Origin of the sequence: Streptomyces jeddahensis (assembly GCF_001642995.1) — a bacterium.
In the GTDB taxonomy this organism is placed as follows: Bacteria; Actinomycetota; Actinomycetes; order Streptomycetales; family Streptomycetaceae; genus Streptomyces; species Streptomyces jeddahensis.
The window spans coordinates 1-47,386 of the sequence record NZ_LOHS01000085.1; the positions used below are offsets into that span (position 1 = coordinate 1).

General features: G+C 72.1%; 42 protein-coding genes and 1 riboswitch. Of the genes, 21 read left to right on the forward strand and 21 right to left on the reverse strand.

Annotation, left to right across the window (positions count from 1 at the left end; genetic code table 11):
• Positions 1–131: 131 nt before the first annotated feature.
• The gene (locus tag STSP_RS18345) at positions 132–554 is read right to left on the reverse strand and encodes a DnaJ family domain-containing protein (RefSeq protein WP_067279055.1); all 423 of its coding nucleotides are present in this window, start codon (positions 552–554) and stop codon (positions 132–134) included.
• Between the two features lie 192 nt (positions 555–746).
• Between STSP_RS18345 and STSP_RS18350 the strand changes: the two genes are divergently transcribed.
• Positions 747–1,139, forward strand: a complete 393-nt coding sequence (locus STSP_RS18350; protein ID WP_067279057.1) for an FHA domain-containing protein — start codon at positions 747–749, stop codon at positions 1,137–1,139.
• A 48-nt stretch (positions 1,140–1,187) separates the two neighbouring features.
• On the opposite strand, the gene STSP_RS18355 is transcribed toward STSP_RS18350, so the two are convergent.
• Positions 1,188–1,859 carry an O-methyltransferase gene (locus STSP_RS18355; RefSeq protein ID WP_067279060.1) on the reverse strand — a complete coding sequence of 224 codons (672 nt, stop codon included), beginning with the start codon at positions 1,857–1,859 and terminating at the stop codon, positions 1,188–1,190.
• Between the two features lie 468 nt (positions 1,860–2,327).
• Here STSP_RS18355 and STSP_RS18360 point away from each other — a divergent pair, with 468 nt between their 5' ends.
• Both STSP_RS18360 and STSP_RS18365 read left to right on the forward strand, forming a co-directional pair.
• Positions 2,328–4,370, forward strand: a complete 2,043-nt coding sequence (locus STSP_RS18360) for a bifunctional glycosyltransferase 87/phosphatase PAP2 family protein (RefSeq protein ID WP_067279062.1) — start codon at positions 2,328–2,330, stop codon at positions 4,368–4,370.
• 100 nt (positions 4,371–4,470) lie between these two features.
• Complete coding sequence (locus STSP_RS18365; RefSeq protein ID WP_078067296.1) at positions 4,471–5,961, forward strand: glycosyltransferase family 39 protein; 1,491 nt, start codon at positions 4,471–4,473, stop codon at positions 5,959–5,961.
• A 95-nt stretch (positions 5,962–6,056) separates the two neighbouring features.
• On the opposite strand, the gene STSP_RS18370 is transcribed toward STSP_RS18365, so the two are convergent.
• Genes STSP_RS18370 through STSP_RS18380 form a run of 3 tightly spaced genes read right to left on the reverse strand, consistent with a single transcriptional unit; the run spans position 6,057 to position 9,369 of the window.
• Positions 6,057–7,355 (reverse strand): MDR family MFS transporter, encoded by a 1,299-nt coding sequence (locus STSP_RS18370; protein WP_067279161.1) that lies wholly within the window; start codon positions 7,353–7,355, stop codon positions 6,057–6,059.
• 58 nt (positions 7,356–7,413) lie between these two features.
• Positions 7,414–7,935 (reverse strand): aspartate carbamoyltransferase, encoded by a 522-nt coding sequence (locus tag STSP_RS18375; RefSeq protein ID WP_067279064.1) that lies wholly within the window; start codon positions 7,933–7,935, stop codon positions 7,414–7,416.
• 42 nt (positions 7,936–7,977) lie between these two features.
• Positions 7,978–9,369: an MFS transporter gene (locus STSP_RS18380; RefSeq protein ID WP_067279065.1), complete on the reverse strand. Its 1,392-nt coding sequence runs from the start codon at positions 9,367–9,369 to the stop codon at positions 7,978–7,980.
• 104 nt (positions 9,370–9,473) lie between these two features.
• Here STSP_RS18380 and STSP_RS18385 point away from each other — a divergent pair, with 104 nt between their 5' ends.
• The 3 genes from STSP_RS18385 (at position 9,474) to STSP_RS18395 (ending at position 11,537) form a co-directional block, all read left to right on the forward strand.
• Positions 9,474–10,082, forward strand: coding sequence for a TetR/AcrR family transcriptional regulator (locus STSP_RS18385; RefSeq protein WP_067279067.1), 609 nt, complete (start codon positions 9,474–9,476; stop codon positions 10,080–10,082).
• Between the two features lie 268 nt (positions 10,083–10,350).
• Positions 10,351–11,220 carry a M20 metallopeptidase family protein gene (locus tag STSP_RS18390; protein WP_067279069.1) on the forward strand — a complete coding sequence of 290 codons (870 nt, stop codon included), beginning with the start codon at positions 10,351–10,353 and terminating at the stop codon, positions 11,218–11,220.
• 26 nt (positions 11,221–11,246) lie between these two features.
• On the forward strand, positions 11,247–11,537 hold the full coding sequence (locus STSP_RS18395; protein WP_157902861.1) for a zinc-binding metallopeptidase family protein: 291 nt from the start codon (positions 11,247–11,249) through the stop codon (positions 11,535–11,537).
• Positions 11,538–11,737: 200 nt separating this feature from the next.
• Here STSP_RS18395 and STSP_RS18400 read toward each other — a convergent pair whose 3' ends face one another.
• Entirely contained in the window at positions 11,738–12,982 is a 1,245-nt protein-coding gene (locus STSP_RS18400; RefSeq protein ID WP_067279074.1) for a cytochrome P450, read from the reverse strand.
• A gap of 298 nt (positions 12,983–13,280) precedes the next feature.
• Between STSP_RS18400 and STSP_RS18405 the strand changes: the two genes are divergently transcribed.
• A complete protein-coding gene (locus tag STSP_RS18405) occupies positions 13,281–14,450 on the forward strand; it encodes a steroid 3-ketoacyl-CoA thiolase (RefSeq protein ID WP_067279076.1) in 1,170 nt (389 codons plus the stop codon).
• 118 nt (positions 14,451–14,568) lie between these two features.
• Here STSP_RS18405 and STSP_RS18410 read toward each other — a convergent pair whose 3' ends face one another.
• The 7 genes from STSP_RS18410 to STSP_RS18440 form a co-directional block, all read right to left on the reverse strand.
• Complete coding sequence (locus STSP_RS18410; protein ID WP_067279079.1) at positions 14,569–14,988, reverse strand: aggregation-promoting factor C-terminal-like domain-containing protein; 420 nt, start codon at positions 14,986–14,988, stop codon at positions 14,569–14,571.
• A 445-nt stretch (positions 14,989–15,433) separates the two neighbouring features.
• The gene (locus tag STSP_RS18415) at positions 15,434–16,279 is read right to left on the reverse strand and encodes an ECF transporter S component (RefSeq protein WP_067279081.1); all 846 of its coding nucleotides are present in this window, start codon (positions 16,277–16,279) and stop codon (positions 15,434–15,436) included.
• Complete coding sequence (locus tag STSP_RS18420) at positions 16,276–18,102, reverse strand: ABC transporter ATP-binding protein (protein WP_067279083.1); 1,827 nt, start codon at positions 18,100–18,102, stop codon at positions 16,276–16,278. The genes STSP_RS18415 and STSP_RS18420 overlap by 4 nt, the downstream gene beginning before the upstream one ends.
• A complete protein-coding gene (locus STSP_RS18425) occupies positions 18,099–19,415 on the reverse strand; it encodes an energy-coupling factor transporter transmembrane component T (RefSeq protein ID WP_078067293.1) in 1,317 nt (438 codons plus the stop codon). The genes STSP_RS18420 and STSP_RS18425 overlap by 4 nt, the downstream gene beginning before the upstream one ends.
• Before the next feature lie 18 nt (positions 19,416–19,433).
• Positions 19,434–20,198, reverse strand: a complete 765-nt coding sequence (locus STSP_RS18430; RefSeq protein WP_408646323.1) for an SCO2322 family protein — start codon at positions 20,196–20,198, stop codon at positions 19,434–19,436.
• On the reverse strand, positions 20,195–21,433 hold the full coding sequence (locus tag STSP_RS18435) for a prenyltransferase/squalene oxidase repeat-containing protein (protein ID WP_067279085.1): 1,239 nt from the start codon (positions 21,431–21,433) through the stop codon (positions 20,195–20,197). The genes STSP_RS18430 and STSP_RS18435 overlap by 4 nt, the downstream gene beginning before the upstream one ends.
• A gap of 184 nt (positions 21,434–21,617) precedes the next feature.
• Positions 21,618–21,698: riboswitch (cobalamin riboswitch) on the reverse strand.
• A gap of 83 nt (positions 21,699–21,781) precedes the next feature.
• Positions 21,782–22,819, reverse strand: coding sequence for an MBL fold metallo-hydrolase (locus tag STSP_RS18440; protein ID WP_067279088.1), 1,038 nt, complete (start codon positions 22,817–22,819; stop codon positions 21,782–21,784).
• A gap of 303 nt (positions 22,820–23,122) precedes the next feature.
• On the opposite strand from STSP_RS18440, the gene STSP_RS18445 reads away from it, so the two are divergent.
• Entirely contained in the window at positions 23,123–24,625 is a 1,503-nt protein-coding gene (locus STSP_RS18445; RefSeq protein WP_067279091.1) for an aldehyde dehydrogenase, read from the forward strand.
• Entirely contained in the window at positions 24,625–24,858 is a 234-nt protein-coding gene (locus STSP_RS18450; protein WP_067279094.1) for a ferredoxin, read from the forward strand. The genes STSP_RS18445 and STSP_RS18450 overlap by 1 nt, the downstream gene beginning before the upstream one ends.
• Positions 24,859–24,974: 116 nt before the next feature.
• Here STSP_RS18450 and STSP_RS18455 read toward each other — a convergent pair whose 3' ends face one another.
• Positions 24,975–25,589, reverse strand: coding sequence for a TetR family transcriptional regulator (locus STSP_RS18455; protein ID WP_067279097.1), 615 nt, complete (start codon positions 25,587–25,589; stop codon positions 24,975–24,977).
• Positions 25,590–25,831: 242 nt separating this feature from the next.
• Between STSP_RS18455 and STSP_RS18460 the strand changes: the two genes are divergently transcribed.
• Genes STSP_RS18460 through STSP_RS18470 form a run of 3 tightly spaced genes read left to right on the forward strand, consistent with a single transcriptional unit; the run spans position 25,832 to position 29,183 of the window.
• Positions 25,832–27,349, forward strand: coding sequence for a glycosyltransferase family 4 protein (locus STSP_RS18460; protein ID WP_067279100.1), 1,518 nt, complete (start codon positions 25,832–25,834; stop codon positions 27,347–27,349).
• A complete protein-coding gene (locus STSP_RS18465) occupies positions 27,343–28,113 on the forward strand; it encodes a class I SAM-dependent methyltransferase (protein ID WP_067279103.1) in 771 nt (256 codons plus the stop codon). Before STSP_RS18460 ends, STSP_RS18465 begins: the two co-directional genes overlap by 7 nt.
• The gene (locus STSP_RS18470) at positions 28,110–29,183 is read left to right on the forward strand and encodes a prenyltransferase/squalene oxidase repeat-containing protein (RefSeq protein WP_067279105.1); all 1,074 of its coding nucleotides are present in this window, start codon (positions 28,110–28,112) and stop codon (positions 29,181–29,183) included. Before STSP_RS18465 ends, STSP_RS18470 begins: the two co-directional genes overlap by 4 nt.
• A gap of 77 nt (positions 29,184–29,260) precedes the next feature.
• Here STSP_RS18470 and STSP_RS18475 read toward each other — a convergent pair whose 3' ends face one another.
• From STSP_RS18475 to STSP_RS18495, 5 genes are all read right to left on the reverse strand, one after another.
• Positions 29,261–29,554, reverse strand: coding sequence for a hypothetical protein (locus tag STSP_RS18475; RefSeq protein ID WP_067279107.1), 294 nt, complete (start codon positions 29,552–29,554; stop codon positions 29,261–29,263).
• Positions 29,555–29,617: 63 nt separating this feature from the next.
• Positions 29,618–30,628 carry an LLM class F420-dependent oxidoreductase gene (locus tag STSP_RS18480; RefSeq protein ID WP_067279111.1) on the reverse strand — a complete coding sequence of 337 codons (1,011 nt, stop codon included), beginning with the start codon at positions 30,626–30,628 and terminating at the stop codon, positions 29,618–29,620.
• A gap of 135 nt (positions 30,629–30,763) precedes the next feature.
• Positions 30,764–31,588 (reverse strand): DUF5336 domain-containing protein, encoded by an 825-nt coding sequence (locus STSP_RS18485; protein WP_078067294.1) that lies wholly within the window; start codon positions 31,586–31,588, stop codon positions 30,764–30,766.
• Between the two features lie 185 nt (positions 31,589–31,773).
• Entirely contained in the window at positions 31,774–32,757 is a 984-nt protein-coding gene (locus STSP_RS18490; RefSeq protein ID WP_078067295.1) for an N-acetylmuramoyl-L-alanine amidase, read from the reverse strand.
• Positions 32,758–32,778: 21 nt separating this feature from the next.
• Positions 32,779–33,468, reverse strand: a complete 690-nt coding sequence (locus STSP_RS18495) for a class I SAM-dependent methyltransferase (protein WP_067279125.1) — start codon at positions 33,466–33,468, stop codon at positions 32,779–32,781.
• 183 nt (positions 33,469–33,651) lie between these two features.
• Between STSP_RS18495 and STSP_RS18500 the strand changes: the two genes are divergently transcribed.
• From STSP_RS18500 to STSP_RS18525, 6 genes are all read left to right on the forward strand, one after another.
• On the forward strand, positions 33,652–36,000 hold the full coding sequence (locus tag STSP_RS18500) for an acyl-CoA dehydrogenase (protein WP_067279127.1): 2,349 nt from the start codon (positions 33,652–33,654) through the stop codon (positions 35,998–36,000).
• A gap of 188 nt (positions 36,001–36,188) precedes the next feature.
• Complete coding sequence (locus STSP_RS18505) at positions 36,189–37,625, forward strand: MFS transporter (RefSeq protein ID WP_198547381.1); 1,437 nt, start codon at positions 36,189–36,191, stop codon at positions 37,623–37,625.
• A gap of 291 nt (positions 37,626–37,916) precedes the next feature.
• Positions 37,917–38,654 carry a class I SAM-dependent methyltransferase gene (locus STSP_RS18510; protein WP_067279175.1) on the forward strand — a complete coding sequence of 246 codons (738 nt, stop codon included), beginning with the start codon at positions 37,917–37,919 and terminating at the stop codon, positions 38,652–38,654.
• A 262-nt stretch (positions 38,655–38,916) separates the two neighbouring features.
• Complete coding sequence (locus STSP_RS18515) at positions 38,917–39,789, forward strand: MaoC/PaaZ C-terminal domain-containing protein (RefSeq protein WP_067279132.1); 873 nt, start codon at positions 38,917–38,919, stop codon at positions 39,787–39,789.
• A 117-nt stretch (positions 39,790–39,906) separates the two neighbouring features.
• A complete protein-coding gene (locus STSP_RS18520) occupies positions 39,907–40,983 on the forward strand; it encodes a Zn-dependent alcohol dehydrogenase (protein WP_067279138.1) in 1,077 nt (358 codons plus the stop codon).
• A 38-nt stretch (positions 40,984–41,021) separates the two neighbouring features.
• Positions 41,022–41,981: a 3-oxoacyl-ACP reductase gene (locus tag STSP_RS18525; RefSeq protein WP_067279142.1), complete on the forward strand. Its 960-nt coding sequence runs from the start codon at positions 41,022–41,024 to the stop codon at positions 41,979–41,981.
• Positions 41,982–42,108: 127 nt separating this feature from the next.
• Here STSP_RS18525 and STSP_RS39670 read toward each other — a convergent pair whose 3' ends face one another.
• Together STSP_RS39670 and STSP_RS18535 are read right to left on the reverse strand one after the other, a co-directional pair.
• A complete protein-coding gene (locus tag STSP_RS39670; RefSeq protein WP_198547380.1) occupies positions 42,109–42,279 on the reverse strand; it encodes a hypothetical protein in 171 nt (56 codons plus the stop codon).
• A 46-nt stretch (positions 42,280–42,325) separates the two neighbouring features.
• Positions 42,326–43,543 carry a hypothetical protein gene (locus tag STSP_RS18535; RefSeq protein ID WP_067279146.1) on the reverse strand — a complete coding sequence of 406 codons (1,218 nt, stop codon included), beginning with the start codon at positions 43,541–43,543 and terminating at the stop codon, positions 42,326–42,328.
• Between the two features lie 289 nt (positions 43,544–43,832).
• Here STSP_RS18535 and STSP_RS18540 point away from each other — a divergent pair, with 289 nt between their 5' ends.
• The 3 genes from STSP_RS18540 to STSP_RS18550 are packed head-to-tail and all read left to right on the forward strand — an operon-like array spanning position 43,833 to position 47,269.
• Positions 43,833–44,687 carry a Nif3-like dinuclear metal center hexameric protein gene (locus tag STSP_RS18540; RefSeq protein ID WP_067279148.1) on the forward strand — a complete coding sequence of 285 codons (855 nt, stop codon included), beginning with the start codon at positions 43,833–43,835 and terminating at the stop codon, positions 44,685–44,687.
• Positions 44,684–45,427: a zinc ribbon domain-containing protein gene (locus STSP_RS18545; protein ID WP_198547382.1), complete on the forward strand. Its 744-nt coding sequence runs from the start codon at positions 44,684–44,686 to the stop codon at positions 45,425–45,427. Before STSP_RS18540 ends, STSP_RS18545 begins: the two co-directional genes overlap by 4 nt.
• Before the next feature lie 36 nt (positions 45,428–45,463).
• The gene (locus tag STSP_RS18550) at positions 45,464–47,269 is read left to right on the forward strand and encodes a bifunctional RNase H/acid phosphatase (protein WP_067279153.1); all 1,806 of its coding nucleotides are present in this window, start codon (positions 45,464–45,466) and stop codon (positions 47,267–47,269) included.
• Positions 47,270–47,386: the final 117 nt, after the last annotated feature.

Genomic DNA, 47,386 nt, shown 5'->3' on the forward strand with positions numbered 1-47,386 from the left:
GCCCCCTGCGTCCTGGCGGGGGCCGCCTGCGAGTGGCTCGCCTTGCGCCGTCGAGCGTCTGCGGCGCCGTCGTGGCTGTTCGCGCAGTTCCCCGCGCCCCTTTCGGGGCGCTGCCGTAGCGCTGTGCCGGCTCACCTTGCCCGGCCGGGCTCACCGCTCTGGCGCTCGTGCCACTCGCTCACCACGGCCTCGACGTCGAACGGCGTCAGGCCCAGCGGAGGGCCGGGCGGCGGCCTGCGCAGGGCCTTGCTGATCTTGTCGTTGATGTCGGCGATGATCTGCCGCACCATGCGTTCCGACGGGGCCGCGGCGGCCGCGGCGCGGGCGTCCTCCGCCTCCTTGCGCAGGGCGAGCGTCGGCGGAAGGTGCGAGAGGCCTTCGCGGGCCATCTTGCGCTTGATCCACCACAGCTCGTCGTAGGTGTTCTCCATGTCGCGCGGCAGCGGCTTGCCGGCTCCCTCGAGGCGGGCGAAGTCGCCGCGCTCCTCCGCCTCGCGGATCTGCTTGTCGATCCAGGACTCGAAGCTGACGCCAGGTGGCTTGCGTTCGGTCATGTGCTCATTGTTCCAGCGGGCGCGGCATCATCCCAGGAGAGCGGCGAAGGTGGTGCCCCAGGCAAGCGCCGAAGGCGGTCCCCGAGGACGCGGCGAAGGTGCTGCCCGGCGGGCACGGGCGCTCGTCCGCGCCCTATCATGCGGCCCGGCGTGGCAACCGCGTCCGGACTTCCGTGAATTGAAGGAGCGCACGTGCTCGAGCTCACCATGGCCTCGGTATCGGAGGCGGACGCAGGTGCAACCGCGGGCATGATCTTGGCCGACGCGCCGAGCGCCCCGGGCGCCGTCCTGCGCGTGGGGCGGGACAAGAGCGTGTGCCGGCTGGTGACGCCCGACGACTGGCTGTTCGTGTCGCGCGTACACCTGGAGTTCGTCTGCGGACCGGACGGGACCTGGACGGTGACCTGGCTGCGTGGTTCGCATCCGGACCCCTCGTCCGAGGTGCGGCTGGTGATGGGCGGGGCCGTCCACCCCGTCGGTTACGGTGCGACGGTGCAGCTGCCGCGCGGCGGCTCCGGTGAGCTGGTCATCGCCGACCGCAGCCGGCCGCGCAGTGTGAACGTGGGTTTCTACCACGAGGGCTGAGGCCCGGAAGGGGCCGCGAGAGATGCGGCCCGATGCCCGATGTGCGGCTCACTCCTCCACGCGGGCCAGGACGAACCCGTCGTACCCCTTGCTGCCGACCGTCTGCACGGCCGTGGCGCTCACCTTCGGGTTCTCGGCGAGGAGCTCGATCAGGCGGCGGGTGCCGCGGATGCTCGGATCGCTGCTCGCGGGGTCGACGACCGCGCCGCCGCGTACGACGTTGTCGACGACGATCAGGCTGCCCGGGCGGGTCAGGCGCAGCGACCACTCGAGGTAGTGCGGGTTGTTGACCTTGTCCGCGTCGACGAAGACCAGGTCGAACGGGCCCTGGCCCTCCTCGGCGAGCTGCGGGAGCGTGTCGAGGGCGGCACCGGTCCGTACCTCGGCGATCTTGTCGAGGCCCGCGTGGGCGAGGTTCGCGCGGGCGATCTCGGCGTGCTTCGGGTCGTACTCGAGGCTGATGAGGCGGCCGTCGGCGGGCAGGGCGCGGGCCAGCCAGATCGTGCTGTAGCCGCCGAGGGTGCCGATCTCCAGGATGCGGCGGGCGCCCTGGATCCGGGCGAGCAGGTGGAGCAGCTTGCCCTGCGGCGGGGAGACGTTGATGTGCGGCAGGCCGGCTGCGTCGCTGGCGCGCAGGGCCGCGGCCAGCGGCTCGTCGGGCGGAGCGAGCGCGGAGGTGAAGTAGGCGTCGACGTCGGTCCACAGCTGCTGGTCACTCATGTGTGCTTCTCCACTCTGCTTCTCCACCCGTGTCATGGCGCGTAGTCAGACGTACTAAGAGCGTGGTTAGACGTACTAAGTAGCTTCCCTAACGAATATAGCCGGGGCGGCTGCGGGCGGCGGAACCGGCGCGCCCGCGACGACCCATGACGACCCATGACGATCCATGTCGCGGGTCTTGGGTGGACCCGCCTGCGCCACGCATCATCGACATCCGGTCAAATGTCCGGAGGCGGTCAGGTGAATCGGGGGTGGCATGCGTCTCACCGAAAAGGTGATGCGAGGCTCCTCGAGTGCTGTGAGGCTCTCAGGAGCCGGACAGGTCCGGGACGGGAACCGGGCGCGGGGGGCGCGCGGTCCCTGCGGCACGGCACGAGTGGACCAGGCACGGGTGGACGAGGCACGAGTGGACCGGCCACGAGTGGGCCGGGCACGAGTTGACGGACGGGGCGGGAGGGCCGACGCGGCGTGGCGAACGTGGAGCACGGTGGACCGGGGAATGCCTTGGGGGCGGGGGCGCCGGGCGTGGCGACGGCGCGACTGGGAGCGGCCCGCGCCGTCCTGTGGGTGATCGCCGCGGTCCTGGCGATACGCCAGGTCGCGGCGGTGCTGCGGCTGCCTCCGGGGGAACGGCTCATCGACCTGGAGACCTGGACCGGGCCGGGCGGTGTCCTTCATGTGGAGGGCTCGCTGTACGACGCGGACAGGTTCACCGGCAGCCCGTTCGCCGGCCTCGTCCTCAAGCCGCTCACCAGCGCCGCCGAGGACGCGCTCGGCTGGAGCTGGACCTTCGGCACCCTGCTGCTCGTCGTGGTGCTCGGCCTGGTCGCGGCCCGCGCCCTGCCGCAGCCGGTGTCGCGGCGTACGTCTCTGCTGGCCGCGCCCGTGGCGATCTGCCTGCTGATGATCTCGCTGCCGGTGCGCAACACGTTGTATCTCGGGCAGACCAGCATCCTGCCGGTCCTGCTGGTGCTGCTCGGCTGTTTCGCGGTCCGCGGTGAGCGCCTCAGCGGGGGGCTCATCGGTGTCGCCGCGGCGCTGCAGCCGACCGTGCTGCTGTTCGCGCCGCTGCTGTGGTTCACCGGACGGCGCCGCGCCGCCGTCTCCACCGGCGTCACGTTCGCCGCCTGCACCGCGCTCGCCTGGATCGCCCTTCCGCAGGACTCCCGGACGTACTGGGTGCACCATCTCGCGGGCGCGGGCCTCGGCGAGCGTTCCGACGGCCTCGCCAACCAGTCGCTGCACGGTGCGCTGCTGCGGCTCGGCCTGCAAGGGCCGCTCGAGACGGTCCTGTTCCTCGCGCTCGGCGCGGCCGTCGCCGTCGTCGGGCTACGCCGCGCCGTACGGTACGCGCGCGACGGGCAGCTGCTCCTCGCCGTCGCGCTGACCGGCTGTGTCGCGGCCGCGGTGTCGCCCACGACCTGGCAGCACCAGCTGCTGTGGGTGCTGTTCGCCGTGGTCGGCCGCGTCGGCAGGCGCGCCTCGGACCGCTACGTCTGGCCGGTCGCCGTCGTCCTCGTGATGACGCTGCCCGCGAAGATGATGCTGCCGAACATGGCCGCACTCGAGCCGCTGCGGGACAACGTGGTGCTGATCGCCGCGCTGGCCGCCGCCAGCGCCGTGCCGTTCCTGTCCCGCACGTCGCCGCACTACCGGACCCCGATCCCGACGGACTACGCCGAACCCGCCCCGGCCCGGTGGACCTGGGTGCCGCTGCTGCCCTTCTGGCGCAAGGTGCTCAGCCGCCCGAACCTGCTCCTCGAACTGCTGCTGATACGCGTCGGCTACTCCGCCTACTCGCACGTCCGCCTCGCCGCGACCGGCGGCAGGGCCACGGCCGAGGAGCACGGCGAGCAGATACACGCGATCGAGAAGGCCCTCTTCATCGACATCGAGCACTGGGCCAACCACACCGTCGTGAAGGTGCCCTGGCTCGAGGACTTCCTCAGCTTCTACTACTCGTCGTTCCACTTCGTCGTACCGCTGACAATCCTCGGCGTCCTCTACGCCCGCCGCCCCGCCGACTACCGCTGGGCGCGCTCGGCGCTCGGCTTCGCCACGCTCCTCGCCCTGCTCGGTTTCTGGCTCTACCCGCTCGCGCCGCCGCGCCTCATGCCGGACCTGGGCTTCATCGACACGGTGCACGGAGTCCAGGACTTCTCGAAGCCGGACTACGGCGCGCTGACCGCGCTCACGAACCAGTACGCGGCCATGCCCTCGCTGCATTTCGGCTGGTCGCTGTGGTGCGGCATCGTCATCGCCGTCCTGGCGCCGAAGTGGTGGGTGAAGGCGCTGGGGCTGCTGCATCCGCTGTTCACGGTCTCGGCCATAGTCGCGACCGCCAACCACTGGGTGCTGGACGCGGTGGGCGGCGCCGCCGTGGTGGGGGCGGGCTTCGGACTCGTCTACGTCCTGTCCGGCCCACGAGCCGTCGCAGCCGCCGCCGAGGCGCCCGCTCCCCCTGGCACGGCGGGCGGCACACCGGCCACCACGGACAGTGCGAGGGCCTGAACGCCGGGGCTGGAGCCGCCCTGCCAGCAGTTCTCAGGAGGAGATCATCAGCCAGCACGTGGACCAAGCGCAGACGCCCCCTGACCTCGCGGACGGGTCCATGGCGGAGGGGTCCGTCCCGCGGAACGCGCGTACGGCCGGCCGGGCGGCGGGGGCAGCGCCCGTGGCCGTTCCGGCGACGGCGGCGCTGGCCCTGGGGCTCTGGGGCATCGACCGGCAGGGCAGCATGTGGCGCGACGAGTCGGTCACCTACCAGGTCGCCCACCGCTCCCTGGGCGAACTATGGGCGCTGCTGGGCCACATCGACGCCGTGCACGGCCTGTACTACCTCCTCATGCACGCCGTCTTCGGCGCCTGGGACGGCGGCCTCGTCGCGCTCCGTCTGCCCTCGGTGGCGGCGACCGCGGTGGCGGCCGCCGGGGTCGGGGCGATCGGGGCCCGGCTGTCCGGGAGACGTGCCGGTGTCCTGGCGGGGCTCGTCTTCGCGGTCCTCCCCGTGGTGCAGCAGTACGCCCAGGAAGGCCGTTCCTACGCGCTGGTCTGCGCGGCCGTCACCTGGGCGACGTACTTCTTCCTGCGCGGCACACGCGAGGCCCGCGGGCGGTGGTGGACGGCGTACGCCCTGACGCTCGGACTCGCCTGCTGGCTGCACGAGTTCGCCGCACTGGCCCTCGTCGCCCATGCACTGACCCTCTGGCGGCTGCGGGCGCTGCCGGGGGTGTGGCGGCGGTGGGGTACGGCCTCGGCCGGTGCGGTGGTGAGCGTGCTGCCCCTCGCTGTGGTGAGCGCGGGGCAGTCGGAACAGCAACTGGGCTGGCTCGGGCGGCCGAGCACGAGCGCGTGGCTGCAGTTCCTGGCGGTCTCGGCGGCGGGCGTGCTGCTGTCCCGATTACTGACGCGCGGGCCCGCGGGGGAGGAGGCCACGGGCGGCACGGCCCTGGCCGCCCTCGCCCTCCCGCTGCTGATCGCCCCGGCAGGTCTGCTGATGACGATCTCGCTCATCAGGCCCTGGTACGTCGAGCGGTACGTGCTGTACGGCATGGCGGGACTGGCACTGCTCACCGGGGCCGCCCTGGACCGGGCGATCCGGCACCGGCACAGGCTCGCACCCGCAGCGCGGACCCTGACCGCCTGCCTGCTGGCCACGGCGGCCGTCGGAGTCCTCCTGCCGTGGTCGCTCATGGTGCGGTCGCCGGAGAGCAGGAAGGACGACGTGGTCGCGGTCGCCCATGCCGTCGAGAGGCACGCACGTCCGGGTGACGGGGTGCTGTTCATGCCAGCCCGGCGCCGCGAGTGGCTGCTGTCGTACCCGTCCGTCTACGGCAAGCTGGACGATCTCGCACTCGCCGCATCCCCGTCGGCCTCGCACACCCTGCAGGGCACGGAACTCCCGGCCGACACGATCCGCCGCCACATCCTGGCCGCCGACCGGATCATCGCCCTGACCGACCCTCCCGGCCAGCCGCTCGACCCCTTCGAGCAGGAGCGCGTCAAACGGCAGACGCTCAAGGCGTACTTCGAGGTGTGCGAACGCACCCGGGTACGAGGTGCTCAGATCCTCGTGTACGCCCGCACCGGCCACTGCGCGTAGCGGACGGCTTGCGTCTGTCGGCGTAACGTCGGCTCGGGACATGCCGTACGGCGACGGTGTCCAGGTTCACCAAGGGCACGTGTTTCCGGGCAAGCTCACGCCACGTCATCGGCATGCTCCTCCTTCGGCCGCTCCGCGGAGCGCTCCGCCACCGGGCCGGCCAGACCGGGGATCCGTCGGCCGACGAGCAGATAGATGACCACACTGGCCAGGGCGAACGAGCCGACGCCGAGGAACATGGTCGTGCCGCCGTAGGCCGCGAGCAGCAGGCCACCGGTGTAGGGGCCGATGAAGACGCCGAGTTGGGCGAAAGTCTGCGCGCCGAAGTACGACCCTCGGCGGTCCTCCGGCGCGATCCGGTCGATGATGGCGAACTCCGCCGGGTAGATGAGGATCTCGCCGAGGGAGAACACCACCATCGCGGCGACGAAGTGCCAGAGCTCCTCCGCGAACGCGAAGCCGGCCATCCCGAGGACGGTCAGCAGACCGCCGACGACGATGGAAGCCACGGGGTTGCGCTTGTCCATGAACTTGGAGACGGACAACTGCAGGACCACCACGGTCACCGCGTTGATGGTCAGCACGTATCCCAGGATCGCGGTGCCGTCGGCGAAACCGCCGGAGAGATGCTGCGCGAGCAGCGAGGAGACACGGCCGTGCACGGCCTCCAGCAGCAGTCCGGCGAGGATGAGGAACAGCAGCCGCGAGTCGGTTGCCACGACCCGCGCGCTCTCCGCGAGCCCTTTGAGCACGCTGCCGAAGAGCTGCGTCTGCCCCTCGCCGGTGGCCGTCCGGCCGGGCTCGCCGGCCGACGCGGACGACGACGAGGTCAGCAGTAGGACTCCGGCCAGGCCGAGCAGGTAGACGCCGTAGCCGAGCGCGCCGACGAGGAACGCCGACCGGTCGCCGGCCAGACCGACCGCCGCACCGACGACCGGCCCGACGGCGTACCCCATGTTGGTGGTCACGTACTGGTACGAGAACCACTTCACGCGCCGGCCCGGCGGGAGCAGGTCGCTCAGCAGCGCCTTGCCCACGGGTCCGAAGGAGCTGCTGCTCAACGCCATCGTCGCGTTGAAGACGAACACCGCAAGGACGCCGTGGCTGAAGTAGAGGCCAACGAACGAGCCGATCACTCCCAGGAGGGAGATCAGCAGCAGCCGGGTCCGGCCGAGGAGGTCGGAGAGCGAGCCTCCGACGAAGCCGGCGAAGATCGAGAAGAACACCGACGAGCCGATGACGAAGCCGATCATGCCCGGCTGGAGCCCGAGTTCCCTGTGGAGGAACACGGCCAGGAAAGGCACCGTGACCGAGTTGGCGAGGCTCATGATGCCGTTGCCGACGATGAGCACCCGGGCGAGCACGGGTGGGGACGCGGTGGTGGTGTCAGTCATCGCGCTGTCGCGCCGTTCAGCGCGCCGGTCGTCGTCCGGGGCGCGTTCCCCTTCCACTTCAATGGCCGGACTCGGCGTGCGCGCCGTGGTCGCCGAGCTGGGCTTCGAACCAGTCGTGCAGCGCGTCGACCAATGCGGAATCCTCCGTGGTGTAGGTCAGAGTGGCCCCGTCGGACCGGTCCTCGTAGCGCACCTCGATACGGTCATATCCGTCCTGCAGTTCGGCGAGGCCGGGCATGTCAGCGCCGTGGATCCGGGCGGGGTCGGCGAAGTCCCCCCGGTTGAACGCCGCGGCCTCCTTGCGCAGGTGAGCGCGTATCAGGTCGATCTGTTTGGTATCGCCGGGCCGGTCCGCCACGACATCCTGGACTCCGCCCGTCGGAGTGGGGGTGAAGCGGTGGGTGGTCTCCTCGAGGTCGAAGGGCATCACGCTCCGGCCCCGCTCTGCCACCGTCTTCTGACGGTCGCTCTGTCCTTCCCCCGCATCCTGCGACGAGCCGCAGGACACCAGGGCGAGGGTCGCCACCACACCGGCGGCGAGTGTCCTCGCCGCGTGGCCCCGCCGCATGCTGCTGTTCATTCAGTGCCTCCATCATCACGTAGAGGGCGTGAGCAACGCCCTCTACTCGCTCCTGGCCGGGATCAGCCCGACCGCGACCACCGCCGACACCGCGGCCACCCCGGTGGCGACCAGGAACGCGGTGTCGAAACCGGACACCGACGCGGCACCGGCACCGATGCTTGCGGCAGCCGCGCTGGAGACGACCGCAGCACCGCCTGAGGCGCCGAACTCGTGGAAGGTGCTGACAATCCCGGAAACCACACCGGCCTCGTGCGGCGCCACACTTCCGAGCGCGGTCGCCGACGCCACCACGAACAGGGCACCCAGACCCGCCGCCGACACACTCACCCCGATGACCATCACGACGGTGCCGGACCACAGCACCGGCACCACGAATCCGGCCGCGGCCACCACCAGGGCGACCACGGCCAGGATCCGCGCCCCGAGCTTCCCGATCACCTGTCCGGCGACCGAGGCGGCCGCCATGGTCAGCACCGCCACCGGCAGGAACAGCAGGCCGGTCGCCAGAGGGCCGTGACCGAGGTGGTCCTGGAGGTAGAAGGAGCCGAGAAAGAAGACGGCCACCATCAGTGCGGTCGTCACAGCGATCACGAACACACCCGCGACCACGGGCCGTCGGGCCAGCAGGCGGAGGTCCATCAGCGGCGCGGACGCCCGCCGCTGCCAGGCCGCGAACGCCGCATAGGCCACCACCGCCGCCGCGAACAGGGCAAGCGTGACCGCGTTCAGCCAGCCATGGTCACCGGCACGGATCAGCGCGTAGATGACCGCGCCGGTCCCCGCCGCGACCAGCACCGCGCCCGGCACGTCGAGCGAACCCGAGGCCGCCGGCCGCACGTCCGGCAGCACCCGGGCCAGCACGACCAGAACGACCAGACCGACCGGCACATTGACGAAGAACACCCAGGGCCAGCCCGGACCGGCGGTGATCAGCCCGCCCAGCAGCACGCCCAGGGCCGCGCCCCCGCCGCCGAGGGCGGACCAGATGCCCAGTGCCCGGTTCCGCTCGTCGCCGTCGAAGAGGCGCACCACCACGGAGAGAGCCGCGGGCGACAGCATCGCCGCACCCACGCCCTGCCCGACCCGGCCGCCCAGCAGCACCGGCGCGCTCCCGGCGAGCCCGGCGACGAGCGACGCCGCCGTGAACACCGCGAGGCCGGCCAGCACGATCCGCTTCGCGCCGAACAGGTCGGCCGCCCGGCCGCCCAGCAGCATCAGGCTGCCGAACGTGAGCGCGTAACCGCTGACCACCCAGGTCAGTACCGCGCGGTCCAATCCGAGATCGGCGCCCATGTGCGGCAGCGCGAGAGCGACCACCGTGACATCGAGGATCAGCATCAACTGGGCGAGCCCCAGCAGCCCCAGGGCCGTCCAGCGCAGCGGATGCGGCGCCCCTGGCGCGTGCGCGTCCATCGCTTGGACCTCTGTCATGACACCCCAACCCCTCCCCAAAAGTCGAACAGCAATGTTCGGGTTATCCCTCGACAGTACAGCAACCCAAACAGGTGTGTTCGCTTTATTGTTAGGGTGGCCTCATGAGCAGCAGAAGTTCCGCCAAGCGCGCCGACGCCCTGCGCAGCATCGACGCGATCCTGCAGGCCGCGGCCGAGTGCCTCGGCCGCAACCCGGAGGCGAGCCTCAGCGAGATCGCCCGGGCGGCAGGTGTGGGCCGGGTGACGCTCTACGCTCACTTCGCGTCCCGCGCCGAGGTCGTCGACGCCGCTATGGCCAGGGCGATCGAGCGGGGCAACGCGGCACTGGACTCCGTCGACCTGACCGGCGACCCACGACTCGCCCTCGCCCGTCTCGTCGAGGCCAGCTGGCACCTGGTGGACGAGGCACGCGCCCTGCTCGTCGCAGCCCAGCGTGAACTCTCCGCCGGCCGCATCCGCGAACTGCATGACGGCCCGGCGTCCCGGGTCGAGACACTGGTCGCCCGCGGCCGCGCCGAAGGCGTCTTCCGCACCGACCTGCCGATCTCCTGGCTGGTCAACGTCCTGCACACCGTCATGCACAGCGCCGCCGACGAGATCCGCGCAGGCCGCCTCGCCCCCGACCACGCCGCCGCTCACATCACGGCCACGGTCCTCGCCGCCTTCACCCCACCGGGCAAACTCGTCCCCGAACTCGGGGATCCGCGGTGACACCGAAACTCTCGGCGTCACCGTCACCGACTGGAGTGGCCACAGACCAGCCGAAGCCTGGTACGTCGACACCGTCCAAGCGCACTCCGGCCCCGGCGCCGAACTGCACACCGGACTGGCGCCCGCGGCTGTGCCGCGACATCCGTCGTACTCGTAACGGGCACCGCGCGCGCCGGCGCCTTGCCCTGGCTAGGACCTGGTTTCGGAACTGAGCCCGTTTCAACTTCAGGACGTAGGTTGACGCTCGGCTCCTGTAGCGTCCGGGCACATGTCCTTGACGCTGGATTACGCGACGATCGACGAGATTGCGGCCGAGATCGACGATGAGCTGATCGGGGTGCGCCGCGACATCCACAGGCATCCCGAGCTCGCCGGGGATGAGCGGTGCACATCGGCACTGGTCGCCGAGCGGCTTCACGCCGCGGGTCTGGCCGTGGCGACCGGCGTGGGCGGCCATGGCGTGGTGGCGGTGCTCGACGGTGCGGGTGATGGCCCGACCGTCGCCTACCGGGCCGACATGGACGCGGTCGACGACGATGAACTGTACGACTGCGCCTTCACCTCACAGGTTCCTGGAGCGGCCCACCTGTGCGGCCACGACCTGCACACGGCGATCGGGGTGGGCATCGCCCTGGTCCTCGCACGGCTGCGGAAGCGGCTGAACGGGCGGGTCGTCTTCGTTTTCCAGCCGGCCGAGGAGACCTGCGAGGGCGCCCGGTCGATGATCGAGGATGGGATCCTTGAGCGGACGGCGCCGCGGGAGATCTACGCGCTGCACTGCGGCCCTCTTCCGGTCGGCATGCTCGCGGTCGGGCCGGGTCAGCCCGGGCAGGACCGCCTCCGGATCGACCTGGCGGGCCCGGACGCCGCCGACGACGCCAAGCGGCTCGTCGCCATGATCGACGGATTGTCGACCGTCGGGCGCCCGCAGACGCCCGGACAGCTCCAGCAGCTCATGGACGACATGCAGACCCCGGACGGCCCGCTGGCGCGCTTTGTCTTCGCCTTGTCCCATGTGAGCCCGGGTGATGACGGTGCGCGCGTGTACGCTGGCTGCGGTCCTGGCCCGAGGGCTGGTATGCCGAGATCCGTGACGAGGTGCGGCGCTGGGTGGGTGAGCTCCCCGGTGCCCGGGTAGAGTTCACCGAGGAGCCGTTTCCCGCCATGGTGTCCTCACCGGAGCTCAGCACGGTGGCAGCCACGTACCTGCGAGGCGCCCTGGGCGCGGACGCGGTCATGGTGTTGCACGCGGCGTATCCGTTCAACGGCGATGACTTCGCATACTTCCTGCACCAAGTGCCCGGAGCGATGCTCTACCTCGGCGTCGCCAACCCGGAAGCGGGCATCAACGGGATCCCCCACTCCCCGGACTTCGCCGCGGACGAGCGCGCGATCGGGATCGGGGTCCGCGCGATGGCGGGGTTCCTGTCCAGCCGGCTCGATGCCCTCGTCTGAGCTACGCATCGCATCTTGGGCGCCCGGCCATGGTCGGGTGCCCTGCTTCACCCCGTGCGAGGCCAAGCCCTGTTGGACCGGAACTCCTTCAGGCGACTGCTCGCGCCGAACTCCGGGTCGGTACAAAGGCCCGGGGAGGCAGAGGTCGGCGTAGGGGGGATGTCCCTGCCTCCCCGGAGACGTCGTGGGCCGGAGGCAGGTCAAGCCGCGCTGACCTGCAGCTCCTTCACCCCGTTGATCCACGCCGAGCGCAGTCGCCGCGGGTCGCCGGCCAGGCGCAGGTCGGGCATGGCGTCCGCGACGGCGTTGAAGATGAGGTCGATCTCGAGCGTGGCGAGGGACTTGCCGAGGCAGTAGTGGGGGCCGCCGCCCCCGAATCCGAGGTGCGGGTTGGGGTCGCGGGTGATGTCGAAGACGCCGGGGTCGGTGAAGACCTCGGGGTCGTGGTTGGCGGACGAGTAGAAGATCCCGACCCGGTCGCCCTTCTTGATCTGCTGCCCGCCGAGCTCGGTGTCCTGCGTGGCGGTGCGCTGGAAGGAGACCACGGGTGTGGCCCAGCGGACGATCTCCTCGGCGGTCGTCGCGGGACGCTCGCGCTTGTACAGCTCCCACTGGTCGGGGTGGGTCAGGAAGGCGTGCATGCCGTGGCTGATCGCGTTGCGGGTCGTCTCGTTGCCCGCGACCGCGAGCATCAGCACGAAGAACCCGAACTCGTCGGAGCCGAGATTGCCCTGGTCCTCCGCGGCCACGAGCTGCGTGACGATGTCCTTGGCCGGGCACTCCTTGCGGGCGGCGGCCATGTTCATCGCGTACCCGATGAGCTCGGTGGCGGCCTCGGCGGCCACGTCCTCGGTGATGGCGAACTCGGGGTCGTCGTACGCCACCATCTGGTTGGACCAGTCGAAGATCCTGATCCGGTCGTCCTGGGGTATGCCGATCAGCTCGGCGATGGCCTGCAGGGGGAGCTCGCAGGCGACGTTGGTGACGAAGTCGAAGGAGCCGTCCGGGCCCGCGCTCTCGAGTGCCGTCTCGACGATCGAGCGGGCGCGGGCGCGCAGGGCGTCCTCCAGCGAGCGGATGGCACGCGGGGTGAAGCCGCGCTGCACGATCTGGCGGACCCGGGTGTGCTCGGGCGGGTCCATGTTGAGCATGATCAGCCGCTGGACCTCGATCTGGTCGCGGTTGATGTGCTCGTTGAAGCGGATGATCGCGGTGTTGAGGTTCGAGGAGAAGAGGTCGGGGTGCGTGGAGACGTACTTGACGTCCGCGTGCCGGGTGACGGCCCAGTAGCCCTCGTCCTGGAAGCCGGCGATGCCCGGCTGCTGGGCGATCCAGCGGACCGGTTCTGTCTTCCGCAGTTCGGCGAACTCCGGGAGGGGTACGCGGTGGTGGAGCACATCGGGATCGGTGAAGTCGAACCCTTCGGGCAGCGCTGGACAGGGCATCGGCAACTCCAGGTTTCCTGGTCTGAAGGCTCTGACGGCCTGACCGTCCCCGGGTCTGACGGTCCATCAGAATATGAAGGTGTTCGGCAAGGTAGTAACGGGTTCTACAAGTAGCAAGGGCCATGACAGGGTGAATTGCGTGCAGGCGGGGTGCAAGGTGCGTGCACGACCCTTGCGGCGCGGGGGCTCGGGTCAGCAGACTGCGGGAAGAACTAGTACGCGTTCTAGTTCGGCGTCCGCCGGTGGCCGGGACTCCTCTGTGCGGATGTGCGGATGTGCGAGGAGAGGACGAGCCCTCATGGCTGCGGAACCCGTCATCGTCGAAGCCGTACGCACCCCCATCGGCAAGCGCGGCGGCGCGCTCGCCAATCTCCACCCCGCCTATCTGCTGGGCGAGACCTACCGCGAACTCCTCGCCCGCACGGGCATCCAGGCCGACTGCGTCGAGCAGATCGTCGGCGGCACCGTCACGCACGCGGGCGAGCAGTCCATGAACCCGGCGCGCACCGCATGGCTCACCGTGGGCCTGCCGTACGAGACCGCGGCCACCACCGTCGACTGCCAGTGCGGCTCCTCGCAGCAGGCCTCGCACATGACCGCCAACATGATCGCGGCGGGCGTCATCGACGTCGGCATCAGCTGCGGTGTCGAGGCGATGTCGCGGGTGCCGCTCGGGTCCGGCTCCAAGCACGGGCCGGGCAAGCCCTTCCCGGACGAGTGGAACGTCGACCTGCCGAACCAGTTCGAGGCGGCCGAGCGCATCGCCCGGCACCGCGGGCTGACGCGCGAGAACGTCGACTCGCTCGGCCTGATCTCACAGGAACGGGCCGCGATCGCCTGGTCAGAGGAGCGCTTCAAGCGCGAGACGTTCGCCGTCCAGGTGCCGACCACCGAGGCGGAGCAGGCCGCCGGGCAGGGCATGTGGCGGCTCGTCGACCGTGACGAGGGTCTGCGCGACACCTCGATGGAGGCGCTGGCGCGGCTCAAGCCGATCATGCCGACGGCCGTGCACACCGCGGGGAACTCCTCGCAGATCTCGGACGGCGCGGCCGCGATCATGTGGGCGTCCAAGCGGATGGCACGCGCGCTCAAACTCAAGCCGCGCGCCCGTATCGTCGCTCAGGCGCTGGTGGGCGCGGACCCGCACTTCCACCTCGACGGGCCCATCGATGCCACGCGCGCCGTGCTCGGCAAGGCCGGGATGTCGCTGAAGGACATCGACATCGTCGAGATCAACGAGGCGTTCGCCTCGGTGGTGCTGAGCTGGGCCCAGGTCTTCGAGCAGGACCTGGAGAAGGTCAACGTCAACGGCGGGGCGATCGCACTGGGGCACCCGGTCGGGGCGACCGGGGCGCGCCTGATCACCACCGCGCTCCATGAACTGGAGCGGCGGGACAAGGAGTTCGCGCTGATCGCGATGTGCGCGGGCGGGGCGCTGGCGACGGGGACGATCATTCAGCGGCTCTAGGCGCCGTTACGGCGGACGATTCGCGAGCCGTTGACGGTGGCGCAGCCGACGCCGAAGGCGGCACCCCCGGAAAAGGGGGTGCCGCCTTCGGTGTTGAGGGACCGGAGCGGTCGGCGGCTCAGTACCAGCCGTGCGACTGCCAGAAGTTCCACGCGGCGACCGGGCTGCCGTAACGCGAGTTCATGTAGTCCAGGCCCCACTTGATCTGGGTCGCGGGGTTGGTCTTCCAGTCCGAGCCGGCGGAGGCCATCTTCGAGCCCGGCAGCGCCTGGACGAGGCCGTACGCGCCGGAGGACGCGTTCGTCGCCGTGACGTTCCAGCCGCTCTCGTGCTCCACGATCTTGCTGAAGGCCTTGTACTGCGCCGCGTCCGGGATCATCTTGTGGGCGATCGACTGGGCCTTGGCGGCCGCCGGCGCGGCGGGGGCGGCCTGGGCGGGAGCGGCGGCGAACAGCATGCCGGTGGTGGCGGCGGCCACGGCGGCACCGGTGATGGCCTTCTTCGGGGAAGCAACGCGGCGGAACAGGGAGACGATCACAGGGGGGAACCTCTTGGTCGGGGGCAGGGCGTCGCACGCAGCACAGCCGTACACGGGAGCCGTGCGGAGGGCGGGGGAATGCGTCGGCGCCGCGACCCGTGAGGGCACGTCGGCGCCGTGCGACACATCCAGAGAATCAGGGCGGGCAAAACGCCGCAAGTACCCCTTTTACTAGTGGAAGCCGCATTCAGGAAGAAAGTCCCTTCTGTGACCCGGGTCTCAATCCGCAGGTCAGACGGGGGAAATGATGTGCTCCTGTCACGAATCTGATCTACGGGCTCACTTAGTAAGTGACCTAGGGCACGTGTGGTGCCTCACTTCTTCGGGACCCTTTTTGTCACGGTTCGCATGCTGACTAGCACGCTCCGTATGCGGCGAATCCGGCGAAATGTGACAGATGGCCCAGGTCGTATGTGACGCAGTTCTCACGTGGAAGCGGGTGGGGCTACCGCTCTGCCCCCGGGGATGTGACCGGCGTCTCGAACGTGAGCGTCGCCTCGAAGGCCGCCCGGCGCGTGGCGCGGCGTAGCGCCCTGAGCACGGCGGGGCCGAGCGTCAGGGTGAGCACCACGGTCACCGCGGCCCGGCCGAGGTCCCATCCGAGTGAGGTGGCCAGGCAGTACGCGAGGAAGCGCGCCAGATTCCCGGCGAGCGTGCCGTCCGGGTCGAACGCGACGCTCGACGTCAGCGAGTCCATGAAGGGCCAGCCCGCCAGATTCATGATCGTGCCGTACCCGAAGGACGCCACGAACCCGTACGCGGCGAGCATCAGCAGCTCGCCGCGCCCGCGCACGCGGTCCGGACCCGGCAGCAGAGCGGCGCCCATCGTGAACCAGCCCATCGACAGCATCTGGAACGGCATCCACGGGCCGACGCCACCGGTCAGCAGGGCCGAGGCGAACATCGTCACGGCGCCCAGCACGAACCCGAATCCGGGTCCGAGCACACGGCCGCTGAGCACCATGAGGAAGAACATCGGCTCGATCCCCGCGGTCCCCGCGCCGATGGGCCGCAGCGCCGCGCCGGTGGCGGCGAGTACGCCCAGCATGGCCACCGCCTTGGGACCGAGCCCCGACTCCGAGACGGTCGCCGCGACGACCCCCACGAGCAGCACGAGCAGCGCCGCGAACAGCCAGGGCGCGTCCTGCGCATGCGCGCTGAGCCCCGAGCCGGCCTCGGCGAACAGGGGCCACCCGAAGGCGGCGATCCCCACGGCGCTGACGAGCGCGAGCGCACCCACCGAGCGGGGTCCCAGGCGGACGGCCCGGACGCCGCGCGCCGGACCCGTCATGCCAGCACCTCCCGAACCTGAGATACCGTCAGCCATCGCTGCGGAGACAGCACCTTGGTGACCTGGGGCGCGAAGGACGGCGACGACACGACGACGTCGGCGGTCGGGCCGTTCGCCACGATCTCCCCGTCGGCCAGGATGACGACCCGGTCGGCGAGCTCGGCCGCGAGTTCCACGTCGTGCGTGGCCAGCACGGTGGCGTGACCCTGGGCCGCGAGACCGCGCAGGACGGACACCAGGCGGGCCTTCGCCGCGTAGTCGAGACCGCGGGTCGGCTCGTCGAGGAGCAGCAGCGGCGGCCGGGCCGTGAGCACCAGGGCGAGGGCGAGTGCGAGCCGCTGCCCTTCCGAGAGGTCCCGTGGATGCGTGTCGTCCGCGATGCCGGGCAGCAGGTCGGACACCAGCGCGCGGCACGTACCCGGCGCCGCGCCCGCGTCGCCGTCGGCGGCCGCGCACTCGGCGGCCACGGTGTCGGCGTACAGCAGATCACGCGGCTCCTGCGGTACGAGGCCCACGCGCCGGACCAGCTCACGCGGCCCCGCGCGGTGCGGCACGAGGCCGCCGACCCGCACCGAGCCCGACGTGGGGGCGACCAGGCCGACCAGCGTGGACAGAAGGGTGGACTTCCCCGCGCCGTTACGGCCCATCAGCGCGACCGTCTCCCCGGGGACGGTGGAGAAGTCCACGTGGCGCAACGCCTCGACCCTGCCGCGCCGCACGCCCAGCCCCTCGACGATGGCGACGGGCTCGTTCTCGTACGGCACCGCGGGCACCGCAGGCGCGTCGTGCTTGCCGTGCCGGCGCCGCCAGGGTGCGAGCCGTGGGCGAGCCCGGCGCGGCTCCGGACCGGGCCGTCGCGGCTCCGGACCCGGCCGGGACGGCGACGCGGGGCGGGGGCGGTCCCCATCCGTACGGTCGAGGGACGGCAATGCGGGGCGGGGGTGGCTCCCTTCCGTGCGGCGGGAGCGGCCCCCGTCCGTACGGTCGGGGGACGGCTCCGGCCCGAGCCCCGCCAGCCGTTCCCGCAGCGCCCCGGCACGCCGCCGGGCGTCCCGCACCGTGAGCGGCAGGGGCGACCAGCCGGCGAGCCTCCCGAGGTCCACCACCGGCGGGTACACCGGTGAGACGGCCATCATCTCGGCGGGCGCACCGAGCACGGGCGCCACGCCCGGTTCGGGGAGCAGCAGGACCTGGTCCGCGTACTGCACGACCCGCTCCAGCCGGTGCTCGGCCATGAGCACGGTCGTGCCGAGATCGTGGACGAGCCGCTGGAGCACGGAGAGGACCTCCTCCGCCGCCGCGGGGTCGAGGGCGGACGTCGGCTCGTCGAGGACCAGCACCCGCGGATGCGGGGTGAGGACGGAGCCGATGGCCACGCGCTGCTGCTGCCCGCCGGACAGCGTGGCGATGGGCCGGTCGCGCAGATCGGCGAGCCCGAGCAGATCGAGCGTCTCCTCGACGCGTCGCCGCATCACGTCCGGCGGCAGCCCCAGCGACTCCATGCCGTATGCGAGTTCGTCCTCGACCGTGTCCGTCACGAAGTGGGAGAGCGGGTCCTGCCCGACGGTGCCGACGACGTCGGCGAGTTCGCGCGGCTTGTGGGTACGGGTGTCCCGGTCGGCCACGGTGACGCGGCCGCGCAGCGTGCCGCCCGTGAAGTGCGGCACAAGGCCGCTGACCGTCCCCAGCAGCGTCGACTTCCCGACCCCGGACGGGCCGACGACGAGCACCAATTCGCCCTCGGGAACGGTGAGGTCGACCCCGCGCACCGTGGTGGCGCAGGCGCCTTCGTACGTCACGGAGACATCCTCGAAACGGATCATGAGGGTTCCTTGGAGAGGTCGGACCGGCGGGGTGCGGCGGAGGGTTCCGAAGGGGCCTTGGCCGTGGGCCTGGCAGTGGACGTGGGCCTGGCCTTGGCCGTGGCCTCGGGCATGGCGGTGCCTGAGGTGCGCGGCGGAGGGGCGGGTGCCACGAGCGCCGGAAGCAGCCCCAGCAGCAGCACCGCCGCCGCGGGCAGCAGCGGCAGCGTGGGCGCGGACAGCGGTACGACGCCGGGGCGGAGGGCCGCGGGGTCGTACGAGGCGGAGACGATCAGCGCCGCCGCGACCGCCATCCCCGAGGCGGCGACCAGCCAGGACCGGGGGCCCCACACGTCCGGCCGGTACCGGGTGCGCACGGACCGGCGGCCGCCCAGCCGCAGTCCGGCCAGCGCGGCCACGAGCCCGGCGAGCAGCACGGGCAGGCCGTAGGCCGTGCCCTCCGCGGTGAGCAGCCCATACGTTCCGGCGCACACCCCGACGAGCCCGCCTAGGGTGAGCACGGCGGTGGTGCGCCGGACGGCGTCCGGGACCCGGGCGGTCCGCCCGTACCCGCGCGCGTCCATCGCCGCAGCCAGTGCCACCGAGCGCTCCAGCGCACCCTCCAGGACCGGCAGTCCGACCTGCAGCAGCCCCCGAAGGCCGGTGTCCGGCCGCCCGCGCAGCCGCCGCGCGGCCCGCAACCGCTGCACGTCCGCGATGAGATGCGGCGCGAACGTCAGCGCGACGACGACGGCGACACCCGCCTCGTACAGGGCACCGGGCAGTGACTTGAGCAGCCGTGCCGGATTGGCGAGGGCGTTGGCCGCGCCCACGCAGATCAGCAGCGTTGCCAGCTTCAACCCGTCGTACAGCGCGAAGACCAGGGCCTCGGCGGTCACCCGGCCGCCGACGCGCACGCCCTGCGCCCAGTCGGGCAGCGGGATCTCGGGCAGGCTGACGACGGTGTGCGTGCCGGGAATCGGCGATCCCAGGAACACCGCGAACACCAGCCGGATGCCGATCACCGCCAGCCCGAGCTTGACGAAGGCACCGTAGGAGCGCGCCCAGGGCGCCTCCGTCCGCCGTGCCGCGACGACGTACCCGGCGACCCCGATGAGGAGCGCGAGCAGCAACGGGTTCGAGGTCCGCGACGCGGCGGTCCCGAGCCCGAGCGCCCAGATCCACCAGGCACCGGGATGCAGGGCGTTGCTGCGGTTCGCCTGGGGGGCGAGCCTACGGCGGGGCGCGGCTGACGCCGGACTTGGCGGATCCGGGCGCTGTGCCGCGAGCCGCGGGTGGGGTCCTTCGCGTGGCGTGCGCTCGCCGGTGGTCATCGTCGTCGAGCCCCCGGTTCAGCCGCGGCGGCGGCGCGCCTGCCAGACGGCGGCGGCGCCGAGCAGGGCGACGGCTGCGAGGCCGGCAGCGAGCCCCAGCGACGGCCCGCTGTCGTCCCCCTCGGCACCGCCCGAGGCGGACGTGGACGTGGGATCCGCTGCCGGCGAGGTGGCGGGACGCTCACCGGAACCGGACGAGCCGGACGAGCGGGATGAGCCGGATGAGCCGGACGACACCTGCTCGCCGCACCCCGTCTGCGGATAGCCCGCGATGGCGCACAGCAGCGCGTTGCCGTCGTACCGCAGCGGCCCCGCGACGGCGGCGAGCGCGTCGGCGGTGGTCGCGTCCTCGGCGACGCGCGCGCAGGCGGTACGCGGCTTCGGCGGCGTCTCGCCGTCGGGCGCGTCATCGGACGTGCCGAAGTCGAGGACGAGCGCGACCCGCTTGGTGCCGTCCTTCGCCGGGGTGCCGGCGCAGATCGCCGCGAACCCGGCGTCCCCGCGCGGCTTCGTGGAGTCCTGCGAGTCCTCGCTCACCGCGAACCGGAAGCCCTGCACAGTCCCGTCCTCCGGGCGCAGGAACGACGGCCCCTGTGTGGCGTACGTCCATCCGCCGCCGTCCCGCTCCCAGAACGACCAGTAGCGGTAACCGACGGCCTGCGCGGGCCCGGCCGTGCCGAGCAGGCCGCCGAGCACGGCGAGCAGCAGACCGAGGACGCCGAGGCCGCGGAGGGGGAGGCGCCGCCGTATCGGGTACTGCCGTATCGGGTACTGCGGTGTCACAGCTGCTGCTGGTTCTTGTTGCGGCCGCTGAGCAGGAAGCCGATGCCGATACCGGCGACGAGGCCGACGCCGACGATCCAGTAGACGCCATACCCGGAGTTGACCTGCGTGGAGACGTCCTTGGCGCCCTTCTGCTGGGGCGTGTGCTGCGGGGCAGGACCCGTCTCGTTGAGCAGGGAGACCAAGTCCCCGCCGCCGAAGTCGTCCGCGGCGGTACCCGTGGCGTGGGCGGCGAAGATCAGCTGGGCGTAGGCGGCGGGGCCGTTCTGCTTCGCCCAGTCCGCGGAGTTCCGCTCCAGCCACTTCAGGGGCTTCTGGGCCTGCTCGGCGCCGCCCTGTGCGGCGAGTGCGACGACCGCGTCCGCCGTGTTGCCGTAGTCGGGCTGGTCCGCGGCTCCGGCGAGCGCGGACTTCAGGTAGCCGTCCTTCTCGACGGCGTGGGCGAGGTAGGAGGCGCCGTTGGCGGCGGCCTGCTCGGGGGTGAGCGTGCCGGAGTCGGTGCAGCTCTCAGCCTTCTTACTGGCCCCCGCCTCCCCGCCGGGCTTGGCCACGAGGCCCTTGCCCAGCGCTCCGATCACACCCGCGGCGGTCGCGTCCGCGTTGGCGGCCAGCTTGCCCTTCTTGTCCGGCTGGTAGGCGAAGGCACCCGCGCCGTCGCCGTCGCACGGCAGGGACAGCTTCAGCAGCGCGTCGTACGGCGACTTGCCGACCTTCACGACCTCGGCGGGCTTCTCACCCGCCGCCACAAGCGCCCCGACGACGACGGACGTCGAGTTCGCGTCGCTGGCCCCGCCCGCCGCGTACCCCCAGCCGCCGTCCTCGTTCTGCACGGACTTCAGCCAGGCGACGGCCTTGCCGGTCTCGGCGCCGTGCCCGCCGAGCGCGGCCAGGGCCTGGACGGCGGCGGCCGTGCTGTTGGTGTCGACCATGAGCTTGGCGTCGCACGCCTTGCCGGTGTCGGCGCGGTACGCGGCGAACGCCCCGTTCGCGCACTGCTGCCCGACGAGCCAGTCGACGGCCTTCGTGGCGGGCTTCACACCCACGGTGTCCTGCGCGAGCAGCGCGAGGGACTGCCGCCACACACCGTCGTACGTAGGGTCGGACGTGCCGTAGAGCCCGGAGGGAAGCGCGACGGACGGCGACGGGGACGCCTCGTCCGCGAGGGCGGCCGGAGCCGCGGCCGCGCCGATCGCGGCGACGGCTGCCAGTACCGCGGCGCTGCGGCGAACGTTCATGATCGGCGGGTGCCTCTCTCGTGTTGCTCGGTTCGCCTCCGGGGCGCAACAGCCCCTTCGGCTCTCCCTGCGGGGAGCCGGGCAGCACGGGCACACGCAGGCACCGGGCGGCTCCGGCTCCGTATGCCTCGACGGTGCCGGTCACCGGCTGCTGCCGGCGACAGGAGCCATGCACGTCCGCTCAGGGCATTCCGGCTCACCGCTCCCAGATGCACGGGGCGGCTCACGGCTGCGGGATCAGCGCCGGATTCGCACCGGCTTCCCCCTGCACAGCGTGGATGACCCGGTCACTTTACCGGTCGGTACGTGCTCGTCCCGAGACCCCTCCGCGCGAGCGCGCAGCGGAGGTCACACCGCCACATACGCCACCGGATCGCTCCCCGCCACCGCCTCCGCCCGCCCCAGCTTCACCAGGCGGCGCAGGTGGGCCTCCGCCTCCGATACCGCGATGGTGCGGGAGCCGTAGGGGATCTGGTTCCAGGGGCGGTTCCACTCCATGCGTTCGGCGAGCTGCCAGGGGGTGAGGGGGTGGGCGAGGTGGGTGAGGAGATCGGTGAGGCGGGCCTCGTGGTGGGTCAGCAGCTCGCGTACGCGGGACGCGGCGTCCGTGAAGGCGTGCTGGTGGGCGGGGAGGATCTCCGCCGCGCCCAGGCGGCCGACCCGCTCCAGCGAGTCGAGGTAGTCGCCCAGCGGGTCGGTGACGGTCGCGTCGTCGGGGTCCTCGTACAGGCCGATGTGCGGGGTGATCTCCGGGAGCAGGTGGTCGCCGGAGAAGAGGCGGCCGCGGCCGGGGAGGCCCGCCGGGTGGTTCTCCTCCAGGTGCAGGCAGACGTGGCCGGGGGTGTGGCCCGGTGTCCAGATCGCGCGGAGGCGGCGGCCGGGCAGGTCGAGGAGTTCGCCGGGGACGATGTCGTGGTCGGGTACGGCCGCGTCGAAGCCCGGCAGGGGGCGGGCCTTGCCCGACGTGAGCGCGGCCAGCAGCGGGGCCACGTGCTCCTCGGGCGCGCCGACCGCGGTGAGCCGGTCGGCCATGTACGCGTACCAGCGCTCGGGAGGGTTCTCCTGCGTGCGGCGTACGACGGAGGCGTCCGCCGCGTGCATGGCGATCCAGGCGCCGGACGCCTCGCGGACCCGGGCCGAGAGGCCGTGGTGGTCGGGGTGGTGGTGGGTGATGACGACCCCGTGGATCTCCGCGGCCGAGGTGCCGCATGCCGTCAGGCCGTCGGCGAGGGTGTCCCAGGAGGCAGGGTCGTCCCAGCCGGTGTCGATCAGCACCGGTCCACGGTCGGTGTCGAGGAGGTACACCAGGGTGTGGCCGAGTGGGTTGTCCGGGATGGGGACCTGGATGGACTGCACGCCGGCGCCGTGGTCGGTCACCCTTGTCATCGGATCCCCTTACGCATCGTCAGATACTCGTCGGCCGGGCAGCGTTGTCGTGTTGTCGCCCTCGCTTGTCCGCCCTCGCTCTCACTCTAGTAGAACCTGTTGCATTGGGCGCCGTGATTCGGCTCTGGTGCGGCTCCGCCAGCATTCGCTGGATGCCTGTGGACTCCATGGACTCCTCCCACTAGAACTGGTATCAGTTCTGAAACTGCGTCAGGAGACGTGATCGCCAGACGTGATCGCCAGACGTGATCGCCAGACGTGATCGCCACAGGATCGTCGCCCAGCCCCAGGAGGCAGTCGGCCATGACCGAGCTCGTGGAACACGGACAGCTGTTCATCGGCGGGGAGTTGACCGACCCCCTCGGCAAGGACGTCATCGAGGTGATCTCGCCGCACACCGAGGAGGTCATCGGCCGCGTGCCGCACGCCGCGCCCGCCGATGTCGACCGCGCGGTCGCCGCCGCGCGCACGGCCTTCGACGAGGGGCCCTGGCCGCGGATGACGCTCGACGAGCGGATCGATGTCGTCGGCCGGATCAAGGACGCCATCGCGGTGCGCCACGAGGAGATCGCCCGCGTCATCTCCTCCGAGAACGGCGCCCCGTACTCCTGGGGCGTCCTCGCGCAGGCGCTCGGCGCGATGATGGTGTGGGACGCCGCGATCACGGTCGCGCGCTCCTTCACGTACGAGGAGGAGCGGGACGGCGTCCTCGGGAAGATCCTCGTGCGGCGCGAGCCCGTGGGCGTCGTGGCGGCCGTGGTGCCGTGGAACGTCCCGCAGTTCACGGCCGCCGCCAAGCTGGCGCCCGCGCTGCTCGCCGGCTGCACCGCCGTCCTCAAGCCGTCGCCCGAGTCCCCCCTCGACGCGTACATCCTCGCCGACATCGTCAAGGAGGCCGGGCTGCCGGACGGCGTGCTGTCGATCCTCCCGGCGGACCGCGAGGTGAGCGAGTACCTGGTCGGCCACCCCGGCATCGACAAGGTGTCCTTCACGGGGTCCGTCGCCGGGGGCAAACGCGTCATGGAGGTGGCCTCCCGCAACCTCACGCGCGTGACGCTGGAGCTTGGCGGCAAGTCGGCGGCCGTGGTCCTGCCGGACGCCGACCTCGACACGACCGTGCAGGGCATCGTCCCGGCCGCCTGGATGAACAACGGCCAGGCCTGCGTCGCCCAGACCCGCATCCTCGTACCCCGCTCCGGCTACGACGAGTTCGCCGACGCCTTCGCCGCCGCGGCGAGCGCCCTCGTGGTCGGCGACCCGCTCGACCCGGCCACCCAGGTCGGCCCGCTCGTCGCCCGGCGCCAGCAGCAGCGCAACCTCGACTACATCCGCATCGGGCAGGAGGAGGGCGCCAAGGTCCTTACGGGGGGCGGGCGTCCGGCAGGCATGGAGCGCGGCTGGTACGTCGAGCCCACACTCTTCGGCGACGTCGACAACTCCATGCGGATCGCCCGCGAGGAGATCTTCGGCCCGGTCGTCTGCCTGCTCCCGTACGGCGACGAGACCGAGGCCGTGAAGATCGCCAACGACTCCGACTACGGCCTGAGCGGCAGCGTCTGGACGGCGGACGTGGCCCACGGCATCGACGTCGCCCGCCGGGTCCGCACCGGCACCTACTCCGTCAACACCTTCAGCCTCGACATGCTGGGCCCCTTCGGCGGCTACAAGAATTCCGGGCTCGGGCGCGAGTTCGGGCCCGAGGGGTACGGCGAGTACCTGGAGCACAAGATGATCCACCTGCCCGCCGGGTACGAGTCGCCTGCCACCGCCGCCACTGCCGCTGCGGACGAGGGGGCGGAAGCCTGATGGGCGATCGCTGGCACGTGGAGGTCGACCGTTCCCTCTGCATCGGCGCCGCGATGTGCACCAACCACGCCCCGGACCGCTTCCGCCTCGACTCCGCCCGCCAGTCACACGCCGTCGACCCGGACACGGACGCGAACGAGCAGGTGCTCGCCGCCGCGGAGGGCTGCCCGGTGGAGGCGATCACGATCACGCTCAACGGGTCCGGGGAACCGGTCTTCCCGCCCGAGCAGTAGCCGAGGCCGGAGGGCCGCAGGAGCAGCTGAGGCCAGAGGAGTAGCGAGGCCGGAGGGGTAGCTGAGGCCGGAGGAGTAGCTGACGCGCCCGAAGAGCAGCTGACGAGTAGCCGCGGTCACTTCTGTGGCGCGGTGATGTCGATCAGTCGGCACACCGTCTCAATGTCGATCTTGACCTGGGCGATCGAGGCGCGGCCGGAGAGCCAGGTGATGAGCGCCGAGTGCCAGGTGTGGCCGATGACCCGGACCGCCGAGAGCTGGTCGGGGGTCGGGTCGTCGATGCCCATGGCGTCGAGGATGATCGCCGTCGTCTGACGCGAGACCTGGTCGACCTCGGGGCTGACGCTGCGGTCGGCGAACGTCAGGGCGCGCACCATGGCGTCCGCGAGGTGCGGCTCGCGCTGGAGCGCGCGGAAGGCGCGCATCAGGGTCTCGGCGACCCGCTCGGCGGGCGACTCGCCGGACGGCGGGCGCTTGCGCAGCGTCGTGTGCATGTGCTGCAGCTGGTCCTGCATGGTGGCGACCAGCAGATGGATCTTCGACGGGAAGTACCGGTAGAGCGTGCCCAGCGCGACCTGCGAGGACTCGGCCACCTCGCGCATCTGCACCGCGTCGAAACCGCCCCTGCTGGCCAGTTGCGCACTGGCGTGCAGGATCCGGCGGCGGCGCGCCTCCTGACGTTCGGTGAGCGGAGGGGTCGCCGAGTGCGCGATCTTGACTTCCGCAGGCATAGGTCCCGTTCCATGACGTTCAGCTGCAAGAGCGAGGAAGAACACGGAAAAGCGATGACACAGCATGGCAGGGCGCGCGCACAGCGCGTGCAGGCCGTGGTGCGAATCACCTGATCCGCCGCTCACAGCGCCGCTACCTGCCGGTAGATTCAGTGGTCCTTGAGCGATCAAGTCTGAAACTTGTTCTAGATTACCGCCCACGCGTAGTCTCGCGTGAAAGTGTCGTGAGAAGGGGGTCCGGAGTGACCGCTGAGGCCATGGGGGCAGGCTCTCGTGCGGGCTCCGCCGATTTCGCCAGTGACCGGCCGCTGCGCATCGCACTTCTCACCTACAAAGGGAATCCGTTCTGCGGAGGCCAGGGCGTCTACGTACGGCACCTCTCGCGCGAACTCGTACGGCTCGGCCACCAGGTCGAGGTGATCGGCGCCCAGCCCTACCCCGTGCTCGACGAGGGCGAGGGGCTCGAGGGACTCACACTCACCGAGCTGCCCAGCCTCGACCTGTACCGGCAGCCCGACCCCTTCCGTACGCCCAAGCGCGACGAGTACCGCGACTGGATCGACGCCCTCGAGGTCGGCACGATGTGGACCGGCGGCTTCCCGGAGCCGCTGACCTTCTCGCTGCGCGCCCGGCGCCACCTGCGCGCGCGACGCGGCGAGTTCGACGTCGTCCACGACAACCAGACCCTCGGATACGGCCTGTTGGGCGGCGTATCGGCGCTCGGTGCCCCGCTCGTCACCACCATCCACCACCCCATCACCGTCGACCGGCAGCTCGAACTCGACGCGGCGGAGGACTGGAAGCGCCGCGCCTCCGTCCGCCGCTGGTACGCCTTCACGCGCATGCAGAAGCGCGTCGCGCGGCGCCTGCCGTCGGTGCTCACCGTCTCCGGTACGTCGCGTCAGGAGATCGTCGACCACCTCGGAGTGCGCGAGGACCGTATCCACGTCGTGCACATCGGGGCCGACACCGACTTGTTCTCGCCCGACCCTTCCGTGGCCGAGGTGCCGGGGCGGATCGTGACGACCTCCAGCGCGGACGTACCGCTCAAGGGGCTCGTCTACCTGATCGAGGCACTGGCGAAGCTGCGGACCGAGAACCCCGCCGCGCACCTCGTCGTCGTCGGCAAGCGCGCCGAGGACGGGCCGGTGGCCCAGGCCATCGAGCGGTACGGGCTCGAAGGCGCCGTCGAGTTCGTCAAGGGCATCACGGACGCCGAGCTCGTCGACCTGGTGCGGTCCGCCCAGGTCGCCTGCGTCCCCTCCCTGTACGAGGGGTTCTCGCTGCCCGCCGCGGAGGCCATGGCGACGGGGACGCCCCTCGTCGCGACGACGGGCGGAGCCATCCCGGAGGTCGCCGGGGCCGACGGCGAGACGTGCCTCGCGGTGCCGCCCGGCGACGCCGGGGCGCTGGCCGCTGGGCTCAGCCGGCTCCTGGGCGACCCCGAGCTCCGGGTACGGCTGGGCTCCGCCGGGCGGGAGCGGGTGCTGCGGAAGTTCACGTGGGCGCAGGCTGCTCGCGGTACCGCGGAGCGGTACCGCGAGGCGATCGCCCGCGCCGGCCGCTCCGCGGCCGCCCCGGCCACGGGGCGCTCCGCGCCCTGGGGCCTCGGCCGCTCCGCAGGCCGGGATACCAGGCGCTCCGCGCCCACCAGCCTCAGCCGCTCCGCGGCCCTCGTGGACAGCGACCCCACAAGCACCGCCTCCACAGACGCCGCCCCCACCCCCACCCCCGACCGCGAAAGCAGGGCCACGTGCTGACCGTCGACTTCTCCCGGTTCCCGCTCGCCCCGGGCGACCGCGTGCTGGACCTCGGATGCGGTGCCGGACGGCATGCCTTCGAGTGCTACCGGCGCGGCGCGCAGGTCGTGGCGCTCGACCAGAACGGTGAGGAGATCCGCGAGGTCGCCAAGTGGTTCGCGGCGATGAAGGAGGCGGGCGAGGCCCCGGCGGGCGCCACGGCCACCGCCATGGAGGGCGACGCCCTCGCGCTGCCCTTCCCCGACGAGTCCTTCGACGTCGTGATCATCTCCGAGGTCATGGAGCACATCCCCGACGACAAGGGCGTGCTCGCCGAGATGGTGCGGGTGCTGAAGCCGGGCGGCCGTATCGCCGTCACCGTGCCCCGGTACGGTCCCGAGAAGGTGTGCTGGGCCCTCAGCGACGCGTACCACGAGGTCGAGGGCGGCCACATCCGCATCTACAAGGCGGACGAGCTGCTCGCCAAGATGCGCGAGGCCGGTCTCAAGCCCTACGGCACCCACCACGCCCATGCCCTGCACTCGCCGTACTGGTGGCTGAAGTGCGCGTTCGGGGTCGACAACGACAAGGCGCTGCCCGTGCGCGCGTACCACAAGCTGCTGGTCTGGGACATCATGAAGAAGCCGCTGGTCACGCGGGTCGCGGAGCAGCTGCTGAACCCGGTCGTCGGCAAGAGCTTCGTCGCGTACGCCACCAAGCCGCACCTCCCGGAGGCCGCGGCGGCCGAGGACACCCGCGTGGCGGCCGGGGCGGCCCAGGCGTGACGAGCCCCGAGAGGACCGAACACCTCGTCCTGCCCGGCGTCCTCACCGCCCGGCAGGCCGCCGCCACCGTCCGGGCCCTCCTCGCGGTCCAGCGCGAGGACGGTGCCATCCCGTGGTTCCGCGGGCACCATCTCGACCCGTGGGACCACACCGAGGCGGCGATGGCCCTGGACGCGGCCGGTGAGCACGAGGCGGCCGCCCGCGCGTACGAGTGGCTGGCGCGGCACCAGAACCCGGACGGCTCCTGGTACGCCGCCTACGCCGACGGCGACCCGGACGCCGTCACCGACCGCGGCAGCGAGACCAACTTCTGCGCGTACATCGCCGTGGGCGTCTGGCACCACTACCTCGCCACCGGCGACGACACCTTCCTGGACCGCATGTGGCCCACGGTCCGCGCAGCCGTCGAGTTCGTGCTGGAGCTGCAGCAGCCCGGCGGCCAGATCGGCTGGAAGCGGGAGGCGGACGGCACGCCCGTCACGGACGCGTTGCTCACGGGCTGCTCCTCCGTCCACCACGCGCTGCGCTGCGCGCTCGCCATCGCCGAGCAGCGCGAGGAGCCGCAGCCGGACTGGGAGCTCGCGGTCGGGGCGCTCCGCCATGCGATACGCCGCCACCCCGAGCGGTTCCTCGACAAGGACCGCTACTCGATGGACTGGTACTACCCGGTCCTCGGCGGAGCCCTCACCGGCGCCGAGGCCAAGTCCCGTATCGAGGAGGGCTGGGAGCGCTTCGTCGTCCCCGGACTCGGCGTACGCTGCGTCGTCCCCAACCCCTGGGTGACCGGCGGCGAATCGGCCGAACTCGCCCTGGCGCTCTGGGCGACGGGCGAGTCCGACCGGGCCCTGGAGATCCTGCAGTCCATCCAGCACCTGCGCGACCCGGAGTCGGGCCTGTACTGGACGGGCTACGTCTTCGACGACGGGGTGATCTGGCCCGAGGAGCTGACGACCTGGACGGCCGGTTCCGTGCTGCTCGCCGTCGCGGCCCTCGGCGGCGACGAGGCGACCTGCGCGGTGTTCGGCGGGGAGCGCCTGCCGACGGGCCTGGACCCGGACTGCTGCGCATAGCGGCCACAGCGCATAGCGGCCGCAGCGCAGAGCGGCCGCTGCACGCAGCGAGTGCTGTACGCAGCGGCCCGCTGTCGTCAGTCTCGGTGTAGCCGGTTGGCGATCCCGTGCCCGGCGACGAGGTACACGACCGCCGCCAGGCCGTAGCCCGCGACGACGCGCGCCCACTCCGCGTCGAACGTGAACAGGTCGTGGGACCAGCCCGCCAGCCAGCGGGCGGCCTCATGGACGAACTGCACGAGGTCGTTCGCGCGGTTCGCGTCCAGCAGGTACATCAGGATCCACAGGCCGAGGATGACGGCCGCGATGTCGGCGACGGTCGCGATGACCGTACCCGCCTGCTTGGTGCCGTTCGGATATCGAGGCGACATACCTCTGGGATTGCCGCTTGTGGGGTCGCGAAACCCCGTGCGCCGGACCTGCTGCTCGTCAGGCTATGCGTTCAGCTCCGCCAGCACCCGTAGCGTGTGCGGGTCCGGTGCGAGCACGAGCAGGTCCGTGACCGGCCCCTTGCGCCACAACTCCAGCCGCTCCGCGATGCGTTCACGCGGTCCGACCAGGGAGATCTCGTCCGCGAACGCGTCGGGCACGGCGAGCACGGCCTCCTCGCGCCGCCCCGCGAGGAAGAGCTCCTGGATACGCCGTGCCTCCTCCGCGTATCCCATACGGGCCATCAGGTCGGCGTGGAAGTTGCGCGAGGCGTGGCCCATGCCGCCGATGTAGAAGCCGAGCATCGCCTTGACGGGCAGCAGGCCCTCGGAGACGTCGTCGCAGACCTTCGCGCGGGCCATCGGAGCGACGAGGAAGCCCTCGCGCAGGCCGGTCAGCGACGCCTCGTACGCGTCCGTCCGCATCGGCGACCAGTACAGCGGCAGCCAGCCGTCCGCGATCTGCGTCGTCTGCGCGATGTTCTTCGGGCCCTCGGCGCCGAGCAGGATCGGCAGGTCGGCGCGCAGGGGGTGGGTGATCGGCTTCAGCGGCTTGCCGATCCCGGTGCCGTCGCCGCCGCGGTACGGGTGGGCGTGGAACCGTCCGTCGAGTTCGACGGGCGCCTCGCGGCGGAGCACCTGGCGGATCACGTCCACGTACTCGCGGGTCGCGGTCAGCGGCGACTTCGGGAACGGACGCCCGTACCAGCCTTCGACGACCTGCGGCCCGGACAGGCCGAGGCCCAGCATCATCCGGCCGCCCGAGAGATGGTCGAGCGTGAGCGCGTGCATCGCCGTGGTGGTGGGGGAGCGGGCGGCCATCTGCGCGACGGCGGTGCCAAGCCGGATACGTGACGTGTGGGCCGCGATCCAGGTCAGCGGCGTGAAGACGTCGGAACCCCAGGACTCGGCGGTCCACACGGAGTCGTAGCCGAGCCGTTCCGCCTCGCGGGCGAGCTCGAGGTGGCGGGGGTCCGGGCCGCGGCCCCAGTAGCCGAGTGCGAGTCCGAGGCGCATGCCGGGCCCCTTCCGGTCGCGGTCTCATCGCCTGACTGACGGTACGTCAGATAGTGCCGTCGGCCGGTGACTGTACGGCAACGGCCCCCCGCCCGGAAGGGCGAGGGGCCGACGAACGGGGTTCGGCGTGCGGCGTCAGCCGCGCTGGATGCCCGAGGTGTCCTGCAGCACGCCGCGGCGGCCGTCCTGCGTCTGGGCCACCAGGGCCGGGCCGCGCTGGTCGACGGCCAGGTACCAGGTGCCGGGGGCGAGTTCGGCGATCGGCGTCCCCGAGCCGTCCTCCGCGAACAGCGGACGCGGCACCGGTACGGCGAACCAGAACGGCGAGAACTCCGCCGCCGGCTGAGGCTGAGCCTGCGCCTGCGGGGCCTGGGTCTGCTGCGGCTGACCCGGCTGCGGCTGACCGGGCTGGGCACCGTACGGCTGGCCGGGCTGGGGCTGGCCGGGCTGGGCGCCGTAGGGCTGCTGCTGGGCGCCCGGGTAGCCGTAGCCAGCCGGCGGCTGGGCGCCGTAGGGGCTCGGGGCCACCGGGCGCGGGGCGGGGAGCAGGGCGCCCTTCAGGGCGGGCACGAGCGGGGTCGCGATCGCGCCACCGGCGAGGATCAGGGAGGCGATGAGGCCGAGGATGAGGCCGGCGCCGGCGTTCTCCGCGTCGATGATCCACCAGAGCGAGCTCCACGCGGCGGCGATGGTCAGCGCGACGCCGAGCGGCCCGAGCTCCAGACCCGCGACCTTGCGCGGCTGCGGCAGCGCGCGGGCGACCACGATCAGCGCGGCACCGATCACGCCGGTCATGAACGTACCGAGGGCGAGCCCGAGGAGGTCCCAGGAGTTGGAGCTTGGGGCCGAGTCACAGAAGCTGCCGCTGCAGCCGATTACGTCGAGGAACGAGGCGACGAACAGCAGCACCGCTGCTCCGATCACCACGCCGTCGCCTCTAGTGAGGGAGCGGATATTCACTTCAGATCCTTCGTCGTCGTCTCATCGGTCGTCGGTGGGCGTCGCTGTCGCCGTACCGGCGCGCTGTCGGCCGCCGTGGGCCGCGATGCTCGCGGTGCGAAGCGCGGGGATGGCCCCCCAGATCGTACGGACGACATTATCGTCCGGCCGCTCGGGGTGTCTTCCGGGACAGTGGCTACCGGGGCCTACCCCCGCAGGAAACTCACGATTCCCTCAGAGATCCCCTGCGCCGCCTTCTGCCTCCATGCGCCGCTCGTCAGCAGGGCCGCGTCCTTGCTGTCGCGCATGTTGCCGCACTCGATGAACACCTTGGGAACGGTGGAGAGGTTGAGCCCGCCCAGGTCCCGGCGGACGACGAGGCCCGTGCCGTTGCCGACGTAGTTGGAGGGCGCGCTGCCGGTCGCCCGGACGAAGTTGCCCGCGATGCGTTCGCCCAGCTCGCGCGAGGGGCCGACGATCGCGCGGGTGTCGGCGATGCCCGCCTTCACGGACCCGGGGAGGATCACGTGGAAACCGCGGTTTCCGGCTGCGGAGCCGTCGGCGTGCACGGAGACGACGGCGTCGGCGTGCGCTTTGTTGCCGATACGGGCGCGCTCGTCGACGCACGGGCCCCAGGCGCGGTCGCCGTCCTGTGTGAACCGGACGGTCGCCCCCTGCTTTTCGAGCAGCGTCCGTAGCCGGCGGGAGACGTCGAGCGTGAACCGGGCCTCGGTGTAGCCGCTGTTCGTGGATGTGCCGGTCGTGTCGCACGCCTTGCGGTTCGTGCCGATGTCCACGAGCCGGTTGATCTCGGCCGTGTGGCGGAAGTTCCCTGGGTTGTGGCCCGGGTCGATGACGACGACCTTGCCCTTGAGGGGGCCGGTGGCGGCGGGGGCGGACGACGTGGTTCCGGTGGCCTTGTCGTCGTTCTTGTCCTCGTCCGCGCTCTCGTCGGGCGTGCCCTGGTCTGAGGGTGCGGGTGAGGCGGACGCGCCCGCCCCTGTGGACGGCCGCTGCTGCGACGAGGGTGCGGCGCCCGGAGTCCCGCCCTCGCCGGAGTCGGCCACCGCCTGCCAGACGAGCCACCCCGCGAGCGCCGCCGCGACGGAGGCCGCGACCGCCACGGTCAGCGGCCCGCGACGGGGCCGGTGCGGCGGACGGGGATCGCTGTCCGGGAATGCGTACGACACGGGGCGACTCTAACCGCGAGGTCAGGCGCCCGGGCCGGTTCGGCGCAGGACGCGCAGCGAGTCGGTCACCGAGACCTCACGGAACGCACCCGACTCCAGGGCCCTGAGGTAGACGCGGTACGGGGCCTGGCCGGTGAACTCGTCGGCCGGGTCGGGGAACACGTCGTGGATCACCAGCAGGCCGCCCTCGGCAACGTGCGGCGCCCAGCCCTCGTAGTCGCCGGTCGCGTGCTCGTCCGTATGGCCGCCGTCGATGAACAGCAGGCCGAGCGGGCTGTTCCAGAGCCGCGCGACCTGCGGCGAGCGGCCCACGAGCGCGATGACGTGGTCCTCAAGGCCCGCCTTGTGGAGGGTCCGGCGGAAGAGGGGCAGCGTGTCCATCCGGCCGATCTCGGGGTCGACGGTCTCCGGGTCGTGGTACTCCCAGCCCGGCTGCTGCTCCTCGCTGCCGCGATGGTGGTCGACCGTGAGCGCGGTGACGCCGGCCGCGCGGGCGGCGTCGGCGAGCAGGATGGTGGAGCGGCCGCAGTACGTACCGACCTCGAGGAGCGGAAGCCCGAGTCGCCCCGCCTCGACCGCCGCCGCGTACAGCGTGAGCCCTTCGGACACCGGCATGAAGCCCTTGGCCGCCTCGAACGCGGCGAGGACGTCGGGCTTCGGCGTCGGGGCCTGTGCCTGTGCCTGTGGGGTGGGCTGGGCGGGCTCGGCCATGCGGTTTCCTCCGGGTTCGGGCGGGCGCGGGCGCCGGATGCGGTGCGTCTCGTACGGGCGTGTGGGTGTCCCCATGCTGCCGTACGCCTCCGTCACCTGGGGCGACGGGGTGTGCACGGACGGCCGGATCTGACTCTCCGTCAGCCTTCCGTCAGAATGAAACGTGTTCTACCCTCTCGCGGCATGGGGATCGGGATCACGCGGGAGCAGCGGGAACTGGCCGGGGCCGTGCGCGGCTGGATCGGGCGTACCGTGCCGCCGGAGGAGGTGCGCAAGCTCCTCGACGCGCCGCCGGGCGCCGGGGACCGCCCGGCGTACTGGGACGCGCTGGCCGGGCAGGGGCTGCTCGGCGTGCACCTTCCCGCGGAGTACGGCGGCGGAGGCGGTGATCTCGTCGACCTCGCCGTCGTCCTGGAGGAGGCCGCGCGGGCCGCGCTTCCGGGGCCGTATCTGTCCAGCGTGCTGGCATCGGCCGTGCTGCACCGGGCCGGGGCGGGCGAGCTGGTGCGCGCGCTGGCGTGCGGGGAGCGTATCGGGGCCGTGGCGCTCGGCACCGGCACGATGACGGCCGTCGGTGACGAGGGCGGCTATGTGCTCGACGGCACCGCGCCGCCCGTGCTGTCCGGCGCCGACGCCGACCTGCTCGTGCTGGCGGCCGCGTCGGCGCAGGGCACCGTGTGGCTCGCCGCCGACGCCGCGGACCTCGTGGTGCGGCCCCACGACAGCGCCGATCCGACGCGGCCCACCGCCGAGGTCGCGGCGGACGGCGCCCGGGTGTCGGCGGACCGGGTGCTCGCGGTGGACTCCGCGCGCGTACGCGACCTCGCGGACCTCGTCCTCGCCGCCGACGCCTGCGGCACCGCGGCATGGGCGCTGGACACGGCCGCGCAGTACGCCAAGGTGCGTGAGCAGTTCGGGCGGCCGATCGGCCGCTTCCAGGGCGTCAAGCATCTGTGTGCGGACATGCTGGTGCGGGTGGAGCAGGCGCGGGCGCTGGTGTGGGACGCCGCACGGGCCATGGACGAGGAGCCGTGGGGCGCCACGGGCGGGACCGGCGCCTCCAGCGTTGCTACGGGCGGGACCGGCACCTCCAGTGGTGCTACGGGCGGGACCGGCGCCCCCGGCGTTGTCACGGGCGGGACCGGCACCTCCAGCGGTGCTACGGGCGGGACCGGCGCCTCCAGCGTTGCCGCGGGCAGGACCGGCGCCCCCAGCGCCGTCACCGGGCTCGTCGCCGCGCTCGCCGCCGGTGGCGCGCTCGACGCCGCGTGCTCCTGTGCCAAGGACTGCATCCAGATCCTCGGCGGCATCGGGTTCACCTGGGAGCACGACGCGCATCTGTATCTGCGCCGGGCGCTGGTCGCGCGGCAGCTCGCGGGCAACGGGGACGCGCACCGGCTGCGGGCCGTCCGGCTGGCCGAGGGCGGGGCGCGCCGGGAGCTGCGGCTGGAGCTTCCTCCGGAGGCGGAGCCGTACCGGGCCCGGGCGCGGGAGGTGATCGAAGGCGTACGCGGCCTCGACCCTGCCGCCGCCCGCCGCGCGCTCGCCCCCACCGGCTACGCCGCTCCGCACCTGCCCGAGCCGTACGGTCTCGGCGCCGGGCCCGTCCAGCAGCTCGCCGTGCAGGCCGAGCTGACGGCGGCCGGGGTGCGCCTGAGCGACCTGTCCGTCGCCACGTGGGTCGTGCCCTCACTCATCGCGTACGGGACGCAGGAGCAGAAGGAGCGCTATCTGCTGCCGACGCTGCGCGGCGACCTGCGCTGGTGCCAGCTGTTCTCCGAGCCCGGCGCGGGTTCCGATCTCGCCTCGCTGCGGACCAGCGCCGAGCGCACCCCGGACGGCCGGTGGCGGATCAACGGGCAGAAGGTGTGGACGTCCGCGGCCCAGCGAGCCGACTACGGCATCCTCCTCGCCCGTACGAACACCGAGGCGCCCAAGCACAAGGGACTCACCTACTTCGTCGTCGACATGAAGCACACCGACGGGATCGGCATCCGCCCGCTGAAGGAGATCACCGGCGAATCGATGTTCAACGAGGTGTGGTTCGACGACGTGCTGCTGCCGGCAGACGCCGTCGTCGGCGCGGTCGACGAGGGGTGGCAGGTCGCCCGCAACACGCTCGGCAACGAACGCGTCCACATGGCCGACCAGTTGGCGTTCGACACCGGCCTGGAGGCGCTGATCGCACGCCTCGCCGACCTCGACGGAGCCGGCAGGGCCCGTGTCGGCGCGCTCATGGCCGAGGCCCACGCACTCGCCTGCATCGGGCTGCGCACGACCCTCCAGCAGGTGTCGGGAGTGGAGCCGGGAGCGGGCGCGTCCGTGCGCAAGCTCATCCAGACCACCCACCAGCAGAAGGTGGCGGAGCTGGCGCTCGAGCTGCTGGGCCCGGCGGGTGCGGTACGGGAGGGCGCGGGCGAGCGGGCCGTCCACGGCTTCCTTCTCTCGCGCTGCCTGACGATCGCGGGCGGTACGACGCAGGTGCAGCTGAACGTGGTCGCGGAACGGATCCTGGGGCTGCCGAGAGACTGACGCAGGCCTGGTGCGGACGCCGTCCGCGGACGGCTCGCCACGCCTCTCTGTGGCCGGGCGGCCAGGCGGCGTCCTGGGCTCTGGCCCTCGTCCCGGCCCGCGGGTGCTGGTCCTAGGCCCTGCGACCGATGCGGCCTGCGGAGAAATCACGATGTACGGAGCGCGGGGAGCTTGAGAGCATGAAGCGCATGGTCCGAGCCGCCACCGAAACCTCCCCATCCGTACGCCGTGTCGCACCGCCGACATGGCTGGTGGTCGCCGCGGCCTGCGCCGGTCAGTTCCTCGTCGTCCTCGACGTGTCCGTCGTCAACGTGGCGTTGCCGTCGATGCGGGCCGACCTGGGGATGACCGCCCCGGGGCTGCAGTGGGTCGTCAACGCGTACTCGATCGCCTTCGCAGGGTTCATGCTGCTCGGCGGCCGGGCCGGGGACCTGTACGGACGCAAGCGCATGTTCCTGACAGGGCTCGGACTGTTCACGCTCGCGTCGCTCGCCGGCGGCCTCGCGCAGGAGGACTGGCAGCTGCTCGCGGCACGCGCCGCACAGGGCCTCGGCGCGGCCGTGCTCGCGCCGTCCACCCTGACGATCCTCACCTCGGCCGTACCGGAGGGAGCCGCACGCGCGCGTGCCATAGCGACCTGGACCGCGGTCGGTGCGGGCGGCGGCGCGGCCGGCGGCCTCGTCGGCGGCGTCCTGGTGGACGTGCTGTCCTGGCGGTGGGTGCTGCTGATCAACGTGCCCGTCGGCGCCCTCGTCCTGGCCGGGGCCGCGCTGTGGATCACCGAGAGCCGGGGCGGCGACGGACGGCGCCTCGACCTGCCGGGCGCGCTGCTGGTGACCGGCGGGCTCGCCACCCTCTCGTACGGCATCGTGCAGACGGAGGCCGAGGGGTGGGCGGCGCCCGCGACGCTGGTCCCGTTGTGTGCGGGGCTCGTTCTGCTCGGCCTCTTCCTGGCGGTCGAGGCGCGCAGCCGGACCCCTCTGATGCCGCTGCAGCTGTTCCGCCTGCGAGCGGTGTCGTCGGCGAACACGGCGATGTTCCTGTGCGGCTCCGCCATGTTCTGCATGTGGTTCTTCATGACCCTGTACGCACAGAACGTGCTCGGCTACACGCCGCTGGAGGCAGGGCTCGCACTGGTTCCGAGCTCGCTCGCGGTCGTCATCGGATCGAAGGTCGCGCCGCGCTTCATGCGGCTCTTCGGCGCCCGGTTCGTCGCGGTCGCCGGCACGGTGGTGGCTGCCGTCGGCTTCGGCTGGCAGTCGACGATGGGCGCCCACGGGGCGTATCTGACCGCGATCATGCTGCCCGGCGTCCTGATGATGGCCGGGGCCGGTCTCGCGGCGACGCCGCTCGCCTCCCTCGCGACGTCGGGAGCGCCCGCCGGTGATGCCGGCCTGGTGTCCGGTCTGGTGAACACCTCGCGGGTCATGGGCGGTTCGCTCGGTCTGGCCGTGATGTCGACGATCGCGGCGTCGCGCACCGCTGGAGGCACCTCCGCGGAGGCGCTGACCGCGGGCTATGCGCTGGCGTTCCGTACGGGCGCGCTGGTGCTGGTCGGCGGCGCGCTGCTGATGCTGCTGTGGCTGCCGCGCGCCTCCGGCGGGGCCGGTCGCACCGAGGGGTGACGGCGGACACCGGGGGGGGCCGGGCGCTGGGCGCCCTCGGCCAGCCGCGTGAGGCGCCGTCTGGTGGATCCGTCCAGAAACCCGGCCGGGCGCGGCTCGGATCGGCCCCATGACAGCCTTCCGCGGGGGCGCGGGCGGCATGCGTCCCCACCCCAGGACCGATGGCTCCCGCGCTCTCGGCCGAGCCCTCACGCGGACGCTCACGGCATTCGTAACACCCCACCTGATCTGGGCTTTTGTGTCCGTCAGGCCTACGATCTCCGCATCGGGAAAGGGGATCTCGTGGATCTCGTGGACAGGAACATACGCACGGTCGACGACGTACTCAGGCTCCTGGACGGACTGTTCGCGCGGGAAGCCGATCGCTGGACGACCGACGGGGCCTCCTGGTGGGACGGCTTCTACGCGGACCGTTCCAAGCCGGTTCCGTTCTTCGTGGCGAAGCCGGACGAGAGCCTCGTCTCGTACGTCGACCGCGGTCTGATCACCGGCGGTCGCGCCCTCGATCTGGGATGCGGTCCGGGACGCAATGCCGTCCACCTCGCCTCGCTGGGCTTCGACGTGGACGCCGTCGACCTCTCATCCGAGGCCATCGCCTGGGCCGAGGACCGCGCCCGCGAGTCCGGGGTGGTGGTCCGGTTCCACTGCGGGGACGCCTTCGCCCTGGCCGGCACCGAACTCACCGGTCCCTACGACCTGATCTACGACTCCGGCTGCTTCCACCATCTGCCGCCGCACCGCCGCATCAGCTATCTCGCACTCCTGGACCGGCTCCTCGCGCCCGGCGGTCTGTTCGGCCTCGCCTGCTTCGCGGCGGGCGCGATGGGGTCGGAGCTGCCCGACGCCGACTTCTACCGCGGGTCCCGTCTCCACGGGGGCCTCGCCTACACGCCGGAGTCCCTGCGCCGGATCTTCTCCGACCTCACGGAGGTCGAACTGCGCCGCATGCACGACGAACCGCCGGAGTCCCCGTCCTTCGGTGAAGCGTTCCTCTGGGCAGCCCTGTTCCGCCGCGACGGCCAGCCGTAGCCGCCCCGAGCCGCTCGGCGATGCGGCGATACGACCGGCACGCGAAGGCCCGTCCCTACGCATGCGACCACGAGATCGATGAGATCTGACGTAGCGTCAGTGGTCTTCACAAGTACCGGCGGCTGGGCTATACATGGGCCAGCCGGACTGGAACGCGTTCTAGAACGGGCGGGTCTCCCGGTCGGCCCAGTGACGACCTCGGTGCGACCGACGGTGCGGACGGCCGCACCGAGGTCTTTTCCCCGCGAGGAGCAGGAATTCCATGCCGATTGACGCCGACAGGGCCATCGCGGCCGAGCCCCGGTCCACCGAGATCGCCTGGGACCACAAGGACGTCCAGCTCTACCACCTCGGTGTCGGCGCGGGTGCGAACCCCGACCGGGACGACCCCGCCACCGACCCCGACGAGCTGCGCTACACCCTCGAGTCCAGGCTGCACGTCCTGCCCAGCTTCGCGACCGTCGCGGGCGCCGGTATGGGCGTGGTGGGCGGCCTGTCCACACCCGGCATCGAGGTGAACCTCGCTCATGTCCTGCACGGCGGGCAGGCCATCGAGCTGCACCGCCCGATCCCGGTCAAGGGCACGGCGGTGTCCACCTCGCGGGTCGCGGCCGTCTACGACAAGGGCAAGGCGGCCGTCCTCGTCCTGCGTACCGAAGCGGCCGACGACGACGGGCCGCTGTGGACCAGCGACGCCCAGATCTTCGTACGCGGAGAGGGCGGCTGGGGCGGCGACCGCGGTCCCTCCACGCGCCGCGAACCGCCCTCGCGGGAGCCCGACCGGACCGTCGAGCGGGTCGTACGCCCGGACCAGGCCCTGCTCTACCGGCTCTCCGGCGACTGGAACCCGTTGCACGCCGACCCCGAGTTCGCCAAGCTCGCGGGCTTCGACCGGCCGATCCTGCACGGCCTGTGCACCTACGGCATCACGCTCAAGGCGGTCGTCGACACGGTCCTGGGCGGTGACGTGGCCCGCGTCCGCTCGTACGGCACACGCTTCGCCGGGGTCGTCTTCCCGGGCGAGACCCTGCGCATCCGGATGTGGCAGGAGGACGGCCGGGTGCAGGTGTCGGTCAGTGCGGTCGAGCGGGACGACGCTCCCGTGCTCGCCGACACCGTCGTCGAACACTCGTAATCACGCGTCATCACTCGTCACCACCGAAGGCTCATCACCGCCGAACCAGTCGTCGAACAGTCGTCGACCAGTTGTCGACCATCCATGATCGTCGGAACTCCTGAGGGGAGCCGCACCATGCGCGCAGCCGTACTGCACGAGATCGGCCAGGACAAGCTCGAGGTGCTTGACGACGTCGAGGCGGTGGGCTTCGGCCCCGGCAGGGTCAGGATCCGGATACGGGCCTGCGGTCTGTGCCACTCGGACCTCTCCGCGATGGGCGGCGTGCTGCCGCAGCCCGCGCCGTTCATCCCCGGGCACGAGGGTGCGGGCGAGATCGTGGAGGTCGGCGAGGGTGTCACGCACCTCAAGCCCGGTGACCGTGTGGTGGTGTGCTGGCTGCCCGCGTGCGGCCAGTGCCCCTCCTGCAAGCGCGGGCAGACCGAACTGTGCCTCGCCGGGTTCATGAACGCGGGCACCCCCAACTTCAAACGCCCCGGCGGAGACGTCTTCGGCATGGCGGGCACCGGCACCTTCGCCGAGGAGGTCGTCGTCGACGCCGCCTGCGCCGTGCCCATCCCGGACGACGTGCCCTTCGACATCGCGGCGCTCATCGGCTGCGGCGTGACGACGGGGCTCGGCGCCGCACTCAACACGGCCGACGTGGAGGCCGGATCGTCGGTGGCCGTGATCGGCTGCGGCGGCGTCGGTATCTCCGCGATCCAGGGCGCGCGGCTCAAGGGCGCCGCCGAGATCGTGGCCGTCGACCCCGTCGCGTCGCGGCGTGAGGCCGCACTGAAGTTCGGCGCCACGCGGGCCGCCGCACCGGACGAACTCGCCGACGCCAAGCAGGAGATCACCGGCGGCGAGGGCTTCGACTACGTCTTCGAGGTCGTCGGCAAGTCCGCGACCGCCCGTACGGCATACGAGAACACCCGGCGCGGCGGCACGCTGGTCGTCGTCGGCGCGGGCGCCATGGACGACTTCCTGCAGCTCAACATGTTCGAGCTGTTCTTCGACGAGAAGCGGATCCTGCCCTCCATGTACGGCGGCGGGGACGTGCTGCGCTCGTACGAACGCGTCATCGCGCTCTGGCGTGCGGGGCGGATCGACCTGTCCGGGCTGATCACGCACCGCGTGCCGCTGGCCGAGATCAACGAGGCGCTGGACCAGATGCGTACGGGGGCGGCGCTGCGTACGTGCATCGAGATCTGATCCCCCAACCTCCGTGACCCTGAGCCGAAGGGACCGTGATGTCACTGCCACTGGAGGGCCTGTCCGCGATCGTCACCGGAGCGGGCCGCGGCCTGGGGCGGGCCGAGGCGCTGGAACTCGCCCGGCTCGGCGCGAGCGTGGTCGTCAACGACTACGGGCAGCCCGGCCGGGACGGCTCCGGTGAGGCGTCGGCGGGGCCCGCCGAGGACGTCGCCGCCGAGATCCGCGCGGCGGGCGGCGAGGCGGTCGCCCACCTCGGCGACGTCGGCGACTTCGACGAGGCCGGTGCGCTGGTCGACGTGGCGATCGGCACGTTCGGCAAGCTGGACATCCTGGTCAACAACGCGGGCATCCTGCGCGACCGGATGATCTTCTCGATGACCGAGAGCGAGTGGGACTCGGTGATCAGGGTGCATCTGAAGGGGCACTTCAACACCACCCACTTCGCGTCCGTCCACTGGCGCGAGCGGTCCAAGGCGGCGGGAGGCCCGGTCCACGGGCGGATCATCAACACCTCGTCGGAGGCGTTCGTCGCCGGGTCCGCGGGACAGCCCAACTACGCGGCGGCCAAGGGCGGCATCGTCGGGCTGACGACGTCGACGGCGCTGGCGCTCGGCAAGTACGGCGTGACGGCCAACGTCATCTGCCCGCGCGCCCGGACCCGTATGACGCAGGACGTCTTCGCGGCCGTGTCACCGGGTTCAGGCAGCGGGCAGCCCGGTGACGGCGGGCTGGACCCGCTGGCGCCCGAGCACGTCGCGCCGCTCGTGGGCTATCTGGCCTCATCCGCGGCGGCCGGGATCAACGGCCAGCTGCTCGTCGTCCACGGCGGCATGGTGGCCGTCGTCGAACGGCCCAAGGTGGCCGCCAAGTTCGACACCGCCAAGGAGCTCTTCTCCTACGAGGAGCTCGACGAGCTGTTGTCCCCGTACTACGCGGGGCGTCCGGCGAACGAGACCTTCGCGGCGGCGGAGGTGCTGGGCCTGAAGCGCGGTTAGGCCGGGCGGCCCGGCCACCGGCCCTGGTCGTGCGAGAAGCCCGGCCACCGGCACTGGCTTATGCGAGGAGCCCGGTACCTGCGCACCTACCGCACAGGTACCGGGCTCCTCGTGTCTCCGACGGACCTCAGTCCTCGTCGGACGGCTTGCGGTGCCGGCCGCGCGGGGCCGGCGTCTCCGCCGTGCCGTCCTCAAGGGCGGACACCGGGCCCCGGTGCCTGCCGTGACCGTCGGGCTGCTGGGCGCCGGCCCGCGGGTCGTTGGTCGTCGTGTCCGTACTCGTGTTGGTTTCCGACATCGGATAGGTCACCCCGTAACAAGATCTTTCGGTGCAGCGGGCGAGTCTAACCGGCGGACTTGCGGCCGGTGAGAGGTGCCTGCTGCAACGGGACCGGGCGGGGTCCCGCCGACGCGGCGGGGTTCGTCTCCACCCGCTCCCACCGCGGCTTCCGCACCTTCGCCCCGGAGCCGCGGGGCGAGCCCTCGCCCGATCCCTCCGGCCCGCCGTTCGGCGCGGGGGCCGGGTCGGCAGGCCGGGCCGTCTCCGTCGGCGCGGGGACCTGCGCCACCCCGCAGGGCACGGCCCTCGTCGTATACGGCAGCCGGAGCACCCCCTCCCGTGTCCACAGCCCCGTGCCGGCCAACCAGCCGTCAGGCGCCGGGAGTTGGTGCACACGCTTCTCTGCGGGCCGCCACACCCCGAGCCAGCTGCCCGCCGCGCCGTCGATCCGCAGCGCCACGGCGCTGCTCTCCGGCATCAGCGCCTGCCCCGGCTGGATCGCGAACGGCGTCACCGCGCAGTCGGTCAGCCGCAGGCACTCGGGGAAGCGAACCGGCAGGGTGCTCCCCAGCACGCCCCAGCCCAGCCGGTCGTGCCCTGGAGAGGGGGCGTCGGAGCGGATCAGCAGGAGCCCGCTGTCGGCGTCCGCGAGCAGCAGCCGGTCGTTGCTCTCCTCCGTGATCTGCAGGAGGGGCGACACCTCGCCGCCGCGCTCCAGGTCGACCGCGACCGTCTTGGTGCGGCCGTCCAGCCGCCGGTCCAGGGCGAGCATCCGTCCCGTACGGTCGAGCCAGACGCCGCCCGAGCAGCGGCCGGGGATCTCGGCGACATGCTCGGGCCCGAAGGCGCCGCCCGCCACCAGCCAGACCGCCGTCGACCGCTCGCCCGCCGCGAGCGCGTACGCGCGCAGGCCCCCGGGCGCGGGCGGCAGGAGGGTCAACTCGCCGCACTCCACGGAACCGAGCCGCAGCTCGCCGGTCTCCGGACCCGTCGGATAGAGCAGCGAGAAGGCGTGCCGTCCGGCCGTGACGCGGTGGATCAGCACGCGCCCGTCGGTCAGCGGCAGCACCTCGGTGCCGGGCTCCTCCGGCTGGTGCGCGGGCAGCGGCACCGCATAGGGCTCGGGCCCGTCCAGCGTCCATCGCTCGGGGAACCAGGACCGACCGTCGTACGCCAGCCGGGCGGCGTAGGAGCCGTCCGCGGCGATCGTGCATGCCGTGTGCCGCATGCTGAACGCTTTCTGCTCGTTCTCCGCAGCTGACTCGATGGCAAGGGCCGTCATCGTGGGTCACCTCCGGCGCCGAAGCTAGTTTTCGTACGCGTTCGCGTGGCACCAGCGGACACCCGCTTCACACCAAAGGGTGGCGATGTCCCGATTCGCCTGAGGAAGTGGGGTTGCTTGTGCTGCGCCCGGGACGGGACCTCCCTCGCTGGTGATCAGTCGATGATCAGCCGCTGAGGAGCCGTGACCAGCCCCTGATGAGCCGTGATGAGTCGTGATGAGCCCCTGATGAGCCGGGACGGCGGGAGCGGCGGCGGCTCGGCGGCGAAGACGAGCTAGCCTTGCCCTCGTGCCCCGTCTGTCTGAAGTCACCGCCGCGCTCGACGCTCTCTGGCCCCCCGAGCTGGCCGAGGGATGGGACGCGGTCGGCACCGTGTGCGGCGAACCGGACGCGCAGGTCACCCGGGTGCTGTTCGCCGTCGACCCGGTCCAGGAGATCGCCCACGAGGCCGTGCAGCTCGGTGCCGACCTGCTGGTCACCCACCACCCGCTGTATCTGCGCGGTACGACGACGGTGGCGGCCTCCCACTTCAAGGGCCGCGTCGTGCACACCCTGATCAAGAATGACGTCGCGCTGCACGTCGCGCACACCAACGCCGACCGCGCCGACCCCGGCGTATCGGATGCCCTCGCGGGCGCCCTGGACCTGAGGGTCGTACGGCCCCTCGTCCCCGACCCCACGGACCCCGACGGCCGCCGCGGCCTCGGCCGGGTCTGCGAGCTGGACCATCCGCTGACCGTGCGTGAGCTCGCCGAGCTCGCCGCCAAGCGGCTGGCCGCCACGGCGCAGGGCATCCGCGTCGCGGGCGACCCGGACATGCTGGTGCGCACCGTGGCGGTCAGCGGCGGCTCCGGCGACAGCCTCTTCGACGACGTGCGCGCCGCAGGCGTCGAGGCCTTCCTCACCGCGGACCTGCGCCACCACCCGGTGTCCGAGGCCCGCGAACACAGTCCTCTCGCGCTGCTCGACGCGGCGCACTGGGCCACCGAGTGGCCCTGGTGCGAGCTGGCCGCAGCCCAGCTCGACGAGATCTCCGACCGGCACGGATGGGGACTTCGCGTCCACGTCTCGAAGACGGTCACCGACCCCTGGACCGCCCACGCGGCCTCTGCCGCGCCCACCCCTTCTGGAGCCCCCAACTGAACGCCGCGCCCGCCGACCAGATCCGACTCCTCGACGTCCAGGCCCTCGACGTACGCCTGCAGCAGCTCGCGCACAAGCGGAGGTCGCTGGCCGAGCACGCCGAGATCGAGTCGCTGAACAAGGACCTGACGCAGCTGCGCGACCTGCTCGTCGCCGCGCAGACCGAGGAGAGCGACTGCGCCCGCGAGCAGGACAAGGCCGAGAAGGACGTCGACCAGGTCCGGCAGCGCGCCGCCCGCGACCAGCAGCGCCTGGACTCGGGCGCGATCACCTCGCCGAAGGACCTGGAGAACCTCCAGCACGAGATCGCCTCGCTCGCCCGGCGCCAGGGCGACCTCGAGGACATCGTGCTCGAGGTCATGGAACGCCGCGAATCCGCGCAGGAGCGTGTGAACGAGCTGACGGAGCGGGAAGCCTCCGTCCAGTCGAAGATCGACGACGCGACGGGCCGGCGCGACGCCGCGTACGAGGAGATCGACGGCGAGACCGCGTCGGTCACCAAGGAGCGCGAGGTCGTCGCCGCCTCCGTGCCCGCGGACCTGCTGAAGCTCTACGACAAGCTGCGCGAGCAGCAGGGCGGCATCGGCGCGGCCCGGCTCTATCAGCGGCGCTGTGAGGGCTGCCGCCTGGAGCTCAACATCACCGAGCTGAACGAGGTGCGGGCCGCGGCCCCGGACGCCGTGGTGCGGTGCGAGAACTGCCGCCGCATCCTGGTCCGTACGTCCGAGTCCGGCCTGTAGCCCCTGGGCTCCGGATTTCGGCAGGGGCCGCCGCACATGCGTGAGTTCATCGTCGAGGCCGACGGCGGCTCCCGGGGCAACCCGGGGCCCGCGGGCTACGGCGCCGTCGTGAAGGACGCGGCCACGGGGGAGACCCTGGCGGAGGCCGCCGAGTACATCGGCGTCGCCACCAACAATGTCGCGGAGTACCGGGGCCTGCTCGCGGGGCTGAGAGCCGCGCACGAGCTGGACCCGGCGGCCCGGGTGCGCGTACGGATGGACTCCAAGCTGGTCGTCGAGCAGATGTCCGGCCGCTGGCAGATCAAGCACCCCGGCATGAGGCCGCTCGCGGCCGAGGCGAAGACGGTGTTCCCGCCGTCGCAGATCACCTTCGAGTGGATCCCGCGCGAGCAGAACAAGCACGCGGACCGGCTGGCCAACGAGGCGATGGACGCGGGGCGGCGGGGGGAGCAGTGGGTGGCTGCGGGCCGGCCTGGTCCGGCTGCGCCTGCTTCGGCCGCGCCTGCGTCGGCTGGTCCTGCGTCGGTCGGGCCTGCTCCGGCCGGTCGTGCGTCGGCCGGTCCTGCGTCGGCCGCGCCCGCTTCGGCCGGTCCTGCGTCGGTCGGTCGTGCGCCGATCGGGCCTGCTCCGGCCGGGCAGGCCGGGGAGGCTCCGTCGGGGCAGTCCGGGCAGGCTCCGGCCGGTTCCGCTGCGCGTCCTGCCCCGGGTCCGGGTCCTGCTGGGCTCGTTACGTCGGGGCCGCCCGGGGACGCGGTCGCGGCGGCGGCCAAGGCACGGGCGGCGATGGCGGGTGCGCGGTCCCGCCCTGGTGACGGGGCGGAGGCGACCGCCGCGGAGCTGCAGAGGCGCGCGGCTGTGGAGCGGCCGGAACAGACGGCTCCGGAGACGCCGCTCAAGCCTGGGGCCGTGGAGCAGCCGCGGGGGCCGTGGGCCGCGGAGCAGCCCGAGGCAGCGCCGTCGGGGCCCGCGAAGCCGGTGGAACCGACGCGTGGGACGCGGCACCGGCCGGCGGCCGCTGACCTGCTGGAACCGGGAACCGGTGAGCGGCGGGGCGCCGCGGCCTCGGGGGCTGGTCCGGTCGGAACCGCGGAGGCCGACGCGGGCGTGAGCGCCGACGCGAGGGCTGAGGCCGAGGCGGGCGCGAAGGCCGACGCCGATGTGCGGGCCGCGCGGAGCGTCGCCGTGGGGACGCCGCCCGTCGGCTGGGCGCCGCCCGATCTCGGGGCGCCCGCAACGCTCGTACTGCTGCGGCACGGCGAGACCCCGCTGACCCGGGAGAAGCGGTTCTCCGGCAGCGGTGGCAGCGATCCGGCGCTGTCGGACGCGGGCCGCGCCCAGGCCGACCGCGTCGCGGCGGCGCTCGCCGCCCGCGGCACGATCCAGGCCGTCGTTTCCTCGCCCCTCAGGCGGTGCCGGGAGACCGCGGACATCGTCGCCACCCGGCTCGGACTCGAGGTGAGCATCGAGGACGGCCTGCGCGAGACGGACTTCGGCGCGTGGGAGGGGATGACCTTCGCCGAGGTACGGGACCGCTACCCCGATGACCTGAACGCCTGGCTCGCCTCGGCGAAGGCGGCACCCACAGGCGGCGAGAGCTTCGCGGCGGTCACCCGCCGCGTCGCCGCGACCCGCGACAAGCTGATCACCGCGTACCGGGGCCGCACGGTCCTCCTGGTCACGCACGTCACCCCGGTCAAGACGCTGGTACGCCTCGCCCTCGGCGCCCCGCCCGAGTCGCTGTTCCGCATGGAACTCTCGGCGGCCTCGCTCTCCGCGATCGCGTACTACGCGGATGGGAACGCGAGCGTGCGGCTGCTGAATGACACCGGGCACCTCCGGTAGGCCCACTTCAGCCGTCTAGGCCTCATTCAGCCCGTCCGGCGTTTGAGGACGAGGGCCCCTTCTCAGCCCGTCCGGCGTTTGAGGACGAGCCCGAAGGGCGATCCGGGGGTCTGGGGG

Coding starts and splice junctions, on each gene's coding strand:
- STSP_RS18500 (WP_067279127.1), top strand. CDS start 33,652: ATGGGGATCGGGATCACGCGGGAGCAGCGGGAACTGGCCGGGGCCGTG.
- STSP_RS18375 (WP_067279064.1), bottom strand. CDS start 7,935: ATGAACAGCAGCATGCGGCGGGGCCACGCGGCGAGGACACTCGCCGCC.
- STSP_RS18520 (WP_067279138.1), top strand. CDS start 39,907: ATGCGCGCAGCCGTACTGCACGAGATCGGCCAGGACAAGCTCGAGGTG.
- STSP_RS18440 (WP_067279088.1), bottom strand. CDS start 22,819: ATGACAAGGGTGACCGACCACGGCGCCGGCGTGCAGTCCATCCAGGTC.
- STSP_RS18405 (WP_067279076.1), top strand. CDS start 13,281: ATGGCTGCGGAACCCGTCATCGTCGAAGCCGTACGCACCCCCATCGGC.
- STSP_RS18450 (WP_067279094.1), top strand. CDS start 24,625: ATGGGCGATCGCTGGCACGTGGAGGTCGACCGTTCCCTCTGCATCGGC.
- STSP_RS18455 (WP_067279097.1), bottom strand. CDS start 25,589: ATGCCTGCGGAAGTCAAGATCGCGCACTCGGCGACCCCTCCGCTCACC.
- STSP_RS18365 (WP_078067296.1), top strand. CDS start 4,471: ATGGCGGAGGGGTCCGTCCCGCGGAACGCGCGTACGGCCGGCCGGGCG.
- STSP_RS18345 (WP_067279055.1), bottom strand. CDS start 554: ATGACCGAACGCAAGCCACCTGGCGTCAGCTTCGAGTCCTGGATCGAC.
- STSP_RS18400 (WP_067279074.1), bottom strand. CDS start 12,982: ATGCCCTGTCCAGCGCTGCCCGAAGGGTTCGACTTCACCGATCCCGAT.
- STSP_RS18525 (WP_067279142.1), top strand. CDS start 41,022: ATGTCACTGCCACTGGAGGGCCTGTCCGCGATCGTCACCGGAGCGGGC.
- STSP_RS18370 (WP_067279161.1), bottom strand. CDS start 7,355: ATGACTGACACCACCACCGCGTCCCCACCCGTGCTCGCCCGGGTGCTC.
- STSP_RS18385 (WP_067279067.1), top strand. CDS start 9,474: ATGAGCAGCAGAAGTTCCGCCAAGCGCGCCGACGCCCTGCGCAGCATC.
- STSP_RS18475 (WP_067279107.1), bottom strand. CDS start 29,554: ATGTCGCCTCGATATCCGAACGGCACCAAGCAGGCGGGTACGGTCATC.
- STSP_RS18395 (WP_157902861.1), top strand. CDS start 11,247: ATGGTGTCCTCACCGGAGCTCAGCACGGTGGCAGCCACGTACCTGCGA.
- STSP_RS18550 (WP_067279153.1), top strand. CDS start 45,464: ATGCGTGAGTTCATCGTCGAGGCCGACGGCGGCTCCCGGGGCAACCCG.
- STSP_RS18515 (WP_067279132.1), top strand. CDS start 38,917: ATGCCGATTGACGCCGACAGGGCCATCGCGGCCGAGCCCCGGTCCACC.
- STSP_RS18390 (WP_067279069.1), top strand. CDS start 10,351: ATGTCCTTGACGCTGGATTACGCGACGATCGACGAGATTGCGGCCGAG.
- STSP_RS18495 (WP_067279125.1), bottom strand. CDS start 33,468: ATGGCCGAGCCCGCCCAGCCCACCCCACAGGCACAGGCACAGGCCCCG.
- STSP_RS18355 (WP_067279060.1), bottom strand. CDS start 1,859: ATGAGTGACCAGCAGCTGTGGACCGACGTCGACGCCTACTTCACCTCC.
- STSP_RS18380 (WP_067279065.1), bottom strand. CDS start 9,369: ATGACAGAGGTCCAAGCGATGGACGCGCACGCGCCAGGGGCGCCGCAT.
- STSP_RS18415 (WP_067279081.1), bottom strand. CDS start 16,279: ATGACGGGTCCGGCGCGCGGCGTCCGGGCCGTCCGCCTGGGACCCCGC.
- STSP_RS18425 (WP_078067293.1), bottom strand. CDS start 19,415: ATGACCACCGGCGAGCGCACGCCACGCGAAGGACCCCACCCGCGGCTC.
- STSP_RS18420 (WP_067279083.1), bottom strand. CDS start 18,102: ATGATCCGTTTCGAGGATGTCTCCGTGACGTACGAAGGCGCCTGCGCC.
- STSP_RS18445 (WP_067279091.1), top strand. CDS start 23,123: ATGACCGAGCTCGTGGAACACGGACAGCTGTTCATCGGCGGGGAGTTG.
- STSP_RS18435 (WP_067279085.1), bottom strand. CDS start 21,433: ATGAACGTTCGCCGCAGCGCCGCGGTACTGGCAGCCGTCGCCGCGATC.
- STSP_RS18535 (WP_067279146.1), bottom strand. CDS start 43,543: ATGACGGCCCTTGCCATCGAGTCAGCTGCGGAGAACGAGCAGAAAGCG.
- STSP_RS39670 (WP_198547380.1), bottom strand. CDS start 42,279: ATGTCGGAAACCAACACGAGTACGGACACGACGACCAACGACCCGCGG.
- STSP_RS18480 (WP_067279111.1), bottom strand. CDS start 30,628: ATGCGCCTCGGACTCGCACTCGGCTACTGGGGCCGCGGCCCGGACCCC.
- STSP_RS18505 (WP_198547381.1), top strand. CDS start 36,189: ATGGTCCGAGCCGCCACCGAAACCTCCCCATCCGTACGCCGTGTCGCA.